This window comes from Cobetia crustatorum (genome assembly GCF_000591415.1).
Classification (GTDB): domain Bacteria; phylum Pseudomonadota; class Gammaproteobacteria; order Pseudomonadales; family Halomonadaceae; genus Cobetia; species Cobetia crustatorum.
In genome coordinates this window covers 1-57,671 of sequence record NZ_JEMF01000009.1, presented here as the reverse complement: position 1 = coordinate 57,671, position 57,671 = coordinate 1, and the positions used below count along the sequence as shown (strand labels likewise).

The following is a 57,671-nucleotide window of genomic DNA, read 5'->3' as shown; positions in this document are numbered from 1 at the left end:
GGACCAAGACAACCTTCAAACCCGCGACTTGTCTCGCTCGCTTCTTCCAAGCGAGAGTGATCATGCTCGTGGGGACTCGTGTCGTGTACCGCCTCACGCTCCTGCGCGCTGCCATCGACATTCAGCGGACGCTGACTATCGTCCAGCGCCCGAGGCGAGAAGACTGGTGCGTGTTGAAGAGCACGTTGAATGTCGTCGTGTTTCACTGACGAATATGCCCTTCACCAAACACGACATACTTGCGCGTAGTCAGCCCCTCCAGACCTACCGGTCCGCGGGCATGCAGCTTGTCAGTCGAGATGCCGATCTCGGCACCTAGTCCATATTCAAAACCATCGGCAAAGCGGGTGGAGGCATTGACCATCACCGAGCTTGAATCGACTTCTGCCATGAAGCGCCGCGCCAGAGAATAGTTTTCAGTGATGATGGCCTCAGTATGTCCTGAGCTGTGGCGTTCGATGTGCGCCATCGCCGCTTCAATGCCATCGACGATACGAATGGCCAGAATCGGTGCAAGGTATTCGGTGTCCCAATCTTCTGCGCTGGCCGTCACCGCCTGCGGCAACAGTGCACAGGTGCGCTCACAGCCTCGCATCTCTACATCATGCGCCGCCAGGCGCTCAGCGATACGCGGCAACACCTCAGCGGCCACGGGAGCATCAATCAGCAGCGTTTCCATGGTATTGCAAGTGCCATAACGATGCGTCTTGGCGTTCTCGGCGATGTTCACCGCCATGTCGAGGTCTGCCGTGGCATCGATATAGACATGACAGATGCCATCGAGATGCTTGATGACCGGCACGCGCGCGTCACGAGAGATACGCGCGATGAGACTCTTGCCGCCACGCGGGATGATGACGTCGACAAACTCGGACATCGTGATCAACTGGCCGACAGCGGCGCGATCCGTCGTCGCGACGACCTGCACCGCCGTCGCCGGCAAGCCCGCCATGATCAGCGCTTCGCTGATGATCTCGCCGAGTGCACGGTTACTGGCAGCGGCTTCGGAGCCGCCACGTAGGATGCAAGCATTACCGGACTTGAGGCATAGGCTAGCCGCTTCGATGGTCACATTGGGGCGCGACTCGAAGATGATGCCGATCACGCCCAACGGCACACGCATGTGACCGACCTGAATGCCACTGGGACGATAGCGCAACCCGTCAACTTCGCCGACCGGATCTGGCAGTGCCGTCACCTGCTCGAGCCCTTCGATCATGGCGTCGATACGCGGCGTGGTCAGCGCCAGCCGGTCCACCATCGCGTCTGACAGGTCATTGGCACGCGCGCGCACCAAATCTTCGCCATTGGCTTCGATAAGCGCATCACGGCGCTCGTCAATCAATCGCGCCATGGTCTGCAGGGCGCGATTCTTGATGCCGCTATCGACACGTCGCATCACGACGCTTGCCGCACGTGCCTCATGCCCCAGACGGTTCATGTAAGCTACGACATCTGTAATGTCGTACTTGCCCTGCTCGCTCATGTGCCTTGCCTCGCTTGTTTGAGTTGTCCACGATCGGTAGCCACTGACCCATCATCATCCGGCTTGCGGAGGAGTCAAAGGTGCCCTGATGATCGCAGGCGCTTTGGAAACTCGCCGTTTGGGGTATGCTGCCCACTGATTTGCACAAGACTGCTTGTCTAATACTGCTCGGCCAAGGAAAACGGCCAGCTTCATACCATCCACGGGAAAGGTGCCAATATAAGACACCATGGAGATCAAGTTCAAAGTCCGCATCAGTCAGTTCGTCTGCCTGCTCGGCTCTGTGCTGCTGCTGCTGGAAGCAGCTCGCCAGATCAGCCTCGGCCTGACGGTCACTGCACTGCTGCTTGCCGTGGGGGGCACCATGCTGTTGGTTGTCTCTCTGGCCCACGAGCTATTTGCCCTCAGCTGGTTCAGAACACTGGTCATGCTCAGCGTCGCGCTCATCATGTCGGCGCTGATACTGCTGGCGCCAGAACAACACCTGATGTGGCTGTGGGGCTTCCCCGTTCTGCTGCTGTACCCACGTCCACGCTGGTTAGCTCCCGCATGCGCAGCCATCGGTCTTGTCACGACCTGGTACGCCCTCAGGCCGCTGGGCAGTGACTGGCTAAGCCTTGGTATCGGCATCACTGCGACCCTGATGGCGCTCGGTGCCATTGGCGGACGGCGTCAGCAACACGTCTGGCATCAACTGGAGCGCCGCGGCCGCCGCGACCCGAATCGGGCTATCTGGTCACAATACCAGCTGATGCGTGATCTACCGCGAGAAATTGCGCGTGCTGATCGCGAAGGCATTCATATCGAGCTGATACTGTTGGCACCTGTCATGCCCGGCCGCCTCGTCCGTCGACGCCTGATGAACACACTGGACAGCGCAGCGATGGCGCATGAAACCCGCTATATACTCAACGGCGGCTGCCTGGCGGTACTGTTGGTAACGCGAGCTGAACGCATGGCCAGCCTGAGACGGCGCCAGCTGATAGAGCATCTCGCCATGCAGGTACGTGCGCGCATTCAGCCCTTGAACAACGGCGATATACATGCGCTTGATCTGACCAACCTTGGTCTCAATCTGGCTCAAGAAAGCGAACTGATCACGCTATTGTCCCCTCTGTCCTCTCGCGCTGACTCGCAGGATATCGCCTCGCATAGGGAGGTTGACGACTGATGCCATTTCTTACTGCTCTCACTCATACCCGCGATCACCGTCAACTCGCCAACCGCAAGACATTGATCATGCTACTGGCGACGTTAGTGATCGCCACCTATGCCCTGTGGCGTTATCTTGTCGGCGATTTCGACCATATTCTAACGCCAGTGTTATCAACACTCCTGATGGGCATTGCCACTGGGCTCAACCTCCTCGATGACGAAAATCCCCTACCCTCCTATCTCACGCTGATTGCCAGCTATTTGATGCTGGCGCTGGAAGCACCAGGGGCCTATCCGGGGCTATCGCTATGGCTGGGGCTGCCCTGCATTCTGACGCTGCTGCTGCTGCCACTCGCACCGGCCATGTTGCTCAATCTGGTGCTAGCTCCATTATGGTTATGGTTGCTAGGGCAGCAGGATGACAACTTTGGGGAAGAGTTACGTTATCTGTGCTTACTGTTGGTCGCCAGCCAACCCTTCGTCATCAATAGTTTGCAAGCCGACTTCATGACGCTGACTGCCAGCGAAGAAACCGAGTGCAACGCGTTCAATGCCAGTACCGGCCGGGAGCGTCTGACCAGTGAGGCGGCACGCGCCAGAGCGCTGGACCAGCCATTGAGTATTCTGGTGATCTATCTCCCCCAGCTGGAAATGCTCAGCGAACAGTTCGGCGAAGACAGACGCATCGAATGCCTATCCACGGCAAGCGAAGTCATGCAGGACATCTCTCGTCTGGGAGACTTGTTGTGTCGTAGCGATAAAGCCACCTTGTGGCTGATGCTACCCAATACCGGTGAGGCCGGCGCCCTGATCATGCGTGAACGCCTGACCGCAGCACTCGCCGCGACCACTCAACCGGAAACCGGATCAATCATTGCCCGCGCCCGCCTAGTGATTTACAAGGCCAGTGACACGTCGCAAAAACTCGAGCAACGCCTGCTGGCTGCCCAGCTTGCCCTGATGGATCTCAATGAATGAGCAACACCCTTGCCACACTGACCCACTGGCTAGACCCCACCACATTGATGGCAGTGCTTAGCGATCATCCCATCGCACTCATCAGTATCATCGGCCTTGTCTCCCTGCTTGAATCCCTCGCCATCATCGGGCTATTGGTCCCTGGCGTGGTCATCCTCACCGCGGGTGCATCGCTAGCCGGTCATCTTGAACTGTCGTTACCATTGCTACTGATATCGGGCGCGCTTGGCGCCATTATCGGCGATGGTGTCAGTTTTTGGCTGGGTGTCCGCTATCGTGATCAGCTCCCCGGACGCTGGCCTTTCTCACGCCATCCAGAGTGGCTGGACCACGGCCAGCAGTTCTTTCATCGTCACGGCAGCTGGTCGATCGCCTTCGGGCGTTTCGTCGGCCCAGTGCGGCCCATCATTCCGCTGGTGGCTGGCATGCTGAACATGCCACCCGCGAAATTCTTTCTGGTCAATGGCCTGTCGGCGCTGGCATGGTCACCGGCCTACCTGCTGCCGGGCTACCTGCTAGGTCAGACTTGGCAGTCACTATTTACGCTTCCTGATGGAGCTAACGGCCTACTCATAGGGTTCGCGTGCGGACTGATTCTATGCGCCTTTGCCTTTTCCTTCCTGCGCCGCCAGTTGGGTCGTGAAGGTCGCCTGTACCACTGGCTGGCATGTCGGATGCGCAAGACCTCATCGGGACGTCGTCTATGGTGGCAACTGCGCCATCCTGACCCTGAGGGCGAGTTTCCGCTCGCCTCGATGGCACTGCTGATCTTTGCCGTCATCAGTGTGCCAGCCATGAGCCTGACAGCACTGGCACACCCTGAGCCCTGGTGGATCGATCGCGTAGCAGCTTCGCTGGCCATCAGTCTCAATGCGCTAGTACCGAATAACTTCCTGCATCAAGTGAGCCTGATACTGTCTCAGCTGGGCGATGGTAGCGGCATGGCAGCGCTGGTCGCACCGTGGTTGTTATGGCTACTGCTCAAACGCCGTCATGCTGCCTGGCTGCACCTGACAGCTGCCTGGGTTGGTATCGCGTGCGCCAACACCGTACTCAAGTACTTGATTCAACGCCCCAGACCCGGCACGCCAGCCTTTCTCGAAGGTTCAATGTCGTTCCCAAGTGCACATACGGCTGGCGCGGTGGCCGTATTCGGCCTGGCTGCTGCCTTCATTGCTGAACGACAGCCTTCATCAAGACGTCGCTGGATTTACTGGGGAGCAATTGCGCTCTGCACCCTGATAGGCCTGTCACGCATCACACTCGGCGTACATTACCTCAGCGATATCCTCGGTGGTGCCTGCCTGGGCTTACTGGTCTGTGCCTTGGTACGTATCAGCTACCCGGCCTTCGTACGTCAGCCGCCAGTACCTGCTACGCAACCGCTCCCCGTGCTCTGGCTAAGCGCTATCAGCCTGCTGCTGCTGCTGGCCCGAATCCTGTGGCTACCGCTTTAGCCAGCCCGAACTCATCCAGCTTTCGATAACAAGATCTTTATCACGAGGATACTCATGCCCGGTCCCGCAGCCCCTCCCGCCAATCAGCCACAGGCCCTGATGGCGATTCATCTCGGTATCGCCTTGTTAGGCGGCACCGCACTATTCTCGAAAAGCCTGCCGCTATCAGCACTCGATATCACCACCTGGCGCAGCCTGCTCGCGGGGCTCTTCCTATTGTGGATTGCACGCCTGAAGTGGAATGTTTCGCTGCGCTTGAGTGGGCGGGACTGGGCGCTGATCGGCCTGGCTGGCTTGCTGATGGCGGTCCACTGGGTCAGCTACTTCCATGCCATGCAAGTATCATCGGTAGCGACCGGCATGCTGGCATTGTTTACTTATCCGATATTCATCGTGTTATTAGAACCCTGGGTCGAGGGCACGCGCCTGAAAGCACGCGATCTCGCTGCTGCTGCACTGGTCTGCGTAGGCGTATGGCTACTGGTACCAGGCGGTAACGGCAATGTAGATAGTGATAGTCTGGCGGGAGTGCTGTGGGGCGTATTCTCGGGGCTACTGTTCGCGATACGCAACCTGTTGGTGCGCTATCGTTTGAGCCACATCAATCCAGTGCTGTCGATGAGTTTGCAGGCGCTTGGCGTAGTCGTTCTCACCTTGCCGTTTGCTTCTGGTGACATCATGGACTCAAGCCCAGGCACCGGTATCGCCATGCTGGTACTGGCGATCGTCTTCACTGCGACACCCCATGCATTGATGACCTTTGCCCTCGGCGGTCTCAAGGCCAAGACCGTCGGCATGATTGGCTGCATGCAGCCTGTCTACGGCGTGCTGTTGGCTTGGTTAATCCTCGGCGAAGTACCGACCTGGATGACGCTGGTGGGTGGCAGCTTCATCGTGGCGGCGGCGGCGCTGGAAACATTACGCCGCAATTGACCAGGCTGATAGACACAGAAAGGCCCGCCATTGGCGGGCCTTTCTGTGTCTGGCGACATTGCAATCATGCGCTCATCCCGTGGCGAGCCAGATGCCCACGCCAATCATCAGGGTACCTGCGACGCGATTCATCAGTCGCACACGCGACCCGCGACCCAGCCAACGTGCCAATCCGCTACCACCACCGGCGTAAAGCATCAGACAACTGAATTCCAGCGTCAGAATGATGCCGACCAGCGCCACCAACTGCGGAGCCATCGGCAGACTGGCGTCCAGAAACGGCGGAAGTAGCGCGATGAAGAAGGCCCAGCCCTTGGGGTTGGCAATCGCGGTCACGAAGCCTTGCGTGGCCAGTTCACGCCGCGAGGCACGCGGTGCCGCACTGGCCTCACCTGCAGCGCCCAGTGCCAGACGCCCACGCGAGCGCCACATCTGGATACCCAGCCATGCCAGATAGGCTCCACCCGCCAGCTTGAAGGCCGAGAATACCATCGGGTAGCGCAGCATGATGGTGGCAACCCCAATCACCGCTGATACCGCCACCAACCCAACTCCCAGCAGCTCACCCACCATCATCCATAGAGTGCGCTTGACGCCCTGCGTCATGCCCAGCGTCATCGCCAATGTCATGCACATGCCCGGCGTCAGCGAGACCAGAAAAAAAGTCGGCACGAACACCGACAGCAATGACCAGTTCAACATTCTCTGCACTCCGTGTGCTTTTAATCTGTTTTCGCTATCGACACTGATGACGCCATTCTTCTTGACTACCAACGCGTGCGATCCATGGCTCAATCGCGACCGATGTGACCCTCACCCCAACGCGGCATCAGCGTGTGCGCTATCCCTAGCTGGTTGAGAATGCGCGCGACGATGAAGTCGATCATGTCATCAATGGATTGCGGACGATGATAGAAGCCTGGTGCGGCAGGCAAAATCACCGCGCCCATGCGTGTCAGCGCCAGCATGTGCTCGAGGTGAATTGCCGAAAAAGGCGTTTCGCGCGGCACCAGAATCAGTGTGCGTCGCTCCTTGAGCGCGACATCCGCCGCGCGCTCGATCAGGTTATTGCTAGCACCACAGGCAATCGAGGACAGTGAACCGGTGGAGCACGGACACACCACCATCGCACTTGGCGCACCAGAACCGGAGGCCACGGGGGCCATCCAGTCTTCGCGTCCGAAACAGCGAATCTGGCCAGATTTGGCGCCATAACGCTCGCTCAGCACCTCGGCAAGCCGCACTGGACGTGCTGGTAGTTCTTCATCCGTTTCGGTAGCAATCACCATGTGGGCAGCCTTGGAGACCATTACCATCACTTCGTGACCCGCCGCGACCAGACATTCGATCAGGCGCAGCCCGTACTGGGCACCAGAGGCACCGGTCAGCGCCACGGTCACGGCTGATTTGAATGCACGCCCCACCTCAGCTGTCTGTTGAACGTTATCCATCATTCCTCACCTTCCCGCGCTGCCAATGCACTCAACAACCGCTCATGAATACCCCCGAAACCGCCATTGGACATTACCACCACCCAATCGCCGGCACGTGCCTCACTGGCAATACGAAGGATGAGCGCTTCAAGATCACTCTCGACCTCGGTATCGACCCCCAACGCACGGCATTCAGCGACGGTGGCATCCAACGACCAACCCAGTGTTGGCGGCGCAAACCAGCTGACGCGGTCAGCAGATGTCACCGAGGACGGCAAGCGTGCCTTCATCGTACCGAGCTTCATGGTATTGGAGCGCGGCTCAATCACCGCCCACAGACGCCCGCCCTGCCCTTCGGCCGCTACGCCCGGCGCCAAGCCTCAAGCGTGGTCGCAATCGCCGTCGGGTGATGGGCGAAATCATCGATAATCTTGACGCCTGCCACTTCACCGCGCAGCTCTTGGCGGCGCTTGGGCGGCGCAAAACGCGACAGTGCTTCAAGCGCCGTCTCGACACTCACCCCACACTCGACTGCCGCTGCGACAGCGGCACAGGCATTGGCCACGTTATGACGGCCGCGCATTGACCACTGGCACTCGACGAAACGGTCCTGCTCACCTGCCACCTGGGCCGGTGCTGCCAGAGCGAAGTGGCTGCCATCAGCACTGATCAGGCGATAGCGCCAATCGCCACCCACATTCTCGATACCGCTCTCATCGCTGAAGCGTGTGACCGGGGTCCAGCAGCCTTGATCCAACACACGCTCCAGCGCCTCGGCGCCCGCAACTGCATCTGCTGCGACAACCAGCTTGCCACCTGCCGGCACGGTACGCACCAGATGGTGGAACTGACGCTCGATGGCCGCGAGGTCTGGAAAGATATCAGCGTGATCAAATTCCAGATTATTGAGCACGGCAATACGCGGACGATAGTGCACAAACTTGGAACGCTTATCGAAGAAGGCCGTGTCGTACTCGTCAGCCTCGACCACGAAAGGTGCTGTCGGATCGCCGATACGTGCCGAATCGCCCAGCTGCGGCGGCACACCGCCGATCAGGTAGCCGGGAGTGAGGCCGGCACATTCCAGAATCCAGGCGGTCATGGTGGCAGTGGTGGTCTTGCCATGAGTGCCCGCGATCGCGATCACTGGTCGCCCCGTCAGCACCTCATCACACAACCACTGCGGGCCTGAGGTATAGGCCAGACCACGCTCAAGCAGCGCCTCAATCTCTGGGTTGCCGCGGGACACAGCGTTGCCCACCACCACGAGATCAGGCGCGGGGGCAAGATTGTCCGCCGTATACCCCTCCATCAGAGTAATACCGGCCTCAGCCAGCTGAGTACTCATGGGCGGATAGACGTTGGCATCGCTGCCGGTCACACGATGGCCACGAGCGCGGGCAAGGAGTGCCAGCGAGCCCATGAAGGTACCGCAAATACCGATGACGTGAAGGTGCATCTGTTTCTCCAATCCGGAAGCCCGAGCAGCCTAGCATGCCCGCCAGGCCGCGAGTAGCGCGCGGACTGTCGGGAGAAAACGACAGTGTCGTGGCGCTCCCGCGTCGTGCAGGAACGAGGGGTTTCGGATATGATGCCGCGGCAGGCGTCAGCCCGCTCAAGCCCACGACAAGGAAGCAGAGACGAGAAGCCCATGGCCCAGCACAATGCCTTCTACGCCCAGTCTGGCGGCGTTACCGCAGTCATCAACGCCAGCGCCTGTGGCGTGATCGAAGCCGCCCGTGAAAACGGTGACAAAATCGGCAAGCTCTACGCCGGTCACAACGGCATTATCGGTGCCCTGACCGAAGACCTGATTGACGTCAGCCAGGAAAGCGACGAAAACATCGCGGCTCTGCGTCATACACCCGGTGGTGCCTTCGGTTCCTGCCGCTACAAGCTCAAGAGCATCGAAGATCACCGTACCCAGTACGAGCGTCTGATCGAGGTGTTCAAGGCCCACGATATCCGTTACTTCTTCTACAACGGTGGCGGCGACAGCGCTGACACCTGTCTGAAGGTGTCACAGCTAGCGGAAACAATGGGTTACCCGATCCAGGCCATCCACGTACCCAAGACCGTGGACAATGACTTGCCGATCACCGATAACTCGCCGGGCTTCGGTAGCGTGGCCAAGTACATTGCCACCTCCACCCGTGAAGCGGGTCTCGATATCGCGTCCATGTGCGCCACCTCCACCAAGGTATTCATCCTGGAAGTCATGGGACGTCACGCAGGCTGGATTGCTGCTGCTGGCGCACTGGCGGGCGAAGATGCGACCCAGCCACCGCACATCGTCATCTTCCCGGAAGTCGCCTTCCATCGTAAGCAGTTCATGGCACGCGTCGATGAGTGCGTCAATCTGTACGGCTACTGCGTGGTCGTGGTGTCGGAAGGTGCGCGCTACGAAGACGGCACTTTCCTGGCGGATGCTGGCAACACTGATGCCTTCGGTCACCGCCAGCTGGGCGGCGTTGCACCGACGCTAGCCGGTATGGTCAAGCAGGATCTGGGTTACAAGTATCACTGGGCCGTCGCAGATTATCTGCAGCGTGCCGCCCGCCATATCGCCTCCAAGACCGATGTCGAGCAAGCCTACGCCACTGGCCGCGCGGCCGTGGAAATGGCGCTAGCGGGCAAGAATGCCGTGATGCCGGCGATTCGTCGTCTCGGCGAGGGTAACGACTACGCGTGGGACATCATCGAAGCCCCGCTGGAGCAGATCGCCAACCATGAGAAGTTCATGCCGCTGAACTACATCAGCGACGATGGCTTCTACATCACTGAAGCCTGCCGTCAGTACCTGTCGCCGCTGATTCAGGGCGAAGATTTCCCGCCCTTCGTCAACGGACTACCGGCGGTCGCCAAGCTCACGCTAGCCAAGGTCGAGAAGAAACTGACGCCGTTCTCGATCTGATCGATCGGTTCATCGTCAAGCAAAAGCCCCGCACAGGAAACTGTGCGGGGCTTTTTCGCGTTGGTGTTTCCTGAAAGAAGCATGCGTCATCAGCAATAGACGACTATTTGAGCAACCACGACAGCACTAGCAACAACAACAGGATGCCCGCAACGCCCTGCCAGAAATTGGCCGGCTCGCGCATGGCCTCTGATGGCGTCAGCGCCTTGCCGGGGTCTTGCTGCGGCAGGCGTAGAGCGTAGAGCAACTCCGACAGGCGCCGGAAGCGCAGCGTACGCTGTGGGTCCAATGCACGCTTGAGGGCCTCATCCAACATCTGTGGCACTTCTGCATTACGCATGCGCGCCGATTGATACTCCAGTAGTTCGAGGTCAGTCTGGGTGCGTAATTGCTCAAGCGACTGGGAGTACGGCTGCATACCCGTCAACAGCCAGTAAATCACCGATGCCAGCCCATATTGATCACTGCGTCGGCTTACCTCAGCGCCTAACGCATACTCCGGCGCACTGTGCTTGGTCAGCCCAACCTGGCGTGCCAGCGGCCCTGCACTCTCGTGTCCATCGCCTTCACGCAGATGGCAGGCACCGAAATCCACCAGCACTACCTTGCCATGACGGTCAATCATCACATTATCCGGATGGATCAGCTGATGCATGACCTCACGACGATGAAGCGCATGCACCGCCTTTCCCAACTGACGCGCAATATCGAGACGCTGCTCAAGGTTGGCCTGAGGATGCTGGCGTGCCCAGTCGGTCAAGGTACGCGCTTCCAGATGCTCGAGCAGATAGTAGAGGTGGTCACGCGGGCGTGACGGCTCCATCACCTTGACCACAAAGGGCGAGTTGACCCGATCTACCACCCACTGCTGAAGCAGGAAGTGCTCCAGATAGGCATTTTTGAGCGACAATTCCGGGCTTGGCGCCTTCATCACCATCACGCGCCGGCTCTTGATGTCACGCACCTTGTAGACACGTACTCGCGCGCTGCGTGACATCACTTCAAGCACTTCCAATCCATCGATGCGGTCACCCGGCTCTAACTCACGTGGCACCGGTAAATCGCCATAGACACGCCCGGGGGTATCGTCGACGGCACTCGCCAGTCGATCAATACGCACCAGTTGGAAGCAGAATTGATCAGCGGTGTAGCCGCGCTCATCGGCACGCTCAGCAGCGGCATGCGCCAGACGCTCACTGGCCGCATCTAGATCAGACACGTCGGCACGAATCAATGAAACGAAATCTGACGGCAGCAACGTGCCACGCACGGCCTGCGTGGTCAGCAGAAAGATGTCGCCCTGTTTGAGGGGCAGCTCGATGTAATCGATATCGAGATTGACATCCATGCCCAGCGCGCGCGACGGATAACGATAGCCGCCGAGATCAGTGACATGATCACGCGAGATCTGCTCGAACTCACCGCCGCGCAGGCGAAATACCACCGTATCGCCGGCATGGAACAAGTGCGCTGACTGGCCGCGGAAGATCACCGCCGATATCGAGGTGACGTAGCTACCGCCGCGCACGAAGCGACTCTGGCTATAGCACCAGCTATTTAGCGCGCGTAGCACTCGCGTGGCAGAATATTTGACGCTCCAATTATCGGGCGTCGCAAAGTAGTCGGCCAAGAAGCCGCGCACGGTAAGATCACCCGCCTGCTTGGCAATCGCATTCTTGCTGGTGGTGTCCGCGATCAGCGCACACCCTCCTTTGGCCGCCAACTGACCTCGCTCAACCGGAATCTCCAGAGACATCGAGCTACGATGACGCTTGCGATCCGGCGCTACGAAGGCCTGCCCATAACTGAGTGAAAGCTCTGCATCCGCCAAGGCGGTCTCCTTAACTGTTGCTACACACTAGATGCCGCTGTCTCGATTCTGCTGTCACGATTTCGCTGGCTCGGTGCTATTTATTCATGAACGTAACACGCCAACATCACTGACTGGACGGTCTGAGTGCGCCTGATGGCGCTAGATGCGGCCAAGTGTTACCTGCTTGCTCACGTAACGCTATCACTCGATGGTGCAACAGCAGCTGACAGGGCATGGCATAATGGCAAAACGGTCTGTCAGTTCGTATAATTCAGCGGAATTTTGCCCCGCAGGCCTTCAACCCGCAAACCCAAGGACTCGACAATGAGTTTCGACAAGATCCCCGCTGGCAAGGAATTGCCGAACGACGTCTACGTAGCGATCGAGATTCCGGCTAATCACGCGCCGATCAAGTATGAGATCGACAAGGACATCGATGCACTCATGGTGGATCGTTTCATGGCCACCCCGATGTTCTACCCGGCCAACTACGGTTACATCCCGAATACTCTGGCTGACGATGGCGATGCCCTCGATGCACTGGTTGTGACCCCGTATCCGGTCACTCCCGGCAGCGTCATTCGCGCGCGTCCGGTCGGCATTCTCAACATGAGCGATGAAGCTGGTGAAGACGCCAAGCTAGTCTGTGTGCCGCACCAGAAGTTGACCTCCTTGTATGACGACGTGCAGGAAGTCACTGACCTACCGGAATTGCTGCGTCAGCAAATTGCGCACTTCTTCGAGAACTACAAGGATCTCGAGAAAGGCAAGTGGGTCAAGATCGATTCCTGGGCCGGCGCTGATGCTGCCCGTGCCGCAATCGTGAAAGCTGCTGCTGCCTACCTGAAGGACTAAATCCTTCCGGTGACTATCGTCATCTGCCAACAGGTGACCGACTAGTCGTAAAAAGCCCCCGTCATTGACGGGGGCTTTTTTGGTTCTACCTAGGCTACATCACAGCCGCTCAACCTGACTCACCGCTAGCGACGCTTGGCGATCAGCCATTCTCAAGCAGGCTACGCAGGTCGCTGATGGCAGAGTTGGCACGCGCGACGTAGTTGGCCATGACCAACGAGTGGTTGGCAAAGAAGCCGAAGCCGGAACCATTGAGAATGACCGGGCTACCGATGTCCGTCTGAGTAGACTCCAGCTCGCGGATAATCTGATCAATCGAGGTCAGCGCATTCTTGTCTTCCAATACACCATGGAAGTCATGACGCACTGCTTTGAGCAGATGAATCAGTGCCCAGGAGGTACCACGTGCCTGATAGAAGACATCATCGATCTCGAGCCACGGCGTCTTGATCTCTTCTTCCGTTTCCGTGTTCTTGGCCGACGTAGCATTCTTGTCACCGGCCAGGCTCAGATTGAGCTGGGACTTGCCAACGCTGGCAGAGAGACGCTGCGATAGCGAGCCAAGACGATTCTCGACATCAGACAGCCATGCCACCAGATTATCGGCACGCGCATAGAACTGGCCGTTGTTCTGGGTATCATCGCTCAGACGCTTGAGGTAATCCCCCAGCTGGCGATTGGCATCGGCGTACTCGCTCTCAGCTTTCGGCAACATCCAGGCATTGGCATCGATGAACAGCAGTGATTCAGCCTTGCCAAGCGCCTTGTCATCGCTGGACTGGGACTGAGAGCGACTGAATTCCTTGCGCATCTCGCGCGTCATGTCGCGTATCTGTACCAGCACGCCATATTCCCAGTTGGGCATGTTATCGAGCCATAACCCGGGCGGTGCAATGTCGTTCTTCAGATAACCACCCGGCTTGTGCAGCAGAGTGTCATTGAGCTTCATCAACGTGGCGACCGTTGCGGTACCCGTCGGCAGAGTTTCGAAGGCAGGTGCAACGGATTCACCATCAACACTGGCTTCAGGTACGGCAAGACCATGCACACGCGCCAATTCAGTGCGGGTGGCTTGATCAACATTGAACTCGTCCGGTTCAGTGCTCCAATAAATGCCAAGACCGACGCATACCAGCAGGTAAATGATGAACAGGCCGACCAAGGGTTTCCAGATCCAGCCATACTGAGGCGTTTCCAGCACGTCGCGACCTGCGCTGCTCTTGCTGCCTTTACCGAATAGGGCCATGCGTTTTTCCTTGTAGAAAGCCTTGTAGCAAGGCCTTGTGTAAATACGAGTAAAAAGACGTGCGATAAGACCTGAAGCAGATGTCGGTATCCGTGATGCATCTATCGCCGGTACTCATGACGTACGTCCTATCCTATCATGCGTCCCTGCGTGTACCAGTCGCACTCAGCGAGGTAGACCAGATACACGAAGATGATGACGTTGACATAAAGGCATATTCATCTGCGTGCAAGTCACCTTCGGTGATCATGGTCGGCATCACTCGCGCTGACGCTATCTTTCAATAGGCGCTATTCGCCGCTGACGCTCTCTCGCTGCTGACACTATCCCACGATAGACCACCGCAGCGGCCTCCGGCACTGTAAAAGGATGCTTTTGTGCTTCGTCCGTTTTTAGAAAGCTGCGCTCCGCTCAGTCCATCATTACTGCGCCGACTCGCGGCGACTGTTGTCGCCCTGCTGCTGACCTTCGCCGTACTGAGCACATCGACACCCGTCCATGCGGGTTTGTTCGGCAATGGCTCCTCTTCTTCCGGTACATCGTCATCTACCGGGCTTTTTGGCAGCGGTAACAGCAACAGCGAATTCCTGCCGGTCGGAGAAGCCTTCACTCCACGCGCCTGGCGAGAAGGCAGCAATCTCTATGTCGGCTTCACGAGTGCAGATGGCTACTATCTGTACCGACACCAGTTTTCTTTCTCCAGCAGCGATGTCGATATAGCGCTAGGCAAGGCAGACATTCCGTCGGGAGAATTCAAGCAAGACCCGTATATGGGCGAAGTACGAGTCTTTCATGACCCATTGGTCATTCGCATTCCTCTCAAGGGCTCCCCTAAAGGACTGCGCGAAGAGCGACCTGCCAATGGCCCGGTATCTCTATCGCTGACCTTCCAGGGCTGTGCCGATGCAGGGCTCTGCTATCCACCGGAAACCGTGACACTCGAAGCAGGAGAGCAAAGCGCACCGGCCCAGTTTGCTGATCTGGTGCCGACTTCCACTGCCAACATACCTGATGGCAAGTCCGGCGTAGATAGCGACAAGGCCAAGAGCCAAACTGCGTCACCGACGACGGCGACCGGTACTGATGCAGGTTTCAGCGCATTGTTTATCGATGCAAGCCTTCTTACGGCATTGGGACTGTTCTTCCTTGCAGGACTTGGACTGACCTTCACGCCCTGTGTATTGCCGATGATTCCGATTCTCAGCTCGATCATCGTCGGCCAGCGCCCCAGCCGTCCGCGAGCCCTGCTACTGTCCTCAAGCTACGCACTCGGCATGGCGCTGACCTACGCCGCCGCTGGCACGCTGATGGGACTGTTTGGCGCGGGTCTCAACCTGCAAGCCCATCTACAGGCACCGGCAGTACTGATTCCCTTCGCGGCACTGTTCGTCGTCTTTGCTCTCGCCATGTTCGGCGCCTTCAACCTACGCCTGCCCGGCAGCCTGCACTCACGTCTCGATGGCTTGCAGTCACGCCTGATGAGCGCAGGCCCTGGTGGACTGGCCCTCGCGGGGGCATTGTCAGTACTGGTGGTTTCACCATGCGTCTCGGCACCTCTTGCGGGTGCACTGGTCTACCTTTCAGCCAGTGGTGATGCGCTCAAAGGTGGACTGGCCCTGTTCGCGCTCGGGCTTGGCATGGGCATCCCACTGATACTGGTCGGTACTTTTGGTGCCAGCCTGCTACCCAAGGCTGGCAGCTGGATGAATGGCATCAAGCAGGCCTTCGGTCTGCTCCTGCTGGGTGTCGCGTTATGGTTGATAGAGCGACTGCTGCCGGCATCGCTGACCCTGCTCGGCTGGGCGGCACTCGCGATTGGCACTGGAGTAGCACTCGGAGCGCTCTCGAGCACCACGCAGGGCTGGAGCCGCGCCCGCCAGGCAATCGGACTGATCGCACTGGGCTGGGGAATGATTAGTCTGCTCGGCGTAGCCGGTGGCGCGACAGACCCACTCCGCCCGCTGCTTCCGTTCACCGGCGGTACGTCATCCGGCGATAACACGCAAAGCGAGGCACTTGATTTCACTACCGTGACCGACATGGATGCACTCAGTCGCGAGCTGTCACTGGCCGCTAACCGCGGCCAGCCGGTCTTTGTCGACTACTATGCTGATTGGTGCATCTCCTGCAAGGTCATGGAGCGCGAAGTCTTCCCCAAGGTTGCCAGTCAGCTGCGTCAGTTTCACTTGATCCGCGCCGATGTTACCGGCACTGGTGAAGAGACCCAGGCTCTGCTCAAGTCCTTCGGTCTTTTCGGTCCACCGAGTCTGCTGTTCTTTGCCGATAACCAGGAACTGCGTGAAGCCCGTATTCAAGGTGAAGTGAATACCGAACAGCTAGGCCTGCATCTGGATAAAGTCCTCCGTCAGCAGCGTAGCAAGTGATTCGCTTCACACTTCATCTGCGATTGCCGCCCGCCACCGTGCGTACGGTGGCGGGCCAAGCTCTTGTTGCATGCACAGATACTTCATCCGTGCCTCAACAGATGAACGGAAAGCGGCAAAAAATCAGGTTCGGTGCCAAACTGGACAGCGTTCGAGAATTTCGGCAGAATCCGCGTCACTGCGGCAACAGCCTAGGCTCAATAGGTAAACGTCGCGGATAGTGACGGTATCTTTGCACTTTCCTCTAGGGTTAACAGCTCAACGAGCTTACGACTCGGTATCTGCTGACAGAAGGGACTTTCATGGCACACATCCTGGTACTCAACGGCCCCAATCTGAATCTGCTGGGCACCCGTGAACCTGAGGTGTATGGCACGACCACTTTGGACGATATCCGAGTGCGTCTCAGTCTGCGTGCCAGCGAAGCAGGCCATCAGCTGGACTGGTTGCAGTCCAATGCCGAGCATGTACTTGTCGAGCGAGTCCATGCTGCCCGCGAGGACGGTACCGCCATTATCCTGATCAATCCGGCGGCCTTTACCCATACCAGCGTAGCGCTGCGCGATGCCCTGCTGGGTGTCGCACTCCCTTTTATTGAGCTGCACCTTTCCAATACTCATGCTCGCGAGGCGTTCCGCCATCATTCGTATTTTTCCGATGTGGCACGTGGCGTCATCATGGGCTTTGGAGCTCATAGTTATGACATGGCGCTTGAAGCAGCCCTGAATGATCTAGCCAGCGGCTAACACATCGCCATCAGGCCTCCTTTCGGCCTGACAGACAGATTCACCGGTCAGTTTCACGGCCGGGACAGCCATCAGGGCTGTCGCCCGCAGCCTTTGCAAAAACGAATGCAGTACGACTTCACTTACTTTTTCCAGCCACTTTTATATCGGGATTAATTTCATGGATATCCGCAAGGTCAAGAAGCTGATCGAGTTGCTCGAAGAGTCGAACATCAGCGAAATCGAGATCCAGGAAGGCGAAGAATCCGTCCGTATCAGCCGCCATCCGCAGGGCTTTGCCCAGCAGCCGATGATGCAGGCCCCGATGATGATGCAGCAGCCGATGCAGCAACAGCAGGCCGCTCCGGCTACCGGGGACATCGAGACTCCGGCAGCACCGGCTGCGCCGCAGGGCCATACCATCAACTCACCGATGGTCGGCTCCTTCTATCGCTCTCCGGCACCGGGCTCCAAGTCCTTCATTGAAGTCGGCCAAAGCGTCAAGAAAGGCGACACCGTTTGCATCGTCGAAGCCATGAAGATGATGAACCAGATCGAAGCCGACAAGGATGGCGTTGTTGAAGCGATTCTTATCGAAGACGGCGAACCTGTCGAATTCGACCAGCCCATGATCGTCATTTCCTGATCCCAACGGACACGTCACCATGCTCGACAAGGTACTGATTGCCAACCGCGGTGAGATCGCCCTTCGCATCCTTCGCGCCTGCAAGGAATTGGGCATCAAGACGGTAGCGGTGCACTCCAAGGCCGACCGCGACCTGATGCACGTTCGCCTGGCAGATGAAGCCGTATGCATCGGCCCTGCCTCCTCTGCCAAATCCTATCTGCACATCCCGGCGCTGATCGCAGCAGCCGAGGTGACGGATGCCGACGCCATTCACCCGGGCTACGGCTTCCTGTCAGAAAATGCCAACTTCGCCGAACAGGTGGAACGCTCCGGCTTCGCCTTCATTGGCCCGCGCCCTGAAACCATACGCATGATGGGTGACAAGGTTGCTGCCATTGAGGCTATGAAGCTCGCGGGTGTACCTACCGTACCGGGCTCTGACGGTCCGCTGTCAGAAGATGAAGATGAACTTTATGCCATCGCTGAGCGCATCGGTTATCCGGTGATCATCAAGGCCGCGGCTGGCGGCGGTGGTCGCGGCATGCGCGTCGTACACTCCAAGGCCAGCCTGCTGTCCTCTGTCAGCATCACCATCGGTGAAGCAGCCGCTGCCTTTGGCGATGGCACGGTGTACATGGAGAAGTTCCTCCAGAACCCGCGCCACGTCGAAGTTCAGGTACTGGCCGATGGCCAAGGTCATGCTGTCCATCTGTATGACCGTGATTGCTCTCTGCAGCGCCGTCACCAGAAGGTACTGGAGGAAGCACCGGCTCCGCTGCTCGACGAAGAAGCCCGCGCCAAGGTGCTCAAGTCCTGTACCGATGCCTGCATTGAAATCAACTATCGTGGCGCCGGCACCTTCGAGTTCCTGTACGAAGATGGTGGTTTCTACTTTATCGAAATGAACACGCGTGTTCAGGTGGAGCATCCGGTCACCGAGATGGTCACCGGTATCGATATCGTCAAGGAACAGCTACGCATCGCTTCTGGTCTGCCGCTGTCCGTGCGCCAAGAAGATATCAAGCTACGTGGTCACTCCTTCGAGTGCCGCATCAATGCCGAGGACTCGCGCACCTTCATGCCGTCTCCGGGCAAGGTCGAGCTCTATCATGCGCCGGGCGGCTTGGGCGTACGCATGGACTCGCATCTGTACTCTGGCTATACCGTTCCGCCGCATTATGACTCTCTGATCGGCAAGCTGATCACCTGGGGCGAAAGCCGCGAGATCGCATTGACGCGTATGCGTATTGCTCTCGATGAACTGCTGGTGGAAGGCATCAAGACCAACACTGATCTGCACAAGGACTTGGTGCGTGACAGCGCCTTCCAGAAAGGTGGCGTCAACATCCATTATCTGGAGAAGAAGCTGGGCCTGTAATCCATGCCTGGCTAATGCCTGCAGGTGCGTAGTGGATACGCATCTGCAGGCAGACGTAACAGAAGGGTGGCCTCGGCCGCCCTTCTGTCGTCTCTATCCCCCTCTTCTCATACCGTTTTCTACAGGAGTCACCATGTCCTGGCTGCAACTCAAGTCCCGTATCGTTCCGGATCATGCTGAAATTCTCGAGCATCTGCTGCTTGAGGAAGGCGCTTGCGCCATCACCCTGCAGGACGCCGAAGACCAGCCGTTGTTCGAGCCTGACCTCGGCAGTACGCCACTGTGGAGTGAAACCGTCCTTACTGGCTTATGGGACGGTACTGAAGGCATCGAAGCCATGCGTGAACGAGTACGCGCTGGCTGGGCGGCATTGATCCCCGGCGAGCCCTGCCCCGAAATAGAGGTCGAAATCCTTGAAGACCGTGACTGGACGCGCGAGTGGATGGACGGCTTCGAGCCACTGCGCATGGGCCAGCGACTGTGGATCGTGCCCAGCTGGCACGAGGCGCCCGAGCAGGACGCCGTCAATCTGATGCTGGATCCGGGCCTTGCCTTTGGCACCGGTACTCATCCGACCACGGCATTGTGCCTGGAATGGCTCGACGGCCTGGCCGTTGACGGTAAGCTCGCCCGACACAGCGTGCTCGATTTCGGCTGCGGCTCCGGCATTCTGGCCATCGCAGCACTCAAACTCGGTGCGGTACAGGCACTTGGTACTGATATTGACCCTCAGGCACTGCAGGCCTCACGTGACAATGCCTTGCGCAATGCTGTCAGTGATCAGTTGACGCTCTGCTACCCGGACCGCCTGCCAGACACTGACTACCAGATCGTGGTCGCCAACATTCTGGCCGGCCCGCTGGTCGAACTGGCTCCACAGATCGTGGCCAACATCGCACCGGGTGGCCTGCTGGCACTGTCCGGCATTCTGGCACCGCAAGCGGCCGGCGTGCTGGAAGCCTACCGCGAGGCAGGCCTGATCATGGATGAGCCGGTAGAACGTGACGGCTGGGTGCGCCTCAACGGTCAGCGCCCGCAAATGACCTGATTAGCCAGCCCTCAATCGCTGCGGGGAATGCATCAGGATGAAATAGGCCTTCAAACCCCGCGGCGCTCTAGGTATCATGACGCCCCCGCGCTAGCCCTCATGCCCATCAGACACGAGCACCATGACAGAGACTTCTCTTCATACCGACCTGCCCTGCATCGGTATGCATCAGCTTCCCAATCGCGTGATTCTTGCCCCGATGGCGGGTGTCACCGATCGTCCATTCCGGCAGCGCTGCCGTGAACTGGGCGCTGGGTTGGTGGTGTCCGAGATGGTCACGAGCGACAAGCGCCTGTGGAATACGGTCAAGTCACGTACGCGCATGAACCATGCCGGTGAGCCCGGTCCGCGCGCGGTACAAATCGCCGGAGGCGATGCCGAGATGCTGGCCGAGGCGGCCGCTCTCAACGCCGAAATGGGCGCTGAGATCATCGATATCAACATGGGGTGTCCGGCCAAGAAGGTCTGCAACAAGGCCGCCGGTTCCGCGTTGATGCGTGATGAGCGGCTGGTCGGTGAAATTCTCGACGCGGTAGTTCGTGCCGTCGACATCCCCGTGACGCTGAAGATGCGCACCGGCTGGTGTGACGACACACGCAACGCGCTGATCATCGCGCGCATGGCCGAAAGCGCCGGCATTCAGGCGCTTTCCATCCACGGTCGTACTCGTCAGCAGAAATATACCGGCGAAGCCGAATACGACACCATTGCTGCTGTAAAGGCCGCGGTATCGATTCCCATCTTCGCCAATGGCGATATCGACAGCGGCGAGAAAGCCCGTCATGTGCTTGACTATACGGGGGCGGACGCGTGATGATCGGTCGCGCCGCACAAGGAAATCCCTGGATTTTCCGCGAGATCAATCACTATCTGGCCACTGGCCAGGTAGCCTGTGGCCCGAGTGATGCGGAGCGTGCTCACGTGATGCGCACCCACCTCGAGGCTCTGTACGAATTCTACGGTGACTACATGGGCGTGCGCATCGCGCGCAAACATGTGGGCTGGTATCTGGCGACACGCGAGGATGGCAGTGAGCTCAAACGCCACTTCAACCCTCTCGAGGAGCCAGATGATCAGCGCCAGTTCCTGACCCGCCTGTTCGGCGAGCCGGAAGGCATCGCCCGCACCGAGACGCAAGGAAGTCACGCAGCATGACCAGCAGGCACCCCCTCTCACCGGACGACGAAAGCCAGGCCACCCTGATGACGCCTGTACGGCACCATCAGACCCTGCGCGAGGCCGTCGAGCATTCCATGGCGCGCTACTTTGCCCACCTGGATGGCGAACAGGTTACCGACCTGCATGCCATGGTGATGGCCGAGGTCGAGGCGCCACTACTGGAAGCGGTGATGGCCCACGCTCAGGGCAACCAGACCCGCGCCGCCGACATGCTGGGCCTCAATCGAGGCACACTGCGCAAGAAGCTCAAGCAGTTTGATCTGATCTAATCCCGCCGGGCACCTTCACAGGTGCCCCGGCGTCTTTTTGTTGATCCACGAGTGGAGCATCATGCAAGCCAAGCCCCAAGCCATCCGTCGCGCCCTCCTGAGTGTTTCCGACAAGACAGGCATTGTCGAATTCGCCCGTGCCCTCGATGCCCGCGGTGTCGCCCTTCTGTCCACCGGCGGTACTTTCCGCCTGCTCAAGGACAACGGTCTCAATGTCACCGAAGTGTCCGAGCATACCGGCTTCCCGGAAATGATGGATGGCCGGGTCAAGACGCTGCATCCGAAGATTCACGGTGGCATTCTTGGCCGACGCGGTCAGGACGATGCAGTGATGGCCGAGCATGGCATCGATCCCATCGATATGGTCATCGTCAATCTGTACCCGTTCGCCGCCACCGTGGCCAATCCGGACTGTTCGCTTGAAGATGCCATCGAGAATATCGATATCGGCGGTCCGACCATGGTGCGTTCCTGCGCCAAGAACCACGCGCATACCACCATCGTGGTCAACGCAGCCGATTATGACCGCGTAATCGCCGAGATGGATGCCAACGACAACGCCGTCAGCGACGCCGCGCGCTTTGATCTGGCCGTGGCCGCCTTCGAGCATACCGCTGCCTACGATGGTGCCATCGCCAACTGGCTGGGCCAGCGTGTCGAAGGGGGCAGCGAAGGGCTGCCGCGTCAATACAACGTCAGCCTGACCAAGAAGCAGGACATGCGTTACGGCGAGAACCCGCATCAGCAGGCGGCTTTCTACGTCGAGGATGATGCGCGTGAAGCCAGCGTCGCGACTGCCGTGCAGGTACAGGGCAAGGCACTGTCCTACAACAACGTCGCTGACACCGATGCCGCCTTCGAATGCGTCAAGGCATTTGATGAGACGGCCTGTGTCATCGTCAAGCACGCCAACCCGTGTGGCGTCGCCATCGGCGAGTCGGCACTGGCCGCTTACGAGCGCGCCTTCCAGACCGACCCGACCAGCGCCTTCGGTGGCATCATCGCCTTCAACGTACCGTTGGATGCCGAAACTGCACAGGCCATTGTCTCGCGTCAGTTCGTCGAGGTGATCATCGCGCCGGGCATCAGCGAAGAAGCGGCTGCCATCGTCGCGACCAAGGCCAATGTGCGCCTGCTGAACGTCGCTGATGCGTGGGAAATCGAACGTGCCGGCGGCCATGACTTCAAGCGTGTGACGGGCGGCCTGCTGGTGCAGGACCGCGATCATGGCATGGTCGGCCGTGATGAACTCAAGGTCGTCACCGAGCGCGCCCCGAGCGAGCAGGAACTCAACGACCTGACCTTCGCTTGGAAAGTCGCCAAGTTCGTCAAGTCCAATGCCATCGTCTACATCAAGGATGGCCAGACCATTGGCGTGGGCGCGGGCCAGATGAGCCGTGTCTATTCCGCCAAGATCGCCGGCATCAAGGCCGCTGATGAAGGACTTGTCGTGCCGGGTTCAGTGATGGCGTCCGATGCGTTCTTCCCGTTCCGCGATGGTATCGATGCCGCTGCAGCAGCAGGCATCACAGCCGTCATCCAGCCGGGTGGGTCCATGCGTGACCAGGAAGTCATCGACGCGGCCAACGAAGCCGGCATCGCCATGGTCTTCACCGGCATGCGTCACTTCCGTCATTAAGGGCGCGTCATTAAGGGCGCGTCATTAAGGACGCGTCATTAAGGACGCGTCATTGAACACGCATCATTGATGGACAGTAGTGACATGACTGAACGCAGTGTCTAGCACATGGCATCCCGCGCTCAATCAAAAGCCCCCGTCAGCGACTCGCTGACGGGGGCTTTTTCTTACTCATGAAGGCACTACTGCTCAATCGAGCGGGACGTTGACCCAGCGCAGGAAGTTGTCACGCGCCACATTGCGTGCCGTAGCCGGTGACAGTGCATCGAGGAATGGCGTATAGCTTGACAGGATATCGCCCACTGAGCCGAAGCGCCCCACCACATCACTGCCCAGCACGAAACGCTCGGGGAAGCGTTCAACCAGCTTCACCCAGCGCGAACGCGGCTGGCCATTATCATCCAGCAGGTAAGGCTCTAGCACTGACCACGATAGATCGATGTTCAGATTCGGGTACGTCTCCAGCATGCGTTCCACTTCGTCGTACAGCCATTCGATACGCCCCAGCCGTCGCGTCAACTCGGCACTGGTGCCGGCGTGCGCCCAGATAAAGGTGGTTTTGGGGTTATCACGCACCGCGCTCTCGAATTCATTGAGGTATAGCGGCTCATGCCCTTCGCGCTTACTGGTGATATTGGAATGCACCAATACCGGCAGGCCTTTTTCGGCTGCCAATGCGTAGACCTTCATCAAGGCTGGATGATTGGCGCGCGGCGTCTCGCCATCGGTCAAGCGCGTCAGATCATCATGACGCGTGAAGACTTCACCAATGCCCTTCCAGAAACCGGGATAGATCGCCATCAACTGACGAATTTCGTCAGCCGCGTTCAGGTCAGTGGGATTGAAGCCAGTGATGAAGGGCGAGAAGCGTGCCTGCACCGGTTTGGGCGCACGGGTCAGCGCTTCGGCAAGGATGTAATCAGTGCCAGAATACCAGTACACCGGCGCATCATCGCCCATGTAGTAGCGCGGCTTCTTGGGGGCATCTTGCTGCCACTTCTTGGCGACGCCAATCCCGGTGATCAGTGCATGATCGACGTGTGCCGTGTCCATTGCATCCAATAAATCCCCCAGACCATCGCCATGCTGGAAGAAATCGACGAAATGTAGGTGAGCATCGCTGTAATGATAATCTCGCGTCGTCGCTTCGGGATTTCCATCCGCACCTTGCGCCACGCCGACTACAAGGCTGGTAGCCAACGCCAGGCCACCGATCAATAACGATCGTGGCAGGCGGTAGGCGAGCATCAAACGCGCAGGTGAAGCAATAAACAGTGACATGAAGAACTCCGGCAGACAGGACCCATGATTCTGCGGTGCCTACCGGCTATTGCGCAAGCGCACTTAGCCTGCCATTACGCCTTCACTGCCGAGCTGCTCGCGACGTGCGGCGACACGATTCCAGACCTTTTCGTGGAAGAAGAAGGCCACGGTATTGACGGCCGGTTCGACGATAGCGACCAGTCCTCCGACCACGATATCGCCAGTCAGCAGGTAGGTCACGCCGAAAGCGATGGTGAAGTGCATGCTGGCAAAGGTCAGTGTCTTGGTCATGTCGGCAGCCCTCCGGGCCATCAATATTCTGCAAGGAAATACAAAATGAATACGTGGGAAGCAGCGTGGTACTGAGTGGTGCTGCTTCGATGAAATTAATGATAGTGAGTCTCATCTGCATTATGAAATCACTTTACCCTACGTTATCGATAAGCCTTGGCTATCGCCCTTCCCGACGCCTGCTCTGATCCACGCGCGCCAGTCGAGCACAGATCCGCTAGAATGCACTGCCAGTCGGTTAATCGGTGCTGACTAGCAGCTTTAACTTTTTTTCTTCTTTTCTCCTTTTGTTCCTGCAAGGTCGCCATGACGCCGCATATTGACTCCGCTACCCTCCAGACACTGCTTGAACGCCTGACCGAAGATGCCGCTCGCTGTTTCAATGAAGGCAAGGTGGCCGACTACATTCCGGCGCTGGCAAAGGTAGATCCGGATCAATTTGGTATCGCTGTGTGCCATGTAGACGGTAGCGTCCAGTACGCAGGTAACGCTCGGACACGCTTCTCGATACAGTCCATCTCCAAGGTGCATGCGCTGGTACTGGCGATGCAGCGCCTTGAATCCGATGAAATCTGGACACGCGTGGGCCGTGAGCCTTCCGGTCAGGCCTTCAATTCGATCATGCAGCTGGAGGTGGAGAACGGTATACCGCGCAATCCCTTCATCAATGCAGGTGCGCTGGTGATCACCGACCTGCTGGTGTCACGCATCGTCTCGATCCAGAACACTCTGCGTGAGCAGCTCAGACGGCTTTCCGGCAGTGATGACATCGGCTTTGACGAGAAGGTCGCTCGCTCGGAGATGGACCACAAGGCACGCAATGCCTCACTGGCCTATCTGATGCAGGCCTACGGCAATGTCCATGCTGATGTGGATGATGTGCTGGATACTTATTTTCACAGTTGCTCGGTGGAGATGGACTGTGTGGAGTTGGCACGTAGCTTCGCCTTCCTCGCCAACCGTGGCGTCAATCCACTGGATGGCAAGCAAGTGGTCACGACGCTGGAGACACGTCAGATCAACGCACTGCTGCTGACCTGCGGGCTATATGACGCAGCGGGCGACTTCGCCTGGCGGGTGGGCCTGCCGGGCAAGAGCGGCGTCGGCGGCGGGATCATCGCGATTCTACCGGGGCAGATGAGCATCTGCGTGTGGTCGCCGCGCCTGGACGGCTATGGCAACTCGATTGCCGGTCGTCATGCACTGGAAGGACTGGTGGCAGGGATGGGGCTCTCTCCTCTTGGCTGAGCACGGCGACAGGCGACAGGGCACAAAAGACAGCCAACAAAAAGGGCGAGCCGCGTCCGCCACGCTACTCGCCCTGTCTTCAATCCGTGAAGACTATCACCACAGGTCCCGCTTATTCACTGTAGTTTACTTAAGAACATTCACAAGTAAGTGAATGCCGACAAGCTCATCAAGAGATTACCGTCACTGACCAGTAAAAGTGCTGAGCTTTTGCCTCAGCCATAGGGATACCACGCGTTAGAGCACAACTGATTGCCAAGTCCTCTAAAGCAACGAGAACCCATTAAAGTGAAAGCGCCCGCTCGATTCTCCTCGAGCGGGCGCTTCGTTTGCGATTCTGCCTTACTGATGTGATGCATCAATTCAGCAGTGATCACAAAATACAGACCAGATTCATCAGGTCAAAGACAGGCACAGATACTTGGTTTCCATATACTCTTCGAGACCGTATTTGGAGCCCTCTCGACCCAGCCCCGATGCCTTGGTGCCACCAAAGGGTGCCGCAGCATTCGAGATAAGACCGGTATTGATACCGACCATGCCATAGTCGAGACCTTCCGAGACACGCCACACACGCTTGAGATCACTACTGTAGAAGTAGCTGGCGAGGCCAAACTCGGTGTCATTGGCCATCTCAATAGCCTCTTCCTCACTTTCGAAGGGGAAAATGGCCGCCAGCGGACCAAAGGTCTCTTCACGCGCGACCTTCATCTCTGGCGTCACCTGAGTGATCAGCGTCGGCGTGAAGTAGCTCCCCCCCAACGGATGCGGGTGTCCACCCAGCAGCAACTCAGCGCCCTTATCAAGGGCATCACGCACGTGCTCGGTGACCTTCTCGACAGCATCATTGTCGATCAGCGGGCCGACCTTGACGCCTTCATCAAGTCCGTTACCAATCGTCAATTCAGCATTCATCGCGGCCGCCAGCTTCTCGCTGAAAGCATTCACGACGCTGGACTGAACGAGGAAACGGTTGGTACACACACAAGTCTGACCGGCGTTTCTGAACTTGGCGGCCATCGCGCCTTCAACTGCAGCATCGAGATCAGCGTCCTCGAATACCAGGAAGGGAGCATTGCCACCCAGTTCCAGCGAAATCTTCTGAATGTGCTGGGAAGCATTGGCCATCAAGCCGCGACCCACTTCGGTGGAGCCGGTGAAGGTCACCTTGCGCACGATGCTGGAATCCGTCATGGCAGCGGCAATGTCTTTTGCCGAACCCGGCACGACATTGAACACACCGCGCGGCACACCAGCGCGCTCAGCCAATACCGCCAGCGCCAGTGCGGAGAACGGGGTCTGGCTGGCCGGCTTGACGACAATGGGGCAACCCGCTGCCAGTGCGGCACCCGCCTTGCGAGTGATCATCGAGCACGGGAAATTCCATGGCGTGATGGCAGCGACGACGCCAACAGGCTGCTTGAGTACGATAATGCGCTGATCACGCTTGGCGGCCGGAATAGTATCACCGTAGATACGCTGACCTTCCTCGGCAAACCAGCGCAAGAAGCTGGCAGCATACTGAATCTCACCAGCGGCTTCGGCCAGCGGCTTGCCCTGCTCCAGCGTCATGATGCGCGCAAGATCATCCTTGTGCTCAAGCATCAGCGCATACCACTTCATCAGGATGTCAGCGCGCTCGAGGGCAGGCGTATCTTTCCAATCAGAAAAGGAGCGCTGGGCAGCCTCGATGGCACGCTCAGTCTCGGCATAGCCCAAACGCGGCACACGACCAATGATCTCGCCAGTGGCGGGATTATTGACCTCTACCTGCTCGCCAGAATCAGCGGCTACCCAGCCACCGTCAATATAGGCAAAGGGGCGAAACAGACTGGTATCGTTAAGATGTTCCATAGTGGACTCCCGAGACATGCATGCAGGTCAAGCCGAGATATCGGTAGCATCAAGCTCCTGATTCCTTAAATGCCACTTGGATTCCATCTAGGCACCAAGAATGCTCAAGGACGTCAGACACTACCGATACGTTCAAAGGCTACCGATAAGACTAGCCTAGTGGGTGGGGGCGTTACTCAACAACCACAACCCCAGCAGTGTTATCAGCAACAGAGCGATCAGGCTTTTCGCCAACCATGGCGAACCAATACGAGAAGTAGAGGACGTAGGAGAATCCGAGAGGGAGGACGGTTCAGCAGGCATCTTCTTGCGTGCCTTCTGTTGCTTCACTCGTGCATTGAATACTTGTACGGCACGCCCATTACGCACTTCGAAATCGACTGCCAGCCCACTGCCAGGCAAGCCGCGTCCGCGCCAGCCGACCAGATCAAAGATATGCTCTGCGCCCTTCTCATCCACGATAATGCCTTCCTGGCGATCATCATCGAAGGTCTTGATTTCACCTAGCACGTCACGACTCCTGATATTCGAGCGATATTCGACAGACTCTATCTGACAGAGCATCAAGCCGGAGACACCAGACTCTCGTCAGGTGTGATCTTCACGGCTGTCGGACAGCGTAATGGAGACTGAATCAGAGAAGCGCAGCGCATGCGGTTTGTCGATTTCGACCTGTGCCGTCATCACCTGCTCATGCCTCATCACGATATCGAGCACTTCACGCGTCATGCGTTCGAGTAGCGCAAAGCGGCCATCCTCGACATGGGCGATCAGTTGCTTGGTGATGGTGCGGTAGTTGAGCGCTTCGCTGATGTGATTGAACTGCACCGCACGTGCAGCGCGATAGCGGATCACGACATTGATCACGACGTCCTGACGATTCTGGATCTCATCTTCGTTGATACCGATATAGGTACGCAGACGCAGATTCTTGATCCGGATGGTGGCGAGATCGTGATCGAGATGTTCATCATGCAGGGCATGCATCGGCATCGGCTGGTACTCCGATCAGGGAGGGCGTCCTCAAGGAGATATCATTCTCATGAGGTGGCGCCCTCAATCGATAACGCCGCCGGAAGCGGCGGCGTCGTGGTATTCACATCAGCTAATCAGCGTCAAAAATTCCTGCCGGGTCGGCTGATTGTCACGGAAGGCGCCTAGCATGACCGACGTCTTCATGCTGGAATTCTGCTTTTCGACGCCGCGCATCATCATGCACATATGACGCGCCTCGACGACAACCGCTACACCACGCGCACCGGTCACCTGCTGGACCGCTTCGGCAATCTGTTTGGTCAGGTTTTCCTGAATTTGCATACGACGCGAGTACATGTCGACGATGCGTGCAAACTTGGATAGCCCCAGCACCTTGCCCGCAGGCAGATAGGCGATGTGACACTTGCCAATGAAAGGCAGCAGATGGTGTTCGCACATCGAATACAGCTCGATATCCTTGACCAGTACCATCTCGTCGGTATCGGAGGTAAAGACGGCGCCGTTGACGATCTCCTCCAGCGACTGATGATAGCCGTGCGTCAGGAACTGCATGGCCTTGGCAGCCCGCTTCGGGGTATCCAGCAAGCCTTCACGCTGCGGATCCTCACCGAGTGCAGTGATGATCTGGCGGTAGTGGTTGGCAATCTCTTCGGTCATCCGTCTGCCTATGATATCGGTCAGGGGCGCACGTGAGCGCGCGCATAGCAGGGGTAAAGCACATAAGTTATACAACAGATCATGATCAAACAAACCTCGTACAACTATGTGTTCAATGTCAGGGGCAGATTCTACCTCAGGGATGCCATCAGCGCAGGCCTGATCACGCTCCAGCTCAGCGATTCACCGCCTAGCCTGCTCAGCACTCATAAACATTCCCCACGATATCCTTCCTCGATAACGACATCACCCCCACCGAAGACCGATGAGGGTGATGTTTCGCGCCGACATGCTGTTCAAGCGCGTCTATCGATCAGAGCATCATTTCTGTCAGGCAAGCCAGCGCGGTGTATCCAGCGCGACGCGCTGCTGCTCAAGACTGCGGATATGATCATCCCAGTATCCCAGGCTCGCGACATGTGAGAAGGCTAGCGGGAAGGCAGGATCTTCCCAGCGCCGCACGACCCAGGCGCTATGGCGCACCATGCGTAGAGTACGCAGCACTTCTATCCATTTGAGCTGGCCGCGATCGAAATCACAGTGCTGCTCATAACCTTCCAACACTTCCGAGAGCTGCATGTGCAACTCAGGGTCACTGTCTCCCGTCAGCAGCATCCAGAGATCCTGTACCGCAGGAGCGCTCAGGCAATCATCGAAATCCACCAGCGCGAAGTGTTCATCGCGCCCGAGCATATTGCCGATATGACAGTCACCGTGCGTGCGGATCAGGGCATTCTCTGGCCAGCTCTGCTCGGCGACCAGCGGTCGTAATGCTTCGATCACCCGAGTGTAACTATCACGCTGGCGCTCACTCAGCCAGTCAGATGCCAGCACGCTGTCGCGACTCTCATCGAGGATGCGCGCAGGAGATAGCGTCTCGCGCTCCTTAAACTGGCTCTTGCGCCCAATGGCATGCACACGACCGATCAGCTCACCCAGATGAAAAAGGTGTTCCGCTGATTCTAGTTCTGGTGCACGTCCCACGACGTGGGGAAATAACGCAAAATCAAATCCTTCGTATTGGTGAAGGGTCTCACCATTCGCATTCGCCCAGGCGGGCGCCCCCGGAACACCAGCATCCTCAAGCTCAGCCAGAAAGGCATGCTCCTCGAGAATCTGTGCACGACTCCAGCGCTCCGGACGATAGAACTTGGCCACCCAGCGTCGACGATCGTCATCGGCTAGATGGTAGACACGATTCTCGTAGCTGTTGAGCGCAAAAGGCTCACCAGGCAACCAGAATCCTAGTGACTCGACAGCGGCAACAACACGATCAGGCGCCAGTGCATCAAAAGGGTGGAAGCGTTTGTCCACTTGGCCATCCTGAGCCGTTGATGTCGGCCAGGTATTACCATTGGACAGCGCATCAATATCACTCGAGGTGCCGGAAGATTGCGAGGCAGCAGGTGGAACAGGATCAATAGGCATGGCAATTCCTCGGGCATGGACCAGCAAACGGCTGCCGGACCCTGCATGCTATGAGATTAGACCCTCTCACCGCCAGTCTTCTCCCTGATTGATCACCAAGACGAGTGTGACGCAAGAACAAAGGTTAACCCTCAAGCGTCGCAACAGCTGTCGATAGCGGCGTGCGAGCCAGCACACAGGCCACTACCTCACGAGCACCAGCCTGGCGACATGCCAATGCCAAGCTATCGAGCGTCGCACCACTGGTCATCACATCATCAATCAGCATGACGCTGGCGGGTAAGGAGCCGATGATGTCATAACGCCCTCGCTGCGCTTTTAGACGTCCGCGTCGCCCGCGCAGACGCTGGTCGTCATGAGAGGAGGCATCATCTCTCAGCCTTGCCACCTTCTGGGGATGCTTGCGCACCGTCTTCTCGAGCAACTTGTACAACCCAGACAGTGGATCGTGTCCGCGTAATTTCTGCCGCCTCTCATCTGCTGGCACCAGAATCACGACGGCTTCTGGATGCAGTGACAGCCATGCTTCACATAATGGTGTCAGTTCACGCTGCATCAGCAACCCCAGCAATCTACCTGCACGACGCTGATGTTGGTCCTTGTAGCGCTGAAACAACCCTGCCACTAGCCCTTCATAACGCAGCGGTGCAAAGGTGTGCTGAAACGCAGGCGGCACGAGAAGACAACGCGCGCAGGGTGACATGCTCAGAGCGGCGGAGGCCATGGGCTCAGCACAGCAAGGACAGGCATGACGATTGCGAACAATCATCGCATCGCATTCATCGCACCAGTCACTGTGGCGTACGCTCGTGACCGAGCGCTTCTTGCCCGATGGCATATCGTTCGAGTACTGACTGCCCTCCGAGGTATCGACTGATTGCTGACGCAAGCAAAAGGCGCACGGCCGTGATAGTCGCCATTGGTTAACCTTGGACTCCTTTAATGTTGACAGCGCTCGTCGAAACTCTATCATTCCAGTCAACCTTTAATAACAAGGAACGTTGACCTTTTGATCGACGCACAGAATCGACCAACAGATCTACGCCACCCTCGCCCTGCCCGCCTGAAGAAGGACCTCTATCTCATGACCGTAGAAGCCTCGCCCGTGAACACGCAAGCTGCGAATACAGCAACCGCCACAGCAGCCAGTACATTTACCGGTACAGCTGCTGACATACAGGTGCGGCACGACTGGGGCGTCGCAGAGATAGAAGCGTTGCTGGCGCTGCCCTTCAATGACTTGTTGTTCCGAGCGCAACAAGTGCATCGTCAATATTTCGATGCGAACGCGGTTCAGATCTCCACCCTGCTTTCCATCAAGACAGGCGCCTGCCCCGAAGACTGCAAGTACTGTCCGCAGTCAGGCCACTACAACACGGGGCTTGGTAAGGAAAAGCTGATGGAGATTCAGAAGGTCGTCGAGCAGGCACAGGCAGCCAAGGAAGCCGGTGCCAGTCGATTCTGCATGGGTGCTGCCTGGAAGAGCCCACGCGCGCGCGATCTGGAAGTCGTCACCGAGATGGTGCGGCAAGTGAAATCGCTGGGGCTAGAGACCTGCATGACGCTGGGCATGGTCGATACTCAACAGGCCAAGAAACTGGCCGATGCCGGCCTCGACTATTACAACCACAATCTGGATACCTCGCCGGAATACTATGGCGAAATCATTACCACGCGTAGTTATAGCGAGCGCCTCGATACTCTAGCCAGTGTGCGCGAAGCCGGCATGAAGGTGTGCTCCGGCGGTATTCTCGGCATGGGAGAGACCACTACCGATCGCGCCGGACTACTGCGACAGTTGGCCAATCTCCAGCCGCAGCCGGAATCCGTACCGATCAACATGCTGGTCAAGGTCGCGGGGACACCACTGGAAAACGTCGAGGATCTCGATCCCATCGAATTCATTCGTGCTATCGCCGTGGCGCGCATCATGATGCCGAAGAGCCACGTACGTCTCTCCGCCGGCCGTGAACAGATGGATGACTCTACCCAGGCACTGGCCTTCCTCGCCGGTGCCAACTCCATCTTCTACGGCGAGCGCCTGCTGACCACCGGCAACCCACAAGCCAATCGTGATCGTGAGCTGTTCAGCCGCCTCGGACTGCATCCTGAAAAGCGCGACGAGGTGGCGAGTGATGAAGTGCGCGAAGCCGCACTCAAGGCCGCCATGGAAGAGCAGGCGCGTACCAACGTGGAAGGCAGTCTGTTCTATGATGCCACGCAGGAAGCGACTCCAGCCACGGGCAATGGACATGCCCGCGAGCGCAAGCCGTGCGGCATGGTGGTCTGAATTCACGTGGACGGTATCGATTCAGACCAGAGTGAAAGGTCAACGGCAAGCTTCACGCACCTGGCCAGCCTGCTCACCCATCGTCAGCAGGCTGGCCGCTATCGACAGCGCCTGACACTTGCCTCGGCTCAGGGCGTACACGTCAAGCTCGTCGCTGCCGGCGGTAGCACTCCTGAGCGGCTCAATTTGCTCAACTTTACGGCCAATGACTATCTCGGGCTGGCGGCACACCCCGCCTTGATTGAGGCCGCGTGTGTGGCGGCTCGTGAGTACGGTGTCGGCAGTGGCAGTGCGCATCTGGTGAATGGCCATCAACAGTCACATCATGCGCTTGAGCAACGGTTAGCGACTCTCACTGGCCGGCCACGCGCGTTGCTGTTCTCCACTGGCTTCATGGCCAATCTTGGCGTTATCGATGCGCTGGCCAATGCTTCACGCGCTGCTGGACGCACACTTGCGATCTTTCATGATCGCCTCAACCACGCAAGTCTGCTGGACGGGGCACGACTCGCATCTTCCAACACGACCTCCGTCAGCTCTCGACGCTTCCATCACCGTGACCTTGTTGACCTTGACCGTCAGCTCGGCCTCTCGCGTGCGGATGACCGACTGGTCATCAGTGACGGTGTCTTCAGCATGGATGGTGACTGTGCTGACACCCAGGGCTTGAGTGAAGTATGCCGACGTCACGGCGCTTGGCTGATGATCGATGATGCCCATGGGGTCGGCGTACTGGGCAATCAGGGTGAAGGGTTGGTCAGCCGTGATACCTCGCTGGCTGACGTCCCGATAGTGGTCGGCACATTGGGTAAGGCGCTGGGCAGCGCTGGGGCCTTCGTGGCAGGCAGCGAAACACTGATCGAGAGCCTGATTCAACTGGCTCGTCCCTACATCTACACCACCGCTCAACCGCCACATGTCGCCGCTGCCACCCTGGCAGCACTCGACATCGTCAAGCATGAACCTGAGAGACGCGCTCACTTGCAGGCGCGCATCAAACAATTTCGCGATGCTGTCGCCGTATATTCACAGGAAGCAAGTTGTCGCTGGGACTCGCCGGGCATTCCTCGACGGTTTCAGGTGGTAGCGACGAGATCCTCATACCGATTCAGCCGCTGGTACTGGGTAGTGAAGTACGGGCACTTGCATGGAGTGAGGCGCTCAAATCACGCGGAATTCTAGTCTCCGCGATTCGTCCGCCCACCGTACCGCTTGGCATGTCACGCCTGCGCTTCACTTTCTCAGCAGCTCACCAGATAGAAGATATTGATCAGCTACTGGAAGCTATTGCCGAGGTATTGGCACAGGAGCAGCAATCCAAGGGTGAGACTTCATGGCCGCGCTGACACGCCTGGTGCTATTCAACGGCTGGGGAGTCGATGCGCGAGTATGGCAACCATTGATTACGAGCCTCACTTGTCACCTCGCCTCTCACCAAACCTCATCGCTGCATATGCAGGAAAGGCGGCTTGAGATTCTGACGCCAGACTGGCCACAACCAGCATCCGAAGCCAATACAGCTCATCTGTCAGAACTGGGAGGAGCACACAGCCTGTGGCTGGGGTGGTCACTGGGTGCACTGCGCGCAGAAGCACTGGCAAACTCATTGCCAGCGGAGCAAAAGCCTGGCGCGAGAATCTCATTGGCGATGGGACCTCGTTTCGCACAATCGATATCATCATGTTCTCAGCTGGAATTTCCGGCACTCCCAGCGGGCACGCTGACAACCTTCGCTAACGCCTTCACTCGCTCACCCGAGGCCAGCTGGCAACACTTTCTCCGCTGGCAAGCCAGTGGCGAGGCAGATGCGCGTGACTGTTTGAAACGGCTACGCGCATTGATCGGCACACGTGCCAGCTACTCACCAACAGTATTGTCAGCAGGACTGAATGAGCTCGCGACCCGTGTCATGACACTATCTCGACCAGAGGAATTCTGGCTGGGAAAACATGATCCGTTGCTAGCGCCGGGCTTGACCGCGGCATTACATGAACAGGGGCATCACGTGACTGAGTTTGATGGCGGCCACTGCTTACCCGTCAGCTGCCATGAGGCGCTTGCGGAGGCACTGCTGAAGCGAATGGCATCTGGCGGCAGCCGCATCTGCCAGAGCGAGAACTTCTGACATGCAAACCGCACACTCTCTTCTATCGACGACACGCACCCACATCGCCAAAGCCTTTGATCGCGGCGCTGCCGACTACATTACGCTTGCACAAGCGCAACACGTGATGGCGCGCATGTTGTTCGATGCACTGCCTGTATATCTTCCAGCACGCTCTCGGGTACTGGATATAGGCTGTGGCCCGGGCCACTGGACTCAAGCATTGACTGCACGCTACCCCGTTGCCCACTGCCTTGGGCTCGATCTGTCGATGGCCATGCTGCAAGAAGCCGCTCGTACCGCCGACAATGACAACATCAGCTGGTTACGTGGAGATGCCGAACGGCTGCCACTGGCAAACGACAGCTTCGACCTGGTGTTCTCAAGCCTTGCAGTACAGTGGTGCGATAGGCCAGAAAAATGGCTCAGTGAGATCGCTCGCATCTTGCGCCCAGGCGGCAAGGCCTTTATCAACACGCTCGGCCCCGGCACCTTGAGCGAGGTACGGCACGCCTGGCAGCGCGATGATGATTCAGTGCGTCACTTTCCCTCAGCAGAGACACTTGTCACACTGGCGACATCAGCAGACCTTATCTGCGAATGGGACATGCGACAGCATGTCTTTCACTACCCTGACTTCGCTCGCGTAATGGATTCCATCAAGAGAATCGGGGCACAAACGGCCAGTGGCCGGCGCCTTTTACGCGCTGATTTACAGCATGCTCGATCTCGTCATGAAACATTGCGCACCGAGAAAGGATTACCTGTTAGCTATCACGTAATTGAACTTACACTCGAAAAACCTGTCAACAATGATAATGAAATACAAAGAAAATTTGCATAAAGGCAACAATATGCCCTCACAGGACATACCTCGACCCTCTCTTACCAGTCACGGTATTGCCGCATTTGTCACCGGCACTGACACCGAAATTGGCAAGACCTTCATTGCCAGCGCCTTGTTGGCCCGAGCACGTATGCGTGGCCTTACCACCCAGGGTTTGAAGCCTGTCGCCTCGGACTGCTTTGAGAACCATGATGGATTGGTCAATGTCGATGCATTGTCACTACAAGCGCAATGCACGCCCCCAGTTGACTACGAAGCCATCAACCCTTGGCGTTTTGCGCCTGCCATCGCACCGCATATCGCAGCGCGCCAGGCAGGTGTTGCGCTAGAAGTCAGTGTGATTGAAGCGCACATACGACGTCAGGTGGCGACAGCATCACGTGATCTAACGCTGGTGGAAGGTGCTGGTGGTTGGCGAGTGCCGCTCAATGATGAGGAAGATTTCTCTGACTTGGCCATCCAGCTAGAGCTACCTGTCATTCTGGTAGTGGGATTGAGACTCGGCTGTATCAACCATGCTCGCCTGACACTGGAAGCGATCGAACGCGACGGCCTCGAAGTCGCCGGCTACGTTATCAATCACCTTGAGGCTGACATCGAAGTGAGTGAAGACAATATGGCCACGTTATCGCGTACGCTAAGAGCGCCATGTCTTGGCGTAGTGCCTTGGATGCACGATGACTTGAGCGACTGTCGGCATGCGGCAGAGCGTGCTGCCAGTTATCTGCAATTGCCCTGTGGGCTGGAGTCACGAAGCGAGCACGTCTCAGAAGATTGAGCTGTAATCAGGAGTAAGAAAAATATTGGCTATAAATGCAGACAAGCGATTGACTTGAAAGGCATCACAGGTAGAATACTGTCCAGCTTCTAGCGGGAGTGGTGGAATTGGTAGACACGCCAGATTTAGGTTCTGGTGCCGTAAGGTGTGGGGGTTCGAGTCCCCCCTTCCGCACCATCAGCAGTAACACGCTGATGATTTTCAGGTAATGCACAGCGTAGCCTGTCTTATTCTCTGTAATATCCCCTATTGCAGTGATGTATTTAAAAGAACGTCTCTCTGAAACATCCCTGATTCATCGCTGTTAGCCATTGTCTCAACGCTTGTCAGCACTGCGTTTCGTGATATGTCCTTTCCTCGAGTACCAAACCCTACCCTTTGCTTCAACATTTCTAACACCACAATATCGATTTCAAGAGCATCAGCCTCAAGAATATCGGCCCCCCTCGCGCTATGCTCGGCCACTGCAAGTATGTACTTGCTTAACTCGCAAATGATAATGCTCTCTTCTTTCGCCGATCTCAGCGACGGCGCACCCTGTTCTGTAACGTGGCCAGACTCAAACAGGCACTATTCAAGAGCGCTTGTTGTTGCTGTCGATCATGATGTACTGCCTGAGCGGTAGCCAACTGCTGGTTCACGTATTCAACACCACTGTTGAACTTATAGTAGTCACCACGTGATGCTATCTGACGGAAAGCTTCCAACTGTGTTGATTCCAATTCCAACATCTCGCCACGCGCCACGCGCGGTTCCGCTTGCGCAAGCGCCGAAATCAGTGGGCCCACTGCTTGATTCCACTCATTGCGTCGTGGACGAAAACGCCCTAGCAGAAAGCCAATAGTGCTCCCAGCCACGAGACCGCCTAGCCCCCACAGTAATTCACTCGTCATCTTGGCGCCTCGATGGATTGGCCTGAAAAACACAATTGGTATTCATTATCGGTCAGTATACTCGAGAATGATTACCCCCATACCATGAGTGCAGAAAACCCATCAATCAGAGGTTTATGTTACTGCCCTCGAGCACCAAGAACGATGATGGCGCTTCCGAGCAGGCAGATGACAGACCCGATAATATCCCATCGATTTGGCAACTGTTGCTCCACCAGCCACAGCCAGATAATCGAAGCGGCAATATAGACACCCCCATAGATAGCGAAAGCTCGACCAGCCTGACTCACCTCTACCAATGATAATAACCAAGCAAATAGGGCTAGGCTCATCAGACCAGGAATCAGCCACAGCGGGCTGCGTGCCAGCTTCCACCAGGCCCAAAAACTGAAGCAACCGGCGATCTCTGCCAGCGCCGCGAGAGGGTAGATCCACAAGAGTGACATGAATTGAACTCATTTGAGAAAAGATGACAGCGCCCTGTCAGCTGTCGTCTTCAGGCGACTCCCGCCCACAGGCAAAAGCCGCTAGGATGAATTAGCGGATAACGTGCTGGCAGATACGCCACGCCCATAGCACGCTCTACCATGACATGAAAATAAAGCCAGGATTGGCGCCGTCTTGCAGTGGATAACACCCTGCAACTCGCTTACAAGGAAACTCGGATGACACGGCAATGCCTGATCATCAATCGTTTGGATGCTGACCGTCTGCAGCGCTTGATCGATAGTCATCAGCAAGATGACGAACTCGCCACTCGGCTGGAAAGTCGCCTGATTCAAGCTGAAATCGTTGATCCCGATCAATTTCCCGCGGATCGCGTTAGCATGCGCAGCCAATTACGACTCACTGGTTCGCGCTCTGGCGAGAGCGAGTGGGTGCTACATTACCCAGACCCTCTTCATGAGGAGCGCATGGAAATCAGCCGCAGCATAACGGCAGTCTGCGAGCGGGAAACCGCCCTACCACTATGCATCATGTCGCCTTTGGGCATTGCATTACTGGGATTGCCGATCGGAGAGAGCATCAGCTTACCGGAAGACAATGGCGAAAATGATGTTATTCGCATTGATGCCATTGTGCATCAGCCAGAAGCCTACGGCATGTTTCACCTCTAACCATGCCTGACAGTTTCTTCTGTTTTGGCCCGCGCCACTTTATCTGGCGCGGGCTATACTATTAGTGTGAATGAAGGTAGCACTGCCAGCTGATTACGCCATATAAGCATGTGACTCAAACATGCCACTGCTCGAGCACGCCTGACGCCAACTCGCCAAAATTCCTGCTCCGTCACGCACGCAAGCAGGGCACTCTCGGTACTGGTCAGGAGGTCATTTATGAGCACGCGCTCACATCCACAGGTTTCCTCTACTGCACAGCGCCGCCTGCACGTAGCGCTCGATCACTATGCTGACAGCCATCAACATCCCGATAATGTGCGCATCCATCTGATATGTGTGCCACTGATCTTCACTGCGACTCTCATTCTGCTGTGGCGGATTCTCGGAGGGCAATGGATATCCAGTGAACCAGGCTTGGGCATGTGGATGATACCCGGTGGCGCACTGACAATCGCGACACTTGCATTTTATGCACGCTATTCGCTACGCGCCTTTAGCGTAATGCTTATTTGGACACTGGCCAGCCTGGCGCTGATGTTTGCCATGCTGGGTCTCGAGTGGCCAGTTGTGCCATTGATGCTGGCACTGTTCCTGCTGGCATGGACAGGCCAGTTCATTGGGCATCGTATCGAAGGGCGAAAACCTGCCTTCCTTGATGATTTACGTCAATTGCTGATCGGACCGCTATTCGTCCTTATTGAGCTATTCCCCGCTATACGCCACTGGCTGGTGGCACAGGATATGCCCAAGGCCGATTAACTGGAACATCGATGATTTATCCATAAAATGCCCCTCAACGCTGACACGCTGAGGGGCATTTGCGTAACGGAACGACTTTATCCCAATCTGTCAGGCTTACTGCTCAGGAGTGAAATCCTCGAGACTGAATGTCATCAAGGAAGCAGAACCGGCGGCAACCTGTGCCTCCAGCGCGACGGCACGCGGCAGAATACGACTCACGAAGTAATTCCCTAACGCAAGCTTGCAACGGTAGAAGCCTTCACCGCAGGCACCCTTTTCCTTGAGCCCGCGCGCTGCGGCACGCGCCATACGCAGCCACAGATAACTGTAAACACACAATCCGGTCAGGTTCAGGAAATCACTGGCAGCAGCTCCCAGCTCATCAGGATTATCCTGCGCACGGGCAATCAACTGCTCAGACACTCGCTCCAGACGCTCAAGTTCCTGCTGACATGCCTCAGCAAAACACTGGGTATCGCCATCATCATTCTGTGCACTCAGCTCATCACGTACCAACATCGCAAAGCGCGACACATAGGCGCCACGGTTGCGGTACAGTTTACGGCCCACCAGATCCATTGCCTGAATACCGTTGGTCCCCTCGTAAATCATGGCAATCCGCGCATCGCGCACATACTGTTCAGCCCCCCACTCGACACAGTAACCATTGCCGCCGTAAAGCTGTTGGGCCATCACAGTGGCATCAAAACCACGGTCCGTCAGCAGAGCCTTGGCCACCGGAGTCAAGAACTGCACGAGGTCATCAGCCGCAGCCTTCACCTCACTGTCAGCATGATATTTGACCCGATCCAGCTGCTGACCCACGAGTACTGCAAAGGCACGCCCCGTTTCGTTCCAGGTACGCGCCTCCAATGCCATGCGTCGCACATCAGGATGCACCAGTATCGGGTCTGCCGGCTTTTGCGGAGCGACAGCTCCCTTCGGAGCACGGCTTTGCAAGCGCTCAGCGGCAAAGTCCATGGCGCTCTGATAAGCCACCTCACCTAGCCCGAGCCCCTGCAGGCCAATAGACAGCCGTTCGTAATTCATCATGGTGAACATCGCTGCCAAGCCCTGATGCGGCTCGCCAATCAGGACACCCTCCGCACCATCGAAATTCATCACGCAAGTCGCACTGCCCTTGATGCCCATCTTGTGTTCGATGGAGCCACAGCTGACTGCATTCGCCTCGGCAGGCTCGCCGTTGCCATCCAGCAGATGTTTGGAGACCAGAAACAGCGAGATACCTCGCGTACCTTCAGGGGCGTCCGGCAGCTTGGCGAGCACGAGATGCACGATGTTCTCGACCATGTCGTGCTCGCCACCGGTAATCCATATCTTGGTACCCGTGATGCGATAACGCGGCAGATCCAGCACCTCATCATTGTCCTCAAGCGGCTCGGCGCGCGTACGAATCATCCCCAGATCAGTACCACAATGCGGTTCGGTCAGGCACATGGTGCCCAACCAGTCGCCGGCATACATCCGCGGCAAGAACATGCGTTTGACGGCTTCGGGAGCATGGCTGTCCATCGCCAGACAAGCGCCAGCATTCAATGCTGGATAAAGCGCAAAGCTGGTATTGGTGGCATAGAGCATCTCCTCGAAGGCCACCGTCAGCATCTTGGGCATGCCCTGACCGCCGTACTCGGGATTTCCGCCCAGCCCCATCCAGCCACCCTCAGCCAGCACCCGATAGGCTTCCTTGAAGCCCTTGGGCGTGGTGACCTTGCCTCCCTCAAAGCGTGCACCCTCGGCATCACCACTTAGATTGATTGGCAATAATTCTGCCTGCGTGACCCGCGCCCCCTCTTCGAGAATCGCCTCGGCCAGTTCAGCGTTCACCTCTTCGGTGGCGGACATTCCTGCCCATTCATCCTCAGCGCCAAACACCTCGTTGAGAATGAAGCGTGAATCCTTGAGTGGCGCCTGATACTTGGCCATGTAACTCTCCTCGCAAACAATGGGACAGCAGCGATATTAGCTCGCAGCAAATTCAAACGATTGCTTGAAACAATAGGCGCAATACTGCTCCACGTCATCTCGACCTTGGCCCAAGAGGCACCACCCAACCGATGCTCGAACAGGTTGGGTGGTGCCTGAAACGCCAGACGCCGCCACGGCATGTATACCGTGGCGCGTTTGGGGCATAGACTTTCAATAGCTCAATCCAAACGATAAACGATCATCACTCTCAGGCTGTCTGTACTTGTCCAAGCGGCGTCGGGTGCTTGCCATCTTCCCAGCCAAGGCTGCTATTCGCTGTCGGCGAGAACCACTTGAGCGAATCGTGCAGACTGACCACATCACCCACGATGATCAATGTCGGTGGCTTGAGTCCTTGGCCAGCGACCTGAGCAGGCATGTCTGCCAATGTCGCTACATGGACGCGCTGGCGTGCTGTCGTGCCTTGTTCTACCAACGCAATCGGCGTAGTGGATGCCAAACCATTGGCCATCAGCTGCTCGCAGATCAATGACAGGCTGCCCAGTCCCATATAGAACACCAGTGTCTGAGTTGGACGCGCCAGGGATTCCCAATCGAGATCACAGCTGCCATCTTTCAAATGGCCAGTAATGAAACGCACTGATTGTGCGTGATCACGATGGGTCAGGGGAATACCGGCGTAGGCCGCGCAGCCCGAAGCCGCCGTAATACCCGGCACGACCTCGAAACTTATTCCTGAGCTTGCCAATGTTTCCAGCTCTTCTCCACCACGCCCGAAGATGAAGGCGTCGCCACCCTTGAGGCGCACGACACGATGACCCGCACGCGCATAATCCACCAGCGCCTGATTGATGCCTTCCTGAGGAACGCTGTGATCGCTACGTGCCTTGCCGACATAGAGACGACGGGCCTGCGGATTGGCCAACGCCAGAATTTCGTGACTCACCAGCCGGTCATGAATGATGACATCGGCCTGCTGAAGATGACGCAGTGCTTTCAGCGTCAGCAGCTCCGGATCTCCCGGGCCAGCACTCACCAGTGCCACCTGACCACGCGTGCCGGTAAACCTTTCGCCCTCTTTTATGGGTAACACAGCTTCTCCCGCCACCAGGCGAGGTGGCAAACGTACGCTGGAATCGTTGGGATGGCGCGGTGCAAAAACCATCGCCTGCTGCTCACGTGCATGGCGCAAGATGCCACGATCACGTCCGACACTGCCGGTGGCTACCAGCCATAGCTGACCGGGTGCTGGCACCGGGAGCAGCGTATCGGCAACTTCCCAGCCTTCCCGCCCACACAGCATCTCCAGCGCAGGCATTCGGGTATCGCCGAATACACACAGATCAGCGCCAAGACCAGCGAAACGTTCCGCTAATGCCAGTGCCTCCTGCCCGCCGCCAATCAGGCACAGTTGAAGTCGTGAGGGGTCGCAGGAGAGATTGAGAAATTCCATGGGCATATCCACAAACGCTTGCAAGGCTGGGAAGCAGCCTCTAGTGATTGATATTTTAGAGCATAAGAAACACTCTCTAAAATAACTAATAAGAATAACCACCCTATGTGATGTCGTAGCTTCAGTATCTCCATCGTGGATCTTTCCATCAATGCTCTACTGAATCATGACCAATCCTTTGCTGAGCAGCGCACTAAAAAGCCCCCATCTCCAATAGGAAATGAGGCTTCGAGCTCAGCACGAGGTGAACAACTCAGACATTGAGCGTTTCAACTCCGCCCATGTAGCCACGCAGCGCCTGAGGTACCGTGATGGAACCATCAGCGTTCTGATGGTTTTCCAGCACTGCAACCAGACAACGGCCTACGGCAAGACCCGAACCATTGAGTGTATGCACCAGCTGCGGCTTCTTCTGACCTTCGACACGTACACGCGCTTGCATGCGACGCGCCTGGAAATCTTCGCAGTTGGAGATGGAAGAAATCTCGCGATAGGTATTCTGGCTCGGCAGCCAGACTTCCAGGTCGTAAGTCTTGGTCGCCGCGAAGCCCATGTCGCCCGTGCACAGAGTGACAGCGCGATACGGCAACTCCAACGCCTGCAGAATGGCTTCGGCGTGGCCACGCATCTCTTCCAGTGCTTCAGCGCTCTTGTCAGCCTCAACTACCTGTACCATCTCGACCTTGTCGAACTGATGCTGACGAATCATGCCGCGGGTATCACGGCCATAAGCACCCGCTTCACTGCGGAAGCACGGGGTATGTGCGGTAAATTTGAGCGGTAGGCTGGCAGCGTCGAGAATCTCGTCACGCACCATATTCGTCAGCGGCACTTCTGCGGTCGGAATCAAGAAGAACTCGCGATCATCATTGAGCTTAAATAGATCTTCCTCGAACTTGGGCAACTGACTGGTACCCATCAAGGATTCACGGTTGACGATATAAGGCACGTAATACTCTTCGTAGCCATGCTCCAACGTCTGCTTGTCGAGCATGAACTGCACCAGTGCGCGATGCAGGCGCGCGATGGAACCGTGCATGACGGCAAAACGAGAGCCGGTGATCTTGGCAGCCAGTTCAAAGTTCAGCTGACCACGCAACTCACCTAGATCGACGTGATCGCGCACAGCGAAGTCGAATTCACGCGGCGCACCCCAGCGGTGCAACTCGACGTTATCGCTCTCGTCGGCGCCTTCAGGCACTTCAGCGTTCGGCAGATTCGGAATACTTGCCGCCAGCGCATCTGACTTGGCCTGCAGTTCCGAGAGCTCTTTCTTGGCGGCGTCCAGACGCTCACCAAGGTCACTGACTTCTGCCAGCAGCGGCGCAATGTCTTCGCCGCGAGCTTGGCATTACCGATGGACTTGGAGCGAGTATTACGCTCGTTCTGCAGTGACTCGGTTTCGACCTGCAGGTTGCGGCGGCGCGCTTCCAGCGCAGAGAAGGCAGCGGTGTCCAGCTGATAGCCACGACGTGCGAGGCGCTCGGCAGTCGCTTCAAGGTCGGCGCGCAGAAGTTTCGGGTCCAGCATGTGGGAAGGCTCTCTCGTCGGATCACTCATGCCGCAAGGCGGCGCGGAAAGGTTATGCGACCTAGTCTACCTCAGCCAAGCCTCACTTCGCAGCCGCAGCGCGTCTCGACAAGCACTCACGAGACGCTGAAAAACGTCAGAGCAGAACGCGCGCAATCTTCATGCCCAACGCAACCATCCCCAGGCACGCCACCACGCTGACCGCAATATAGGCAAGGCCCACCAACGTGCGGCCGCTCATCATCAGATTAAGCGCTTCCAGGGCGAAGGTAGAGAAGGTCGTGAAGGCCCCAGTAAAGCCAGCCACCATGATCGCTTGCCATACGGGGGCTAACTTCAGCTCCTGCGTGACCCAGATGAACAGAAAGCCCATCAGGCAACTGCCAATCAGGTTGACACCCAGCGTGCCCCACGGGAATCCGCGACCGGCGGCTCCGAAGATCCAACCACTGATCAGATAGCGCCCCAATGCGCCGATGGCGCCGCCCGCTGCTACTGCCAACCAGGTTCCCATGTGCTCTCTGCCTCAGCTGCGTTACGGACTTCTGCCCCACATACCACATGGCGCATATCGAGCCACCATTGTAGAAAAAACGCGAGGCCCGGGGAACGCAAACAGCACAAAAGACCCGTTCCAGTAATGCCCCCCCCCCCCAGAGAACAGATCCAGAAAGCAAAACCATAGAGTAAATTCAGAGAGCAACGCTCACGGGCAACAAGGCGCCCTATCGGCCATTTTTCGGACGGGTATCATCCAACTCACTGCGCAAACCTTCCAGCACATGCTGCCACTGGCGATGCGCGCCCTCACTACCTCCAAGCTGCTCAAGGCCACGCGCAGTCCAGGTGCCTGGTGTGCCAATCCGCGAGGCGAGCTCACCGGGTGGAGTATCAGGATGCGCTTCCATCAACGCCAACGCATCACGCAGCTGGGCCATCAATAGCTGCCTGGCCTGTGGACCACTCATGCCAGGTACCGTCTGGAACCAGTCGAGCAGAGCCTGTTGTTGCGCGAGTTGCCAAGCATTGATGCACACCGCCAGCATGCTCGCCTCAAACGCCTCCTCCTCTGCAAAGGCAATAATCTGCTTGACCGCAGGGCCAAGCAGATCCCGTGTCAGCAGGTCCTCAGGATATAACGTCAGCGCGCTCTGCCCTTCCGAGACAGCAAGCCCTGTCATCACCCGCACCACTCGCGCCGGCGCAAACCAGCGTTGTAGATCGACCAGTGGCACACCTGCCGCCGTCACCATCAGATGATGATCTGCTTCCAGTACCTGTGCCTCGCGCAGCTCACTGGCCAACGGTTCAAGCTGATCCGGGCGAACGCCCACCAACAAGCACAGGCTGGCCTCGCAAACGGCAACATTACTGGCATGCCGGACAGCGCCGAAGCGCCATCCCAAGCGATGGCTGCGGACGTCATTGCGCGGAGATAGATGGAATTCAAGATCAGTCCGCGAGCGACCTTCACGCTGACTGCCTCGTGCCAGTGCCACCAACAGAGATTCCGTCAACTCGCCCACTCCCAGCACGCCAAGGCGCATAGGTGGGCTACGAGACTCGCGATAGCAGGGAGAGGAATAGGAAGGCGATGCCATGAGCTAACTCCTGATGACCAAGCATGAAAAGAAAAACAGCACCGGTAAAACAAGACACAAGATGACGCCTATAGTCGTAGCGAGTACAGGTATAACGGTTACGCAGTGTGAGATAACACAATAAATAGGTAGCGATAATCTACAAGATGATCCACCACAGCACTCTGCAATAGTCGCGTGATGCATATTGAATGACACTCATCTCAGCGTAGTCAGTCCTTACCTCCTTCACCGAGTTATCCCATACCGACAGACATTCAATGCCCTGACGGGCTGGGGCCACACGACCAGCTCAGGTAAGCTAGGCACATTGGCCTCTGTGGCCTGCCTGACGCGACTCACTGCCCGAGCGAGATCATGACTGAACGCCTGCTGAATACGCCTGCCCCCGTCGATGCCCTTTATCTGGACTTCCTGGCCGCCCTGCGTGATGCAGGCTTTGCCGGTGATATCAGTCCGGATTATGCCAACCGCACCGTGTTATCGACCGATAACTCTCTTTATCAGGTGCTGCCTCAGGCCGTGGTCTATCCACGCGATGCCGAGGATGTGCAGCGCATCGCCCGCCTCTCCCATGAATCACGCTTCGTCGGCGTCACGCTGGCCCCGCGCGGCGGTGGCACCGGCACCAATGGTCAGTCGCTGAATGATGGCTTGCTGGTCGATGTCTCGCGTCACATGAACCGCATTCTCGAGATTGACGTCGAGAATCGTCGTGTACGTGTCGAAGCCGGGGTAGTGAAGGACCAACTCAATGCCGCGCTAAAGCCACATGGCCTGTTCTTCGCACCGGAGCTCTCGACCTCCAATCGCGCCACGCTCGGCGGCATGATCAACACCGATGCCTCCGGTCAGGGCAGCTGTGAATATGGCAAGACGCGCGATCACGTGCTGGCACTGGATAGCGTGCTGCTGGATGGTACGCGCCTGCGCAGTCACGCCATTGATGAGGCCGAGCTTGAATCATTCTGTGCACGTGATGATCGCGTCGGTGAGATCTACCGTACTGCCCGCGCCATCGCTGATGAGCGCGCCGAGGAAATCAATGCCATCTTCCCGCCGCTCAATCGCTGCCTGACCGGCTACGATCTGGCCCACCTGCGTGAAGCCGACGGCCGTTTCAATCTCAATAGCCTGCTGTGTGGCGCCGAGGGCACGTTGGGCTTCATCGTCGAAGCCGAGCTGAACGCCCTGCCCATCGCGCCATGCTCAACGCTGATCAATCTGCGCTACGCAGGCTTCATGGATGCGCTGCGTGACGCCAAGACACTGATGGCGGTCGAGGGCAATCGCCCGACCTCCATCGAGACGATAGATGACACCGTGCTCAATCTCGCCATGCAGGATTTCGTGTGGGATAGCGTCGAGGAATTCTTCCCCGCAAGCGATACAGGCACGCCACCGATCGGCGGTATCAATCTGATCGAATTCAATGCCGATTCAGAGGATGAACTCGACGCCAAGGTGCGCGCTTTCAGTGAGCACCTGGCCAGCGATACCAGTGTCGAACGCCTCGGCTTTACCGAGGCCCGCGGCCGCGCACAGATCAGTCGCGTCTATGGCATGCGCAAGCGTTCAGTCGGTCTACTCGGCAATGTCGAGGGCGAAGCGCGCCCACTGCCCTTCGTCGAAGACACCGCGGTGCCGCCGGAGCATCTGGCCGACTATATCGCTGAATTCCGCGCAACACTGGATGCACGCGGTCTGCGCTACGGCATGTTTGGCCATGTCGATGCTGGCGTGCTTCACGTGCGTCCGGCGCTCGACATGAAAGATCCCGCTCAACAGGCGATGATTCGCGAGATCTCCGATGAGGTTGCCACACTGACCCACAAATACGGCGGCTTGCTGTGGGGAGAACACGGTAAGGGCGTGCGTTCTGAATACTCTCCCCGCTTCTTCGGCAGCCTCTATGAAGCCTTGCAGGAAGTGAAAGCCGCGTTTGACCCACTCAATCAGCTCAATCCAGGCAAGATCGCGTCACCTCGCCCTGCCGATGCCTTGATTGCATCAGATGCCGTTGAGACGGATGCAAAGGAAAATATTACTACCCCCTCAGTCTCTGGCGCCGGGACCTTTGATCCCAGGCTGATGCGGATTGATGAAGTGACCATGCGCGGCGATCTCGACCGTCAGATCGATGAGCGCGTATGGCAGGAATACGAAAGCGCCGTCTACTGCAACGGCAACGGTGCTTGCTACAACTATGATCCTAGCGACGCCATGTGCCCGTCGTGGAAAGCGACCCGCCAGCGCATTCACTCACCCAAGGGGCGTGCCAGTCTGATGCGCGAATGGCTACGCCTTGAGGGTAATGCCGGTCGCGACGTGCTCGCTGAAGCTCAGGCGGCGCGTACACCTGGGCTCAAGGGCACTGGTCTATGGTTAGCACGCCTGCCAGCACGCCTTGGAGCGTCGCTCAAAGCGCGTCGAGCAGCGAAAGGTCGTCCAGATAGCGATGAAACGGGCTTCGATCAGCAAGTGTATGACGCGATGGCAGGCTGCCTGGCGTGTAAATCCTGTGCGGGTCAATGTCCGATCAAAGTGAATGTGCCCGATTTCAGAAGTCGCTTCCTCGAGGTCTATCATCACCGTTATCAGCGCCCGCTGCGCGACTACCTGATCGGCAGTCTCGAATTCGTATTGCCGTGGGCCGAGCGAGTCACACCGTTTTATAACGCCTTATTGACCAATCGGCTGGTCAGTCGCTTGATGGAAGGCCCCATCGGCATGGTGGATGCACCGCACCTCTCGCGCGCCAGTCTGCGTCGTCAGCTCAAGAGCTGGGGAGTGGCTGAAGCTTCTGCCACTCAACTCGGCAGGTTGACGGAAGCCCAGAAAGCCAGAAGCGTCATCATCGTACAGGACGCCTTTACCAGCCATTTCGAAGCCCAGCTGGTGATCGACATCATCGAGCTACTGTCGCGCCTCGATATCTGCGTGTTCGTCGCGCCCTATGCCCCCAATGGCAAGCCCTTGCAAGTACAGGGCTTCACTGGTGCCTTTATGCACACTGCTCGCCGTCAGGCTGAGCGACTCAAGGCGCTGGCCAACTTCGGCGTACCATTGGTCGGCATCGACCCCGCGATGACGCTGACCTATCGCCAGGAATATGTGAAGACACTGGGGCCTGAGGCCGTGCCAGAAGTGCTACTGCTACAGGAGTGGTTGATCAGCCTACGCAAGCTGCTGCCCACGGGAATCACCAAGGCTACGCTACGCAAGATGGACCCTGGCATGAAGCTATTGAGCCACTGTACCGAGAGCACCAATGCTCCCGGCGCGGCCAAGGCCTGGCAGCAGGTCTATGCGGCCTTTGGCTTCAATCTCGAGACCATTGCTACCGGCTGCTGCGGCATGTCGGGCACCTACGGGCATGAGGCACGCAATCTTGCGACTTCACGTACCATCTATGATCTATCGTGGAAATCAGTGGTCGAGGATGAAGAGAATCAGAACAAACTGGTTGCCAGTGGTTACTCATGCCGTAGCCAGAGCAAACGTTTCTCGGGCAGCCAGTTGCCACATCCCCTGCAGACATTGCTACCGCTGCTACGTCGTGTGCAGTAGCCGGTAGATCATCGTCATCGAGAAATGTGCGAGGGCTGGCATCAGCGTTGTCAGCTGGGCAACCCAGCGTTGCATCACACGAAATCAGCGGCTAGGCTGCGCGCATTCCCGTCCGTAAAGGTTGGGCAAGATACACAAGGCATCTGTGCGCAGGACATTGGTGCGTGCGCTGTTAGCCGCTGGTCTGCAAGGCCAGGACACAATGATTTGATGAGCGGTGACCGCAGAAGTGGCACCGCTCATTTTCGCTGATTCCAAGGAAGACTCTCGATGACAGAACCCGCTCTGGCGCTGACCATGATCGGCCTGATGGCCCTTGGCTGTCAGTGGCTGGCATGGCGCATGCGTCTACCGGCAATCCTGCCCCTGCTGATTGTCGGCATTCTGGCCGGCCCGGTCACTGGTTGGCTGAAGCCAGACGAGTTACTGGGCGACCTGCTCTTCCCGCTGGTATCGCTTGCGGTGGCCGTCATCCTGTTTGAAGGCAGCCTGACACTCGACTTCAAGGACCTGCGCGGCCATGGCCATATCGTCAGGCGCCTGGTCACCACTGGTGTTGTGATCACCGGCGTCATCGGCACGGTCGCAGCACACTATCTACTTGATATGCGCTGGGAGATGGCAGCAGTGCTCGGTGCCCTGCTCGTCGTCACCGGCCCCACCGTAGTGATGCCGCTACTACAGACACTACGTGCACGCGGCAATCTGACTCAGATTCTGCGCTGGGAAGGCATCATGATCGACCCGGTCGGTGCCCTGCTCGCAGTACTCGTATATGAGTACGTGGCACTGGGCATGACCGGCAATGCTGCCTCGCATACGCTGGTACTGTTTGCCCAGACGGTAGGCCTCGGATTGGGCATGGGGGCGGTGGGCGGCTGGTGCTGGGGGTTGGTATTGCGGCACTTCTGGCTGCCACAGAAACTGCACAATTTCGGCACTCTGATGGTGATGCTGGGCCTGTTCGCCATTTCCAACGCACTATTCCATGAGTCTGGGCTGCTGACCGTCACCGTGATGGGCGTATGGCTAGCCAATATGCGTGGCGTGCCAACTCAGCAAATCATCGAGTTCAAGGAAACACTGACCATCCTGCTGATATCAGGATTATTCCTGCTACTGGCCGGTCGTCTGACGGTAGATCAGCTGTCGCTACTCTCATGGCCAGCATGGATCTTCCTCGGTGTCTTGATGTGGATCGCGCGCCCACTGACCGTGTGGATATGCACCATGGGCAGTGGACTGACATTACGCGAAAAAGCGCTGCTGGCCTGGTTGTCACCGCGCGGAATTGTCGCCGCCGCAGTAGCCTCGCTATTCGCGCTCAAGCTCGAGGCAAAAGGCATTGAGGGCGCGGAGATGTTAGTGCCGATGACCTTTCTCGTCATCATCGGCACTGTGGTGGTCCAGAGCCTGCTATCACGCCCTATCGTCAAGATGCTTGGTGTAGGCGAGCCACCGCCCGCCGGGTTCTTGATTCTTGGTGCCAACTCAGTGGCACGCATGGTGGCGCGCGAGCTGGTAGAAGCCGGTTTCTCGGTACGCCTGACCGACACCAACTGGGACGCCGTACAGGAAGCGCGCATGGCGGGCCTGCCGGTCTACTACGGCAATCCTCTGTCTGAACATGCCGTCCAACATCTGGAACTGACCGGGATTGGCCATCTGATACCGCTGTCCCCCTACCGTGAACTCAACAGTCTTGCCGCATTGCATTTCGAGCATATTCTCGGCCACGGACGTGTATTCAGACTGGCAGAAGACAATGGCAAGAATGCAAAGCGCCAGCAGGATCAAGCGCTAGGCCACCTTCCACTACTGTTCGATGGTCAGGTCACCTACGCCAAGCTGGCCAGCCTGCAGTCACAAGGAGGCCAGTTGCGGCGAACAAGCATCACTGAAAACTTCAGCCTCGACGATTACTGCGCCATTCATGAAGACCGTCTGCTGACATTGTTCTGCATCAATAATCAGGGCCGCATCCGTATCGCCACAGCGAATCTGCCTCTGACGCCCAAGCCAGGCGAGACGCTGATCAGCCTGATATATCCTGACTCGCCGGAGCTGACCAAGCCTGTTCAATCCAAGGCTGACAAAGCCGAGCAAGACAAGTCTCAGAAGACTGACAGTCGCATTGCGTCTGCCACAGATACCGGTATCTCTGCACCGCTGCCTGCCAATCGCCTGCCCGACACCAATTCCTGAAACAATCCGTTATCCAACACCATAAGGCCCACACATTGCGGGCCTTATGGTGTCAGCGCCTGAGGGCGTGACGCGCGCGTCACAAAAAATGCGTTAAACGTTAGTGGCAGACTCCGACAGCTAGGGAAAATGCTGGTAGAGTACGCGCCTGATTTGGCCATGCCGTCCGATGGCCAGTGATATTGCCTTGTCCTCAAACGTAACACCTACGCATTCAGGAGCTGCTTGATGCAGATCGTCATGGGCCTGGTGGGCGTCTTAGCCCTGCTGGGAATTGCCTTCCTTCTCTCTGAAAACCGACGCGCCATCAGCCTGCGTACCGTACTGGGGGCCTTTGCCATCCAGGCGGCGCTAGGGATCTTCGTGCTGTACATCCCTGCTGGCAAGGACATGCTGCTCGCTCTCAGCAAGGGTGTTCAAGCAGTAATGTCGAGTGCCAATGTCGGCATGGACTTCCTGTTCGGCGGTCTGGTCAGCGACAAGATGTTCGAGGTATTTGGCGGCGGTGGCTTCGTGTTCGCACTGCGCGTCCTGCCGATCATCGTATTCTTCTCATCCTTGATTGCAGTGCTCTACCACCTACGCATCATGACCGTGGTCATCAATGTCTTGGGCGGCGGTCTGTCCAAGTTGCTCGGCACTAGCCGTCCCGAATCACTGTCCGCCGCAGCCAATATCTTTGTCGGCCAGACAGAGGCGCCGCTCGTGGTGCGTCCGTTCATCGCGGGCATGACACGTTCTGAGCTTTTCGCGGTGATGACAGGGGGTCTTGCCTCGGTTGCCGGGTCAGTGCTGGTCGGTTACGCCTCGCTGGGCATTGACCTCAAGTACCTGCTGGCCGCTTCCTTCATGGCAGCACCGGGTGGCTTGCTGATGGCCAAGATGCTGATTCCGGAAACGGAAACCAAGACGCAAAGCGTCGAAGAGGCACTCGCCAAGGACACGGATCGCCCCGCCAACGTGATCGATGCTGCAGCGTCTGGTGCGGCGTCTGGCGTGCAATTGGCCATCAATGTCGGCGGCATGCTGTTGGCCTTCATTGCGCTCATCGCACTGGGCAACATCATTCTGGGGTGGGTCAGTGGTCTGTTCGGTTATGACGACATCACGCTGCAACTGTTGCTGGGCTATGCCTTTGCTCCAGTCGCGTGGGTCATCGGCGTGCCGTGGCATGAAGCGATCCAGGCAGGCAGCTTCATCGGTCAAAAGCTGGTGCTCAACGAGTTCGTCGCCTTTGCAGACCTCGCCAGTCACCAGATCAAGCTGTCCGAACATTCTGAAGCGATCATCATCTTTGCGTTGTGTGGCTTCGCCAACCTATCTTCCGTGGCTATCCTGATGGGTGGACTGGGACTGATGGCGCCCAACCGTCGCGGTGACATCGCACAGATGGGCATGAAGGCGATTCTTGCCGGCACCCTCTCCAACCTGATGTCGGCAAGCCTCGCAGGCTTGTTCCTATCGCTTTAAGGCGACCATCTGTGTCGTCGAAAGATCGCGCGCAAGAGATGCTACGATCATCGTTTCAACAACGCCCGCCTCATGCGGGCGTTGTTGTATCCAAAGATACGTTATTGACTCACTCTGCCCCGCCTCAGACAATACCTGCGTTGAAGCTAGGGTGTTCGGGAAACGGGTGAAAGCCCCGTACTGCCCCCGCAACGGTGATCGCAACGCTCATGCAGGCCGTATTGGCCAGCCACTGCCTCCGAGATAGTCTGTTAACACAGGCGTCTCCCAAGGGAAGGAGGTGGGAAGGCGCATGAGAGGGTGAGGCTTCTTTTCATGAAGTCCGCCAGGCGTCAGTCCGGAGACCGGCCCTTGCTTCCACACTGGTTGATGCGGAGGGCCTCACCAGTGGCAAATCGTCCGTATGCGCACCTTGTCAGTCAAGGTGCGTCAGGACGATGTGTGTTCACGCACCCTGTCACGCCTGTCCTCCTCATTGCGTCCGACGCCTGAGGATCATTCATGAATACCTATAACACTAACGGTCGCGCATCCGCGCAGTCCGGTGAATCTGCTGTAGCTACGCCCTTCCTTACGCGCAGCCCGCGCCTGGCATCCTTCACACTAAGTGGCGCAACGCTGGGTAGCCTCATGCTACTGGCACCCACCGCCCTCGCCGCTGAAGCGTCATCCGATGCGCTGGAGACCGTCCAAGTCACTGCCAACCGCATTCCGCAACTCCAGAATGATGTCCTGGCCAGCACCGAAGTCATCACGCGTGACGAAATAGACCGCCTGCAGGCCAGCTCGCTGGTGGATCTACTGCAATCACGCAATGGCATCGAAATCGCGCGCACAGGACCGATGGGCAATCAGACCAGCTTGTTCATGCGTGGCACGGAATCCGACCACACACTGGTGCTGGTCAATGGCCAGCGAGTGGCCAATAGTGCCGATGGCCTGGCGCGCTTTGAATTCCTGCCACTATCAGCGATCGAACGCGTCGAGATCGTGCGTGGTCCGCGTGCCAGCGTCTATGGTGCCGATGCCATCGGCGGAGTGATCAACCTGATCACGCGTGGCGGCACAACACCTGGCCAGCATGCCGAAGTCACCGTTCGCGCAGGTAGCGATGGTACCTTCCGCCAGAATGCCCAGTTCAGCACGGTGGAAGACGACACTCGCCTGTCAGCCAATATCCATCATGCCGAGAGCGATGGCTTCTCGCGCGTGATACCGGCAGTGAAGATGATGGCTTTGAAGCAACCGGTGCGGAGTTACGCCTGAGCCACGACTTCTCTCAGCGTGCCACCTTGTCACTGGGTATCGCGAATACCGAAACCGACTATGACTACGATGACTGTAATTTCGGTACTTCCGAGGACTGCACTGGGGAAGGTAGTCAGCTGGTACTGGATGGTAGTCTTCTCACTCATCTCAATCCGAACTGGGACATGACGGTCAGCGTGGCACGTACCCGTGATGAGTACGAAAACACTGAAGCCGGTAGCGATGCCGGGCGTGTCGCCAGCGCACGCAACGAGGTGGGAGTCCGTCACGACTTCTACACCAAGGTAGGCACTCTGAGTCTGGGTATCGATCACCGCGAGGAAAGTCTGGACGCCGACGGTCCGTTCTTCATTGCGGGGGGCTACGAAGTAGACAGTCGCTACGCGACGGGAATCTACGGTAATTGGCAGGTTCAGCAACAACGTCATCACCTGAATACCAGCATACGTTATGACGATGACAATCGTTATGGTCATCAGGTGACCGGCGGCACCAGCTATGCCTTCGACCTGACAGATGCCCAACAAATCGGTGCCAGCTACGCCAGCGCCTTCAAGGCTCCCAACCTGATTGATCTCTATAGCCCGTATGGCTCAGGCAACCCGGATCTGGATGCCGAGACCTCCACCACTGGCGAGATCTTCTGGCGTCTACAGCAACAACACTGGCACGTAGGCGTTAATGCTTTTCAGACTGACATCGACGATTTGATCAGTTACGAAGGCCCTGATTTTACGCCGATCAACATCGATCGATCGCGTATTCGTGGCGTGGAACTGAGCAGTGGCTGGAAAGGAGAAGCACTCAGCGTGAACCTCGCCATGACCTGGCAGGACCCGGAAGATCGCGATACCGGCAAACAGCTGAAGCGTCGTGCTCAGCGCTTTGCACGCCTGGATGCCGATTACGCTCTCAATGACTGGAACTTCGGTGCCACCCTGCGCGGCAGCGCTAGCCGAAGCGATACCGATGCCGATACCTTCTCGGATACGCGTACCGCTGGCTATGGCGTCTTCGACCTGCGAACCAGCTGGCAAGTGATGGCAAACGTCAAGCTCAGCGCCAAGCTGGATAACGTGTTCGATCGCGATTACCAGCTGGTGAATGGCTATAACACCCAGGGCCGCTACTTCGAAGGCGGCGTGACCTTGAGCTTCTAAGGCATGCTGCCTCGCGGCACGTCAAGCGTACTGTGCGACCTATGGGTCGGCACAGTACTTTGATTCAAAAGACATTTATATGAAATGCAAGAGCACTTAACGTGCACACGAGGAGTAACATGACGGAGCGTAATACTCGCCATAAAGCGGCAATGGAGAAGCTCAAGTCCCATGTCGATGACAAGGTGGCACAGGCCAATGAAGAGCGTGGCCAGCTGCTCGTCTTTACCGGCAATGGCAAGGGCAAGACGACGGCGGCCTGGGGCACCATCACTCGTGCATTGGGCTATGGCTACAAGGTTGGCGTCATCCAGTTCATCAAGGGGCTGTGGGAATGCGGAGAGCGTGAGCGCCTGGCGGAAGATGCCAATCTGGAAGTCCACGCCATGACGACCGGCTTCACCTGGGATACCCAGAATCGTGAAGCTGATACCGCCGCCTGCCAGGCCGTGTGGCAGGAAGCCAAGCGTATGATGGCAGACGATAGCGTCTACCTCGTCGTACTGGATGAGCTGACCTATATGGTCAAGTTCGGCTATCTATCGCTGGAAGAGGTGATGACTGCGCTGGAAAATCGCCCAGAAGAGCAGACTGTCATCATCACGGGCCGTAATGCCAACCGCGAGATCGTCGCCTGTGCCGATACCGTCACCGAGATGTCCGAAGTCCGCCATGGCTTCAATCACGGCCTCAAGGCCCGCCGTGGCATCGACTTCTAATCAACGTGAGGCAGCACGCACTTTCGCGATGGCAGCACAGACCTCTGCCATCGCCTCGACACTGCGCGGTCCCGGACGGCTGATCAGATCAGGATCAAGCCCCGCCAGAGCGACCGACGCCAGCGGGCCGGCGCCCGCTCGCCATTCAGCCTTCCAGCGCTGACGCGCACTACCAGCGGCCACAGGGTGCAGAATCAAGCGTGGCTTTGCCAACCACAGCGACTCACGACGAATCTGTGGCACCAGCGTTGGTGCATCCGCCAGCAGAGGCTCTCCGCCGCAACGACGAATCAGCTCATTGACCAGATGCCCGCCGGCCAATGTCGTCATCGGGCTATCACCGAGCATGAAGAAGACCGGCAGCGGCTCGCCCCCTACTGCCAGTAAGTGGCTCTCGAGTTGATCGATACGTGCCTTGAGTTCAGCCACCTGCCTATCAGCCTCGGCCTGTGTGCCCATCAGCTGGCCCAGACGCGTGATATTGGAAAGCACATCTGCCAGCGTTCTCGGCTCGCTGATGAAGATTGCTAAGCCCAGCGCCGCAAGCCGTCCGCGCATCTCTTCTGATAGCCCACTGCCCCACGCCACAATCAACGATGGATTCGCTGTCAGCACCGCTTCGAGATCCGGTCCTTGATAGCTGGCAACACGGGGAAGCCGCACGATTGAGGGAGGGTAATCACTGCCCTGGCTGACGCCAACCAATGACGCAAGTC

49 protein-coding genes, 1 tRNA gene, 3 pseudogenes and 1 riboswitch (1 of these 54 running past the window's edge) are annotated in these 57,671 nt (G+C 57.6%); of the genes and pseudogenes, 30 read left to right on the top strand and 23 right to left on the bottom strand.

Going from position 1 to position 57,671, the window contains the following annotated elements; translation table 11 throughout:
* Together nadD and BF12_RS0101915 are read right to left on the bottom strand one after the other, a co-directional pair.
* Positions 1-206 carry the 5' portion of a nicotinate-nucleotide adenylyltransferase gene (gene nadD, locus BF12_RS18240; RefSeq protein ID WP_024950795.1) on the bottom strand. It extends 652 nt beyond the left edge of the window, so the window shows 206 of its 858 coding nt (coding positions 1-206); the start codon lies at positions 204-206; the stop codon falls past the left edge of the window.
* Positions 203-1,486 (bottom strand): glutamate-5-semialdehyde dehydrogenase, encoded by a 1,284-nt coding sequence (locus BF12_RS0101915; RefSeq protein WP_024950794.1) that lies wholly within the window; start codon positions 1,484-1,486, stop codon positions 203-205. Before BF12_RS0101915 ends, nadD begins: the two co-directional genes overlap by 4 nt.
* Positions 1,487-1,715: 229 nt before the next feature.
* On the opposite strand from BF12_RS0101915, the gene BF12_RS0101910 reads away from it, so the two are divergent.
* Genes BF12_RS0101910 through BF12_RS0101895 form a run of 4 tightly spaced genes read left to right on the top strand, consistent with a single transcriptional unit; the run spans position 1,716 to position 6,009 of the window.
* Positions 1,716-2,657, top strand: coding sequence for a hypothetical protein (locus BF12_RS0101910; protein ID WP_024950793.1), 942 nt, complete (start codon positions 1,716-1,718; stop codon positions 2,655-2,657).
* Positions 2,657-3,619, top strand: coding sequence for a diguanylate cyclase domain-containing protein (locus BF12_RS0101905; protein ID WP_024950792.1), 963 nt, complete (start codon positions 2,657-2,659; stop codon positions 3,617-3,619). The genes BF12_RS0101910 and BF12_RS0101905 overlap by 1 nt, the downstream gene beginning before the upstream one ends.
* On the top strand, positions 3,616-5,076 hold the full coding sequence (locus BF12_RS0101900; protein WP_024950791.1) for a bifunctional DedA family/phosphatase PAP2 family protein: 1,461 nt from the start codon (positions 3,616-3,618) through the stop codon (positions 5,074-5,076). Before BF12_RS0101905 ends, BF12_RS0101900 begins: the two co-directional genes overlap by 4 nt.
* A gap of 54 nt (positions 5,077-5,130) precedes the next feature.
* Positions 5,131-6,009 carry a DMT family transporter gene (locus tag BF12_RS0101895; RefSeq protein WP_051510652.1) on the top strand — a complete coding sequence of 293 codons (879 nt, stop codon included), beginning with the start codon at positions 5,131-5,133 and terminating at the stop codon, positions 6,007-6,009.
* Positions 6,010-6,081: 72 nt separating this feature from the next.
* On the opposite strand, the gene BF12_RS0101890 is transcribed toward BF12_RS0101895, so the two are convergent.
* From BF12_RS0101890 to mpl, 3 genes and pseudogenes are all read right to left on the bottom strand, one after another.
* Positions 6,082-6,711: a LysE family translocator gene (locus BF12_RS0101890; RefSeq protein ID WP_024950789.1), complete on the bottom strand. Its 630-nt coding sequence runs from the start codon at positions 6,709-6,711 to the stop codon at positions 6,082-6,084.
* An 89-nt stretch (positions 6,712-6,800) separates the two neighbouring features.
* Positions 6,801-7,463: a flavin prenyltransferase UbiX gene (locus BF12_RS0101885; RefSeq protein ID WP_282705475.1), complete on the bottom strand. Its 663-nt coding sequence runs from the start codon at positions 7,461-7,463 to the stop codon at positions 6,801-6,803.
* Positions 7,460-8,901, bottom strand: a pseudogene (gene mpl, locus BF12_RS18235) (UDP-N-acetylmuramate:L-alanyl-gamma-D-glutamyl-meso-diaminopimelate ligase). Before mpl ends, BF12_RS0101885 begins: the two are co-directional and overlap by 4 nt.
* Positions 8,902-9,093: 192 nt before the next feature.
* Between mpl and BF12_RS0101875 the strand changes: the two are divergent.
* Positions 9,094-10,356: a 6-phosphofructokinase gene (locus BF12_RS0101875; RefSeq protein WP_024950787.1), complete on the top strand. Its 1,263-nt coding sequence runs from the start codon at positions 9,094-9,096 to the stop codon at positions 10,354-10,356.
* A gap of 103 nt (positions 10,357-10,459) precedes the next feature.
* Here the strand turns inward: BF12_RS0101875 and BF12_RS0101870 are convergent, their stop codons facing one another.
* Entirely contained in the window at positions 10,460-12,187 is a 1,728-nt protein-coding gene (locus BF12_RS0101870) for a bifunctional protein-serine/threonine kinase/phosphatase (RefSeq protein ID WP_024950786.1), read from the bottom strand.
* Positions 12,188-12,493: 306 nt separating this feature from the next.
* Between BF12_RS0101870 and ppa the strand changes: the two genes are divergently transcribed.
* Positions 12,494-13,024 (top strand): inorganic diphosphatase, encoded by a 531-nt coding sequence (gene ppa, locus BF12_RS0101865; protein ID WP_024950785.1) that lies wholly within the window; start codon positions 12,494-12,496, stop codon positions 13,022-13,024.
* Between the two features lie 142 nt (positions 13,025-13,166).
* On the opposite strand, the gene BF12_RS0101860 is transcribed toward ppa, so the two are convergent.
* Entirely contained in the window at positions 13,167-14,270 is a 1,104-nt protein-coding gene (locus BF12_RS0101860; RefSeq protein WP_024950784.1) for a DUF2333 family protein, read from the bottom strand.
* Positions 14,271-14,647: 377 nt separating this feature from the next.
* Between BF12_RS0101860 and dsbD the strand changes: the two genes are divergently transcribed.
* The 8 genes and pseudogenes from dsbD (at position 14,648) to purH (ending at position 23,520) form a co-directional block, all read left to right on the top strand.
* On the top strand, positions 14,648-16,654 hold the full coding sequence (gene dsbD, locus BF12_RS0101850; RefSeq protein WP_024950782.1) for a protein-disulfide reductase DsbD: 2,007 nt from the start codon (positions 14,648-14,650) through the stop codon (positions 16,652-16,654).
* A 302-nt stretch (positions 16,655-16,956) separates the two neighbouring features.
* Positions 16,957-17,400, top strand: coding sequence for a type II 3-dehydroquinate dehydratase (gene aroQ / locus BF12_RS0101845; RefSeq protein ID WP_024950781.1), 444 nt, complete (start codon positions 16,957-16,959; stop codon positions 17,398-17,400).
* A gap of 160 nt (positions 17,401-17,560) precedes the next feature.
* Positions 17,561-18,025 carry an acetyl-CoA carboxylase biotin carboxyl carrier protein gene (gene accB / locus BF12_RS0101840; RefSeq protein WP_024950780.1) on the top strand — a complete coding sequence of 155 codons (465 nt, stop codon included), beginning with the start codon at positions 17,561-17,563 and terminating at the stop codon, positions 18,023-18,025.
* A gap of 19 nt (positions 18,026-18,044) precedes the next feature.
* On the top strand, positions 18,045-19,385 hold the full coding sequence (accC, locus tag BF12_RS0101835) for an acetyl-CoA carboxylase biotin carboxylase subunit (protein WP_024950779.1): 1,341 nt from the start codon (positions 18,045-18,047) through the stop codon (positions 19,383-19,385).
* 133 nt (positions 19,386-19,518) lie between these two features.
* A complete protein-coding gene (gene prmA / locus BF12_RS0101830) occupies positions 19,519-20,433 on the top strand; it encodes a 50S ribosomal protein L11 methyltransferase (RefSeq protein WP_024950778.1) in 915 nt (304 codons plus the stop codon).
* A gap of 121 nt (positions 20,434-20,554) precedes the next feature.
* A pseudogene (dusB, locus tag BF12_RS18230) lies at positions 20,555-21,588 on the top strand (tRNA dihydrouridine synthase DusB).
* On the top strand, positions 21,585-21,881 hold the full coding sequence (gene fis / locus BF12_RS0101820) for a DNA-binding transcriptional regulator Fis (RefSeq protein ID WP_024950777.1): 297 nt from the start codon (positions 21,585-21,587) through the stop codon (positions 21,879-21,881). Before dusB ends, fis begins: the two are co-directional and overlap by 4 nt.
* Positions 21,882-21,942: 61 nt before the next feature.
* Positions 21,943-23,520, top strand: a complete 1,578-nt coding sequence (purH, locus tag BF12_RS0101815; protein WP_035158593.1) for a bifunctional phosphoribosylaminoimidazolecarboxamide formyltransferase/IMP cyclohydrolase — start codon at positions 21,943-21,945, stop codon at positions 23,518-23,520.
* Positions 23,521-23,709: 189 nt separating this feature from the next.
* On the opposite strand, the gene BF12_RS0101810 is transcribed toward purH, so the two are convergent.
* Positions 23,710-24,801: an amidohydrolase family protein gene (locus BF12_RS0101810; RefSeq protein WP_248623588.1), complete on the bottom strand. Its 1,092-nt coding sequence runs from the start codon at positions 24,799-24,801 to the stop codon at positions 23,710-23,712.
* A gap of 63 nt (positions 24,802-24,864) precedes the next feature.
* Entirely contained in the window at positions 24,865-25,074 is a 210-nt protein-coding gene (locus BF12_RS0101805) for a DUF2061 domain-containing protein (RefSeq protein ID WP_024950774.1), read from the bottom strand.
* Between the two features lie 306 nt (positions 25,075-25,380).
* Here BF12_RS0101805 and glsB point away from each other — a divergent pair, with 306 nt between their 5' ends.
* Complete coding sequence (glsB, locus tag BF12_RS0101800) at positions 25,381-26,322, top strand: glutaminase B (RefSeq protein WP_035158591.1); 942 nt, start codon at positions 25,381-25,383, stop codon at positions 26,320-26,322.
* Between the two features lie 396 nt (positions 26,323-26,718).
* Here glsB and BF12_RS0101795 read toward each other — a convergent pair whose 3' ends face one another.
* From BF12_RS0101795 to BF12_RS0101770, 6 genes are all read right to left on the bottom strand, one after another.
* A complete protein-coding gene (locus BF12_RS0101795; protein WP_024950772.1) occupies positions 26,719-28,176 on the bottom strand; it encodes an NAD-dependent succinate-semialdehyde dehydrogenase in 1,458 nt (485 codons plus the stop codon).
* Positions 28,177-28,332: 156 nt separating this feature from the next.
* Entirely contained in the window at positions 28,333-28,686 is a 354-nt protein-coding gene (locus BF12_RS0101790; protein WP_024950771.1) for a hypothetical protein, read from the bottom strand.
* 78 nt (positions 28,687-28,764) lie between these two features.
* Positions 28,765-29,169 (bottom strand): dihydroneopterin triphosphate 2'-epimerase, encoded by a 405-nt coding sequence (gene folX, locus BF12_RS0101785; protein WP_024950770.1) that lies wholly within the window; start codon positions 29,167-29,169, stop codon positions 28,765-28,767.
* A 108-nt stretch (positions 29,170-29,277) separates the two neighbouring features.
* Positions 29,278-29,829, bottom strand: coding sequence for a GTP cyclohydrolase I FolE (folE, locus tag BF12_RS0101780; protein ID WP_024950769.1), 552 nt, complete (start codon positions 29,827-29,829; stop codon positions 29,278-29,280).
* A 330-nt stretch (positions 29,830-30,159) separates the two neighbouring features.
* A complete protein-coding gene (locus BF12_RS0101775) occupies positions 30,160-31,143 on the bottom strand; it encodes a serine/threonine protein kinase (RefSeq protein WP_024950768.1) in 984 nt (327 codons plus the stop codon).
* 238 nt (positions 31,144-31,381) lie between these two features.
* Positions 31,382-31,981: a ComF family protein gene (locus BF12_RS0101770; protein WP_156941109.1), complete on the bottom strand. Its 600-nt coding sequence runs from the start codon at positions 31,979-31,981 to the stop codon at positions 31,382-31,384.
* Positions 31,982-32,341: 360 nt separating this feature from the next.
* Here BF12_RS0101770 and bioB point away from each other — a divergent pair, with 360 nt between their 5' ends.
* The 7 genes from bioB to BF12_RS0101740 all read left to right on the top strand — a co-directional run bounded on the left by bioB (position 32,342) and on the right by BF12_RS0101740 (position 37,453).
* Positions 32,342-33,547, top strand: coding sequence for a biotin synthase BioB (gene bioB / locus BF12_RS18225; protein WP_024950766.1), 1,206 nt, complete (start codon positions 32,342-32,344; stop codon positions 33,545-33,547).
* 6 nt (positions 33,548-33,553) lie between these two features.
* Entirely contained in the window at positions 33,554-34,729 is a 1,176-nt protein-coding gene (locus tag BF12_RS18220) for an aminotransferase class I/II-fold pyridoxal phosphate-dependent enzyme (protein ID WP_345917337.1), read from the top strand.
* Positions 34,642-34,893, top strand: a complete 252-nt coding sequence (locus tag BF12_RS23300) for an aminotransferase class I/II-fold pyridoxal phosphate-dependent enzyme (RefSeq protein WP_345917339.1) — start codon at positions 34,642-34,644, stop codon at positions 34,891-34,893. The genes BF12_RS18220 and BF12_RS23300 overlap by 88 nt, the downstream gene beginning before the upstream one ends.
* Positions 34,881-35,672: an alpha/beta fold hydrolase gene (locus BF12_RS20980; protein ID WP_024950765.1), complete on the top strand. Its 792-nt coding sequence runs from the start codon at positions 34,881-34,883 to the stop codon at positions 35,670-35,672. Before BF12_RS23300 ends, BF12_RS20980 begins: the two co-directional genes overlap by 13 nt.
* A gap of 1 nt (position 35,673) precedes the next feature.
* The gene (locus BF12_RS0101750) at positions 35,674-36,495 is read left to right on the top strand and encodes a methyltransferase domain-containing protein (protein WP_024950764.1); all 822 of its coding nucleotides are present in this window, start codon (positions 35,674-35,676) and stop codon (positions 36,493-36,495) included.
* A gap of 10 nt (positions 36,496-36,505) precedes the next feature.
* Positions 36,506-37,276 carry a dethiobiotin synthase gene (gene bioD / locus BF12_RS0101745; protein ID WP_024950763.1) on the top strand — a complete coding sequence of 257 codons (771 nt, stop codon included), beginning with the start codon at positions 36,506-36,508 and terminating at the stop codon, positions 37,274-37,276.
* A 92-nt stretch (positions 37,277-37,368) separates the two neighbouring features.
* Positions 37,369-37,453 (top strand) — tRNA-Leu (locus tag BF12_RS0101740).
* Positions 37,454-37,797: 344 nt separating this feature from the next.
* On the opposite strand, the gene BF12_RS0101735 is transcribed toward BF12_RS0101740, so the two are convergent.
* Both BF12_RS0101735 and BF12_RS0101730 read right to left on the bottom strand, forming a co-directional pair.
* Positions 37,798-38,169 carry a hypothetical protein gene (locus tag BF12_RS0101735; RefSeq protein WP_024950762.1) on the bottom strand — a complete coding sequence of 124 codons (372 nt, stop codon included), beginning with the start codon at positions 38,167-38,169 and terminating at the stop codon, positions 37,798-37,800.
* 119 nt (positions 38,170-38,288) lie between these two features.
* Positions 38,289-38,615 (bottom strand): YnfA family protein, encoded by a 327-nt coding sequence (locus BF12_RS0101730; protein ID WP_024950761.1) that lies wholly within the window; start codon positions 38,613-38,615, stop codon positions 38,289-38,291.
* 219 nt (positions 38,616-38,834) lie between these two features.
* Here BF12_RS0101730 and BF12_RS0101725 point away from each other — a divergent pair, with 219 nt between their 5' ends.
* Together BF12_RS0101725 and BF12_RS18210 are read left to right on the top strand one after the other, a co-directional pair.
* A complete protein-coding gene (locus BF12_RS0101725) occupies positions 38,835-39,287 on the top strand; it encodes a GreA/GreB family elongation factor (protein WP_024950760.1) in 453 nt (150 codons plus the stop codon).
* A gap of 219 nt (positions 39,288-39,506) precedes the next feature.
* Positions 39,507-40,049 carry an Mpo1 family 2-hydroxy fatty acid dioxygenase gene (locus BF12_RS18210; protein ID WP_024950759.1) on the top strand — a complete coding sequence of 181 codons (543 nt, stop codon included), beginning with the start codon at positions 39,507-39,509 and terminating at the stop codon, positions 40,047-40,049.
* Positions 40,050-40,145: 96 nt separating this feature from the next.
* Here BF12_RS18210 and BF12_RS0101715 read toward each other — a convergent pair whose 3' ends face one another.
* The 5 genes and pseudogenes from BF12_RS0101715 to BF12_RS0101695 all read right to left on the bottom strand — a co-directional run bounded on the left by BF12_RS0101715 (position 40,146) and on the right by BF12_RS0101695 (position 46,562).
* Positions 40,146-41,975 (bottom strand): acyl-CoA dehydrogenase C-terminal domain-containing protein, encoded by a 1,830-nt coding sequence (locus BF12_RS0101715; protein ID WP_024950758.1) that lies wholly within the window; start codon positions 41,973-41,975, stop codon positions 40,146-40,148.
* A 250-nt stretch (positions 41,976-42,225) separates the two neighbouring features.
* A complete protein-coding gene (cobA, locus tag BF12_RS0101710; RefSeq protein WP_345917336.1) occupies positions 42,226-43,431 on the bottom strand; it encodes a uroporphyrinogen-III C-methyltransferase in 1,206 nt (401 codons plus the stop codon).
* A gap of 253 nt (positions 43,432-43,684) precedes the next feature.
* A pseudogene (gene serS, locus BF12_RS18205) lies at positions 43,685-44,961 on the bottom strand (serine--tRNA ligase).
* Positions 44,962-45,097: 136 nt separating this feature from the next.
* The gene (gene crcB / locus BF12_RS0101700; RefSeq protein ID WP_024950756.1) at positions 45,098-45,475 is read right to left on the bottom strand and encodes a fluoride efflux transporter CrcB; all 378 of its coding nucleotides are present in this window, start codon (positions 45,473-45,475) and stop codon (positions 45,098-45,100) included.
* Positions 45,476-45,686: 211 nt separating this feature from the next.
* Entirely contained in the window at positions 45,687-46,562 is an 876-nt protein-coding gene (locus BF12_RS0101695; protein WP_024950755.1) for a pyrroline-5-carboxylate reductase family protein, read from the bottom strand.
* A gap of 357 nt (positions 46,563-46,919) precedes the next feature.
* Between BF12_RS0101695 and BF12_RS0101690 the strand changes: the two genes are divergently transcribed.
* The 6 genes from BF12_RS0101690 to cobO all read left to right on the top strand — a co-directional run bounded on the left by BF12_RS0101690 (position 46,920) and on the right by cobO (position 56,955).
* On the top strand, positions 46,920-50,132 hold the full coding sequence (locus tag BF12_RS0101690) for an FAD-binding and (Fe-S)-binding domain-containing protein (protein WP_024950754.1): 3,213 nt from the start codon (positions 46,920-46,922) through the stop codon (positions 50,130-50,132).
* Between the two features lie 270 nt (positions 50,133-50,402).
* Entirely contained in the window at positions 50,403-52,337 is a 1,935-nt protein-coding gene (locus tag BF12_RS0101685) for a cation:proton antiporter (RefSeq protein WP_024950753.1), read from the top strand.
* Positions 52,338-52,565: 228 nt separating this feature from the next.
* Positions 52,566-53,807 carry a NupC/NupG family nucleoside CNT transporter gene (locus tag BF12_RS0101680; RefSeq protein ID WP_024950752.1) on the top strand — a complete coding sequence of 414 codons (1,242 nt, stop codon included), beginning with the start codon at positions 52,566-52,568 and terminating at the stop codon, positions 53,805-53,807.
* A 132-nt stretch (positions 53,808-53,939) separates the two neighbouring features.
* A riboswitch (cobalamin riboswitch) is annotated at positions 53,940-54,174 on the top strand.
* Positions 54,175-54,308: 134 nt separating this feature from the next.
* Positions 54,309-55,073 (top strand): TonB-dependent receptor, encoded by a 765-nt coding sequence (locus tag BF12_RS0101675; protein WP_024950751.1) that lies wholly within the window; start codon positions 54,309-54,311, stop codon positions 55,071-55,073.
* Positions 55,070-56,236, top strand: coding sequence for a TonB-dependent receptor domain-containing protein (locus tag BF12_RS0101670; RefSeq protein WP_169734497.1), 1,167 nt, complete (start codon positions 55,070-55,072; stop codon positions 56,234-56,236). Before BF12_RS0101675 ends, BF12_RS0101670 begins: the two co-directional genes overlap by 4 nt.
* A gap of 119 nt (positions 56,237-56,355) precedes the next feature.
* Positions 56,356-56,955, top strand: coding sequence for a cob(I)yrinic acid a,c-diamide adenosyltransferase (gene cobO, locus BF12_RS0101665; RefSeq protein ID WP_024950749.1), 600 nt, complete (start codon positions 56,356-56,358; stop codon positions 56,953-56,955).
* On the opposite strand, the gene BF12_RS0101660 is transcribed toward cobO, so the two are convergent.
* Positions 56,956-57,671 (bottom strand): ABC transporter substrate-binding protein (locus BF12_RS0101660; protein ID WP_024950748.1); only part of this gene is annotated, 716 nt, incomplete at its 5' end.

Coding starts and splice junctions, on each gene's coding strand:
- ppa (WP_024950785.1), top strand. CDS start 12,494: ATGAGTTTCGACAAGATCCCCGCTGGCAAGGAATTGCCGAACGACGTC.
- BF12_RS0101750 (WP_024950764.1), top strand. CDS start 35,674: ATGCAAACCGCACACTCTCTTCTATCGACGACACGCACCCACATCGCC.
- bioD (WP_024950763.1), top strand. CDS start 36,506: ATGCCCTCACAGGACATACCTCGACCCTCTCTTACCAGTCACGGTATT.
- BF12_RS0101915 (WP_024950794.1), bottom strand. CDS start 1,486: ATGAGCGAGCAGGGCAAGTACGACATTACAGATGTCGTAGCTTACATG.
- bioB (WP_024950766.1), top strand. CDS start 32,342: ATGACCGTAGAAGCCTCGCCCGTGAACACGCAAGCTGCGAATACAGCA.
- BF12_RS20980 (WP_024950765.1), top strand. CDS start 34,881: ATGGCCGCGCTGACACGCCTGGTGCTATTCAACGGCTGGGGAGTCGAT.
- BF12_RS0101675 (WP_024950751.1), top strand. CDS start 54,309: ATGAATACCTATAACACTAACGGTCGCGCATCCGCGCAGTCCGGTGAA.
- BF12_RS0101900 (WP_024950791.1), top strand. CDS start 3,616: ATGAGCAACACCCTTGCCACACTGACCCACTGGCTAGACCCCACCACA.
- BF12_RS0101910 (WP_024950793.1), top strand. CDS start 1,716: ATGGAGATCAAGTTCAAAGTCCGCATCAGTCAGTTCGTCTGCCTGCTC.
- BF12_RS0101695 (WP_024950755.1), bottom strand. CDS start 46,562: ATGGCATCGCCTTCCTATTCCTCTCCCTGCTATCGCGAGTCTCGTAGC.
- prmA (WP_024950778.1), top strand. CDS start 19,519: ATGTCCTGGCTGCAACTCAAGTCCCGTATCGTTCCGGATCATGCTGAA.
- BF12_RS18210 (WP_024950759.1), top strand. CDS start 39,507: ATGAGCACGCGCTCACATCCACAGGTTTCCTCTACTGCACAGCGCCGC.
- BF12_RS0101905 (WP_024950792.1), top strand. CDS start 2,657: ATGCCATTTCTTACTGCTCTCACTCATACCCGCGATCACCGTCAACTC.
- BF12_RS0101725 (WP_024950760.1), top strand. CDS start 38,835: ATGACACGGCAATGCCTGATCATCAATCGTTTGGATGCTGACCGTCTG.
- BF12_RS0101690 (WP_024950754.1), top strand. CDS start 46,920: ATGACTGAACGCCTGCTGAATACGCCTGCCCCCGTCGATGCCCTTTAT.
- BF12_RS0101810 (WP_248623588.1), bottom strand. CDS start 24,801: ATGTCACTGTTTATTGCTTCACCTGCGCGTTTGATGCTCGCCTACCGC.
- BF12_RS0101875 (WP_024950787.1), top strand. CDS start 9,094: ATGGCCCAGCACAATGCCTTCTACGCCCAGTCTGGCGGCGTTACCGCA.
- folE (WP_024950769.1), bottom strand. CDS start 29,829: ATGACCGAAGAGATTGCCAACCACTACCGCCAGATCATCACTGCACTC.
- glsB (WP_035158591.1), top strand. CDS start 25,381: ATGACGCCGCATATTGACTCCGCTACCCTCCAGACACTGCTTGAACGC.
- BF12_RS0101885 (WP_282705475.1), bottom strand. CDS start 7,463: ATGATGGATAACGTTCAACAGACAGCTGAGGTGGGGCGTGCATTCAAA.
- aroQ (WP_024950781.1), top strand. CDS start 16,957: ATGGCACACATCCTGGTACTCAACGGCCCCAATCTGAATCTGCTGGGC.
- folX (WP_024950770.1), bottom strand. CDS start 29,169: ATGCCGATGCATGCCCTGCATGATGAACATCTCGATCACGATCTCGCC.
- BF12_RS0101770 (WP_156941109.1), bottom strand. CDS start 31,981: ATGGCCTCCGCCGCTCTGAGCATGTCACCCTGCGCGCGTTGTCTTCTC.
- crcB (WP_024950756.1), bottom strand. CDS start 45,475: ATGGGAACCTGGTTGGCAGTAGCAGCGGGCGGCGCCATCGGCGCATTG.
- BF12_RS0101715 (WP_024950758.1), bottom strand. CDS start 41,975: ATGGCCAAGTATCAGGCGCCACTCAAGGATTCACGCTTCATTCTCAAC.
- BF12_RS0101890 (WP_024950789.1), bottom strand. CDS start 6,711: ATGTTGAACTGGTCATTGCTGTCGGTGTTCGTGCCGACTTTTTTTCTG.
- BF12_RS0101735 (WP_024950762.1), bottom strand. CDS start 38,169: ATGACGAGTGAATTACTGTGGGGGCTAGGCGGTCTCGTGGCTGGGAGC.
- accC (WP_024950779.1), top strand. CDS start 18,045: ATGCTCGACAAGGTACTGATTGCCAACCGCGGTGAGATCGCCCTTCGC.
- purH (WP_035158593.1), top strand. CDS start 21,943: ATGCAAGCCAAGCCCCAAGCCATCCGTCGCGCCCTCCTGAGTGTTTCC.
- accB (WP_024950780.1), top strand. CDS start 17,561: ATGGATATCCGCAAGGTCAAGAAGCTGATCGAGTTGCTCGAAGAGTCG.
- BF12_RS0101685 (WP_024950753.1), top strand. CDS start 50,403: ATGACAGAACCCGCTCTGGCGCTGACCATGATCGGCCTGATGGCCCTT.
- BF12_RS0101860 (WP_024950784.1), bottom strand. CDS start 14,270: ATGGCCCTATTCGGTAAAGGCAGCAAGAGCAGCGCAGGTCGCGACGTG.
- fis (WP_024950777.1), top strand. CDS start 21,585: ATGACCAGCAGGCACCCCCTCTCACCGGACGACGAAAGCCAGGCCACC.
- BF12_RS0101895 (WP_051510652.1), top strand. CDS start 5,131: ATGCCCGGTCCCGCAGCCCCTCCCGCCAATCAGCCACAGGCCCTGATG.
- cobA (WP_345917336.1), bottom strand. CDS start 43,431: ATGGAATTTCTCAATCTCTCCTGCGACCCCTCACGACTTCAACTGTGC.
- BF12_RS0101680 (WP_024950752.1), top strand. CDS start 52,566: ATGCAGATCGTCATGGGCCTGGTGGGCGTCTTAGCCCTGCTGGGAATT.
- BF12_RS0101805 (WP_024950774.1), bottom strand. CDS start 25,074: ATGACCAAGACACTGACCTTTGCCAGCATGCACTTCACCATCGCTTTC.
- BF12_RS0101795 (WP_024950772.1), bottom strand. CDS start 28,176: ATGGAACATCTTAACGATACCAGTCTGTTTCGCCCCTTTGCCTATATT.
- BF12_RS0101730 (WP_024950761.1), bottom strand. CDS start 38,615: ATGTCACTCTTGTGGATCTACCCTCTCGCGGCGCTGGCAGAGATCGCC.
- cobO (WP_024950749.1), top strand. CDS start 56,356: ATGACGGAGCGTAATACTCGCCATAAAGCGGCAATGGAGAAGCTCAAG.